Origin of the sequence: Rhodanobacter soli, from assembly GCF_039523495.1 — a bacterium.
Classification (GTDB): domain Bacteria; phylum Pseudomonadota; class Gammaproteobacteria; order Xanthomonadales; family Rhodanobacteraceae; genus Rhodanobacter; species Rhodanobacter soli.
The window spans coordinates 1312453-1370123 of record NZ_BAAAFK010000001.1; the positions used below are offsets into that span (position 1 = coordinate 1312453).

At 65.7% G+C, this 57671-nt stretch carries 38 protein-coding genes and 2 tRNA genes (2 of these 40 only partly in view); 27 read left to right on the forward strand and 13 right to left on the reverse strand.

Translation table 11 applies throughout. From position 1 onward, the window contains the following. From ileS to ABD024_RS05970, 6 genes are all read left to right on the forward strand, one after another. Positions 1 to 733: the end of an isoleucine--tRNA ligase gene (gene ileS, locus ABD024_RS05945; protein ID WP_343850635.1), read on the forward strand. It extends 2129 nt beyond the left edge of the window; only the last 733 of its 2862 coding nucleotides appear in the window; its start codon lies beyond the left edge, outside the window; its stop codon occupies positions 731 to 733. 183 nt (positions 734 to 916) lie between these two features. Further along, positions 917 to 1417: a signal peptidase II gene (gene lspA, locus ABD024_RS05950; protein ID WP_343850637.1), complete on the forward strand. Its 501-nt coding sequence runs from the start codon at positions 917 to 919 to the stop codon at positions 1415 to 1417. A gap of 105 nt (positions 1418 to 1522) precedes the next feature. Then, positions 1523 to 2485, forward strand: a complete 963-nt coding sequence (gene ispH / locus ABD024_RS05955) for a 4-hydroxy-3-methylbut-2-enyl diphosphate reductase (protein WP_343850639.1) — start codon at positions 1523 to 1525, stop codon at positions 2483 to 2485. A gap of 91 nt (positions 2486 to 2576) precedes the next feature. Further along, positions 2577 to 2652 (forward strand) — tRNA-Thr (locus tag ABD024_RS05960). Between the two features lie 177 nt (positions 2653 to 2829). After that, complete coding sequence (locus tag ABD024_RS05965; protein WP_343850641.1) at positions 2830 to 3774, forward strand: hypothetical protein; 945 nt, start codon at positions 2830 to 2832, stop codon at positions 3772 to 3774. A gap of 387 nt (positions 3775 to 4161) precedes the next feature. Beyond that, entirely contained in the window at positions 4162 to 5067 is a 906-nt protein-coding gene (locus ABD024_RS05970; protein WP_343850644.1) for a hypothetical protein, read from the forward strand. Between the two features lie 172 nt (positions 5068 to 5239). Here the strand turns inward: ABD024_RS05970 and ABD024_RS05975 are convergent, their stop codons facing one another. After that, positions 5240 to 6298, reverse strand: coding sequence for a PIN domain-containing protein (locus ABD024_RS05975; RefSeq protein ID WP_343850646.1), 1059 nt, complete (start codon positions 6296 to 6298; stop codon positions 5240 to 5242). Positions 6299 to 6982: 684 nt separating this feature from the next. On the opposite strand from ABD024_RS05975, the gene ABD024_RS05980 reads away from it, so the two are divergent. The 8 genes from ABD024_RS05980 to ABD024_RS06015 all read left to right on the forward strand — a co-directional run bounded on the left by ABD024_RS05980 (position 6983) and on the right by ABD024_RS06015 (position 16706). Further along, entirely contained in the window at positions 6983 to 7180 is a 198-nt protein-coding gene (locus ABD024_RS05980; protein ID WP_343850648.1) for a hypothetical protein, read from the forward strand. A 229-nt stretch (positions 7181 to 7409) separates the two neighbouring features. Further along, entirely contained in the window at positions 7410 to 9275 is a 1866-nt protein-coding gene (locus ABD024_RS05985) for a diguanylate cyclase (RefSeq protein WP_343850650.1), read from the forward strand. Between the two features lie 179 nt (positions 9276 to 9454). Then, positions 9455 to 10093: a GspH/FimT family pseudopilin gene (locus ABD024_RS05990; RefSeq protein ID WP_343850652.1), complete on the forward strand. Its 639-nt coding sequence runs from the start codon at positions 9455 to 9457 to the stop codon at positions 10091 to 10093. Next, positions 10093 to 10605, forward strand: a complete 513-nt coding sequence (gene pilV, locus ABD024_RS05995) for a type IV pilus modification protein PilV (protein WP_425543125.1) — start codon at positions 10093 to 10095, stop codon at positions 10603 to 10605. Before ABD024_RS05990 ends, pilV begins: the two co-directional genes overlap by 1 nt. A gap of 11 nt (positions 10606 to 10616) precedes the next feature. After that, positions 10617 to 11642 carry a prepilin-type N-terminal cleavage/methylation domain-containing protein gene (locus ABD024_RS06000; protein WP_343850654.1) on the forward strand — a complete coding sequence of 342 codons (1026 nt, stop codon included), beginning with the start codon at positions 10617 to 10619 and terminating at the stop codon, positions 11640 to 11642. A gap of 1 nt (position 11643) precedes the next feature. Then, positions 11644 to 12267 carry a pilus assembly PilX family protein gene (locus ABD024_RS06005; protein WP_343850656.1) on the forward strand — a complete coding sequence of 208 codons (624 nt, stop codon included), beginning with the start codon at positions 11644 to 11646 and terminating at the stop codon, positions 12265 to 12267. A gap of 67 nt (positions 12268 to 12334) precedes the next feature. After that, positions 12335 to 16168, forward strand: coding sequence for a pilus assembly protein (locus tag ABD024_RS06010; protein WP_343850658.1), 3834 nt, complete (start codon positions 12335 to 12337; stop codon positions 16166 to 16168). 13 nt (positions 16169 to 16181) lie between these two features. After that, positions 16182 to 16706, forward strand: a complete 525-nt coding sequence (locus ABD024_RS06015; protein WP_343850660.1) for a type IV pilin protein — start codon at positions 16182 to 16184, stop codon at positions 16704 to 16706. A 122-nt stretch (positions 16707 to 16828) separates the two neighbouring features. On the opposite strand, the gene recD is transcribed toward ABD024_RS06015, so the two are convergent. Genes recD through recC form a run of 3 tightly spaced genes read right to left on the reverse strand, consistent with a single transcriptional unit; the run spans position 16829 to position 25706 of the window. Further along, positions 16829 to 18703 carry an exodeoxyribonuclease V subunit alpha gene (gene recD, locus ABD024_RS06020; RefSeq protein ID WP_343850662.1) on the reverse strand — a complete coding sequence of 625 codons (1875 nt, stop codon included), beginning with the start codon at positions 18701 to 18703 and terminating at the stop codon, positions 16829 to 16831. Next, a complete protein-coding gene (locus ABD024_RS06025; RefSeq protein ID WP_343850664.1) occupies positions 18700 to 22281 on the reverse strand; it encodes a UvrD-helicase domain-containing protein in 3582 nt (1193 codons plus the stop codon). The genes recD and ABD024_RS06025 overlap by 4 nt, the downstream gene beginning before the upstream one ends. Beyond that, on the reverse strand, positions 22278 to 25706 hold the full coding sequence (gene recC, locus ABD024_RS06030; RefSeq protein WP_343850666.1) for an exodeoxyribonuclease V subunit gamma: 3429 nt from the start codon (positions 25704 to 25706) through the stop codon (positions 22278 to 22280). The genes ABD024_RS06025 and recC overlap by 4 nt, the downstream gene beginning before the upstream one ends. Positions 25707 to 25883: 177 nt before the next feature. On the opposite strand from recC, the gene ABD024_RS06035 reads away from it, so the two are divergent. From ABD024_RS06035 to ABD024_RS06045, 3 genes are all read left to right on the forward strand, one after another. Further along, positions 25884 to 26303 (forward strand): YciI family protein, encoded by a 420-nt coding sequence (locus ABD024_RS06035; RefSeq protein WP_343850668.1) that lies wholly within the window; start codon positions 25884 to 25886, stop codon positions 26301 to 26303. 135 nt (positions 26304 to 26438) lie between these two features. Then, entirely contained in the window at positions 26439 to 27716 is a 1278-nt protein-coding gene (locus ABD024_RS06040; protein WP_343850670.1) for an RNA polymerase sigma factor, read from the forward strand. Between the two features lie 122 nt (positions 27717 to 27838). After that, on the forward strand, positions 27839 to 31570 hold the full coding sequence (locus ABD024_RS06045) for a diguanylate cyclase domain-containing protein (protein ID WP_343850673.1): 3732 nt from the start codon (positions 27839 to 27841) through the stop codon (positions 31568 to 31570). A 330-nt stretch (positions 31571 to 31900) separates the two neighbouring features. Here ABD024_RS06045 and ABD024_RS06050 read toward each other — a convergent pair. Beyond that, positions 31901 to 31975, reverse strand: a tRNA-Val gene (locus ABD024_RS06050). 124 nt (positions 31976 to 32099) lie between these two features. Between ABD024_RS06050 and ABD024_RS06055 the strand changes: the two genes are divergently transcribed. Further along, a complete protein-coding gene (locus ABD024_RS06055; protein WP_343850675.1) occupies positions 32100 to 32441 on the forward strand; it encodes a lipid-A-disaccharide synthase N-terminal domain-containing protein in 342 nt (113 codons plus the stop codon). Positions 32442 to 32463: 22 nt separating this feature from the next. Here ABD024_RS06055 and metH read toward each other — a convergent pair whose 3' ends face one another. Genes metH through ABD024_RS06070 form a run of 3 tightly spaced genes read right to left on the reverse strand, consistent with a single transcriptional unit; the run spans position 32464 to position 37201 of the window. Then, positions 32464 to 35154 (reverse strand): methionine synthase, encoded by a 2691-nt coding sequence (gene metH / locus ABD024_RS06060; RefSeq protein ID WP_343850677.1) that lies wholly within the window; start codon positions 35152 to 35154, stop codon positions 32464 to 32466. 1 nt (position 35155) lies between these two features. After that, positions 35156 to 36238, reverse strand: coding sequence for a homocysteine S-methyltransferase family protein (locus tag ABD024_RS06065; RefSeq protein WP_343850679.1), 1083 nt, complete (start codon positions 36236 to 36238; stop codon positions 35156 to 35158). 33 nt (positions 36239 to 36271) lie between these two features. After that, positions 36272 to 37201 carry an ArsR/SmtB family transcription factor gene (locus ABD024_RS06070; RefSeq protein ID WP_343850681.1) on the reverse strand — a complete coding sequence of 310 codons (930 nt, stop codon included), beginning with the start codon at positions 37199 to 37201 and terminating at the stop codon, positions 36272 to 36274. A 132-nt stretch (positions 37202 to 37333) separates the two neighbouring features. Between ABD024_RS06070 and ABD024_RS06075 the strand changes: the two genes are divergently transcribed. Next, positions 37334 to 38494 (forward strand): acyl-CoA dehydrogenase family protein, encoded by a 1161-nt coding sequence (locus tag ABD024_RS06075; protein WP_343850683.1) that lies wholly within the window; start codon positions 37334 to 37336, stop codon positions 38492 to 38494. 101 nt (positions 38495 to 38595) lie between these two features. Here ABD024_RS06075 and ABD024_RS06080 read toward each other — a convergent pair whose 3' ends face one another. Together ABD024_RS06080 and ABD024_RS06085 are read right to left on the reverse strand one after the other, a co-directional pair. Next, positions 38596 to 41850, reverse strand: a complete 3255-nt coding sequence (locus ABD024_RS06080; protein ID WP_343850685.1) for a multidrug efflux RND transporter permease subunit — start codon at positions 41848 to 41850, stop codon at positions 38596 to 38598. 13 nt (positions 41851 to 41863) lie between these two features. Next, the gene (locus ABD024_RS06085; protein WP_343850687.1) at positions 41864 to 43054 is read right to left on the reverse strand and encodes an efflux RND transporter periplasmic adaptor subunit; all 1191 of its coding nucleotides are present in this window, start codon (positions 43052 to 43054) and stop codon (positions 41864 to 41866) included. Positions 43055 to 43568: 514 nt separating this feature from the next. Here ABD024_RS06085 and ABD024_RS06090 point away from each other — a divergent pair. The 3 genes from ABD024_RS06090 (at position 43569) to ABD024_RS06100 (ending at position 50385) form a co-directional block, all read left to right on the forward strand. Further along, complete coding sequence (locus ABD024_RS06090; protein ID WP_343850689.1) at positions 43569 to 48494, forward strand: NAD-glutamate dehydrogenase; 4926 nt, start codon at positions 43569 to 43571, stop codon at positions 48492 to 48494. A gap of 134 nt (positions 48495 to 48628) precedes the next feature. Continuing rightward, positions 48629 to 49390, forward strand: a complete 762-nt coding sequence (locus ABD024_RS06095) for an NAD kinase (RefSeq protein WP_343850691.1) — start codon at positions 48629 to 48631, stop codon at positions 49388 to 49390. Between the two features lie 59 nt (positions 49391 to 49449). Then, a complete protein-coding gene (locus ABD024_RS06100) occupies positions 49450 to 50385 on the forward strand; it encodes a 5'-nucleotidase (protein WP_343850693.1) in 936 nt (311 codons plus the stop codon). 42 nt (positions 50386 to 50427) lie between these two features. Here ABD024_RS06100 and ABD024_RS06105 read toward each other — a convergent pair whose 3' ends face one another. Continuing rightward, positions 50428 to 50799, reverse strand: a complete 372-nt coding sequence (locus tag ABD024_RS06105) for a hypothetical protein (RefSeq protein WP_343850695.1) — start codon at positions 50797 to 50799, stop codon at positions 50428 to 50430. Positions 50800 to 51319: 520 nt separating this feature from the next. Then, positions 51320 to 52195, reverse strand: coding sequence for a DMT family transporter (locus tag ABD024_RS06110; protein ID WP_343850697.1), 876 nt, complete (start codon positions 52193 to 52195; stop codon positions 51320 to 51322). A 99-nt stretch (positions 52196 to 52294) separates the two neighbouring features. Between ABD024_RS06110 and ABD024_RS06115 the strand changes: the two genes are divergently transcribed. From ABD024_RS06115 to ABD024_RS06135, 5 genes are read left to right on the forward strand one after another with little or no spacing between them, the layout of a single operon-like run. Next, positions 52295 to 53464: an acyl-CoA dehydrogenase family protein gene (locus ABD024_RS06115; protein ID WP_343850699.1), complete on the forward strand. Its 1170-nt coding sequence runs from the start codon at positions 52295 to 52297 to the stop codon at positions 53462 to 53464. Between the two features lie 16 nt (positions 53465 to 53480). Beyond that, entirely contained in the window at positions 53481 to 54029 is a 549-nt protein-coding gene (locus ABD024_RS06120; RefSeq protein ID WP_343850701.1) for a GNAT family N-acetyltransferase, read from the forward strand. After that, a complete protein-coding gene (locus ABD024_RS06125; RefSeq protein ID WP_343850703.1) occupies positions 54026 to 54523 on the forward strand; it encodes a hypothetical protein in 498 nt (165 codons plus the stop codon). Before ABD024_RS06120 ends, ABD024_RS06125 begins: the two co-directional genes overlap by 4 nt. Further along, positions 54520 to 55122: a glutathione S-transferase family protein gene (locus ABD024_RS06130; protein WP_343850705.1), complete on the forward strand. Its 603-nt coding sequence runs from the start codon at positions 54520 to 54522 to the stop codon at positions 55120 to 55122. The genes ABD024_RS06125 and ABD024_RS06130 overlap by 4 nt, the downstream gene beginning before the upstream one ends. A gap of 43 nt (positions 55123 to 55165) precedes the next feature. After that, positions 55166 to 57436 carry a thiamine pyrophosphate-dependent enzyme gene (locus tag ABD024_RS06135; RefSeq protein WP_343850707.1) on the forward strand — a complete coding sequence of 757 codons (2271 nt, stop codon included), beginning with the start codon at positions 55166 to 55168 and terminating at the stop codon, positions 57434 to 57436. A gap of 9 nt (positions 57437 to 57445) precedes the next feature. Here ABD024_RS06135 and ABD024_RS06140 read toward each other — a convergent pair whose 3' ends face one another. Continuing rightward, positions 57446 to 57671: the final stretch of a sensor domain-containing diguanylate cyclase gene (locus ABD024_RS06140; RefSeq protein ID WP_343850709.1), read on the reverse strand. 1457 nt of this gene lie beyond the right edge of the window; only the last 226 of its 1683 coding nucleotides appear in the window; its start codon lies beyond the right edge, outside the window; it ends in the stop codon at positions 57446 to 57448.

Sequence of the window (57671 nt, forward strand, 5' to 3'; positions counted from 1 at the left end):
GCAGCAGGCGGTCACCGCCGCGTACGAGCGTTACGACTACCCCGAAGTGGTGGCGCGCATCCAGAACTTCTGCACCAACGAGCTGGGCGCGTTGTACCTGGACATCACCAAGGACCGGCTCTACACCATGCCTACCGACAGCCGCGGCCGGCGCAGCGCGCAAGGTGCGATGTACCGCATTGCCGAAGCGCTGGTGCGCTGGCTGGCGCCGATCCTCAGCTTCACCGCCGAGGAAATCTGGCAGGCCATGCCGGGCGAGCGCGGCGACAGCGTGCTGTTCGAAACCTGGTACGACGGCCTGGCCGCCACCCAGAACTCGCCGGACCAGCGGCGCTACTGGAGCGACCTGCTGGCGATCCGCGACAGCGCTTCGCGCGTGCTCGAAGGCATGCGCAAGGCCGAGCAGATCGGCGCGGCGCTGGAAGCGAAGCTGGTGGTCCATGCCGACGCCGCGGTGCAGTCGCGCTACGCCGAAGTCGCCGACGAACTGCGCTTCTTCTTCATCACCTCCGACTTCGCCCTGGCGCCATCGACGCCGCGCACGGACGGTGCGGTGAAGGTGGAACTGGACGGTGCCGGAGCCTGGGTCCGCGCCGACGTCAGCGGCGCCGCCAAGTGCGTGCGCTGCTGGCACCGCCGCGACGACGTGGGCAGCCACGCGGAGCACCCGGAGCTGTGCAGCCGCTGCGTGGAGAACGTGGCGGGGCGGGGCGAGACGCGTCGCTGGTTCTAGGCTTCGAAAAAATACCCGTTCGCCCCGAGCGCAGGCCCGCAGGGCCAAAGTCGAAGGGCCTGCCGCGCGCAAGGCCCTTCGACTTCCTCGCTCCTCAACCCGCGACCGTCCATGGTCGCTCCCCGCGTACGCCGCGCTACGCTCAGGGCGAACGGTCTGGATACTCCGCTCAGGATAGGCCTCATGCACCCCAAACCCAACGCTCTCTCCTGGCTCTGGCTGTCCGCCGCGGTCATCGTGCTCGATCAGCTCAGCAAGTGGTGGGCGGTGCATGCGCTGCAGCCGATGGGCGTGCCGCACCCGGTGATTCCCGGTTTCCTGAACTGGACGCTGGCGTTCAACAGCGGCGCCGCGTTCAGTTTCCTGGCCAGCGGCGCCGGCTGGCAGCGCTGGTTCTTCGTGCTGCTCGCGGTGGTGATCAGTGGCGTGCTGGTGACGTGGCTGGCGCGCACACCGCGGCGCGACTGGCGCACGAGCCTGCCGCTGGCGCTGATCGTGGGTGGCGCGATCGGCAACCTGATCGACCGCCTGCATGCGGCCCAGGTCACCGATTTCATCCACGTGTACTTCCGCCAGTGGAATTACCCGGTGTTCAACATCGCCGACTGCGGCATCACCGTGGGCGCCGTGATGCTGATCGCGTTCGGCCTGTTCACCGGCAAGCCCGGGGACGGCGTGCGATAATTGCAGTCTTCGCAGGAGCCTGCTCGCGGGCGATGCTTTTATCGCCGCATCAGAAGATGCATTGCTCGCGAGCGGTCTCCTGCAGAATTCTGAATCGAGGTCAGCTTGGATATTCTGCTCGCCAACCCCCGCGGCTTCTGTGCCGGCGTCGATCGCGCCATCGCCATCGTCGAGCGTGCGCTGGAGTCGTACGGTGCGCCGATCTACGTGCGGCACGAAGTGGTGCACAACCGTTACGTGGTCGACAAGCTGCGTGCCGATGGTGCGGTGTTCGTCGAGGAGTTGCATGAAGTGCCCGACGGCGCCACCGTGATCTTCAGCGCCCATGGCGTGTCGCAGGCGGTGCGCGAGGAGGCCGGGCAGCGCCATCTCAAGGTCTTCGACGCCACCTGTCCACTGGTCACCAAGGTGCATATGGAGGTGGCGCGACTGGGCCGCATCGGCCGCAGCGTGGTGCTGATCGGCCACGCCGGCCATCCGGAAGTCGAGGGCACGATGGGCCAGTGGAACCCGGCCAACAGCGGCGAGATCCTGCTGGTCGAATCGCTGGAGAACGTCGCCACACTGGCGCCGGCATCCCCGCACGAGCTGTCCTACGTTACCCAGACCACATTGTCGGTGGACGACACCAAGGCGATCATCGAAGCGTTGCGCGCGAAGTTCCCTGACATCGAGGGTCCGCGCAAGGACGACATCTGTTACGCCACGCAGAATCGCCAGGACGCCGTGCGCCGGCTCGCCGATGCGGTCGACCTGATGCTGGTGGTCGGCTCGGTCAACAGTTCCAACTCCAACCGCCTGCGCGAGCTGGCGGAGAAGCAGGGCGTGCGCTCGTTCCTGATCGACAGTGCCGAACACATCGAGCGCAGCTGGCTCGACGGCGTCAAGCGCATCGGTCTCACCGCCGGCGCCTCCGCTCCGGAGAAACTGGTACGCGACGTGATCGCCCGCCTGCAGTCGTGGGGCGCCGGCGAGGTGCGCGAGCTGGATGGCGAGCCGGAAAACATCACCTTCGCCCTGCCGAAGGAACTGCGCGTGGTCGGCAGCAGCAGCTCCGCCAACGTCTGAGCGGTGGGCCGACGACACTCCACGGGCCGGGCACTGTCCGTCACTGCCCTTGCACCGCCACGCCCCTCCCCGTAAAATCGCCGGCTCTCCCGCCGGAATAGCTCAGTTGGTAGAGCGGCGCATTCGTAATGCGTAGGTCGTAGGTTCGATTCCTATTTCCGGCACCATCTGTTGAAAGTTGCATAAAATCAAGCACTTAAGCATTACGCCTTGCCTGATTCTAGTACACCTCTCTAGTACACCTTGAAGAAGCCCTGAGGGAGACCTCGGGGCTTCTTCGTTTCTGGCAACCGATTCCGGACGCGTACTCTTAGGGTAATGTTGCGTCTCGGGGGAAGGACCGCATGAAGATCACACGAAAGGCGCTCATCTGCCTTCTCATGTTGACTGTTATTTGGTGCAGCTCAGCGGCACAAGGAATGCCGTCTGGCACGGATCAGAAGACACTTCCCAGACCTGCCGCTGCTTCAACGCCACAAACCAGCCAGCAGCGCATCGGTACTGATGGTGCTCCGTTTGTAGTCACCACCCTAGAGCGACCTCAGGATGCGCTAGAGAGAGTTGACGCAGCGAGACACCGCGCTTGGGAGCAAAGGAACGGTCAGTTCACCATCTGGCTGGCGGCTCTGATGGCTTGCGTTGCGCTGCTACAGCTCGCCCTTTTTGTTTGGCAATTGCGCCTCATCAGCAAGTCTGTCAAGGATGCTGGTGCAGCGTCCGCAGCTGCGATCAGTGCAGCGCAAGCAGCTGAGCTCAATGCCCGGGCAGCCATCGGGATTGAACTGCCAGTTATCCGAGCAGTCCCACCTGATCAGCTTTTGGCCACAAGCGAGCTGATAGGCGAGGAGGAGCCCTACTCAGGGTGGGTAGATGATGGCCCCCCTTCTAAATACTCAGCGGTGAGCGCCATCGAGTTCAGCAACGATGGGCGTACGCCCGCGTTCCTGACCCGCCTTTCCGTAGGATGGGCAATATGTAAAGAGTTGCCGGCGAGTCCTATGTACTGGCGCTCAGACCGTCTCAGCCATGCGGCAGTGATCGTGCCCGGGGGGACCTTTCGCACAGGTCTTGATTACGGAATCGAGCTCTCCGATGACGAGTTGACGGCTACACGACAGGATGAAGCTTGGCTCTGGTTCTACGGTGCTCTTGAGTACAGCGACTTCCTTGGTGACAAGAGGCAGGCGCGGTTCTGTTGGCGGTTCGCAAATAGGAATCCAGAAGGTAGGAAGTTCTACTACTTCGCCAGCGATGGAGATCCACCCGAGAAATACACGCAGCGTAGCTAGCCTCACTGCCCCCGAAATAACGAAAAAATCCGAAGGGGCCTCGATAGACCAACCATCGCGAATCCCCCCCCTAGGCCCCCTTGGGCACACCTAACGCCCTCCGCGGGGAACACCTGCGTGCACCCCGTTTGCATGCATCACGCGACCGATCGGCGATGACAGCCCGCCAACCAGTACGATCAGCCGAAAGCCGACGTCGATCGGTTGAATCCGCTGCCCGAACCGGACATGCAGTGGCTCAGCTAAAGATATTGCAGTCCCGCCGCGACAAGCGGCGCCACTTTTGAGTAAACGAGGATGAAGGACAAAACATACCGTCCGAAAGGGCGCCTTCGTTGGCTTGAGGGTGAGCGTGCCAGGCACCGGTCCGGGTGGCTTGGTTACAACGTGACGATCTTCAACACGCTAGGTCAGTATCCCGAAGGAACCCATATGGTCCCCGGTGGCGTCTTCCACGCTGACCCTGAACTTGTATTCTCGGTGGTATGGGGCGGCTCGTGGCAAAGGTTAGACGCAGAGCTCCCATACAGTGAACTTCGGGGGCTCTCACCAGATTGCCTGCGTCTTGTAGCGGCGCTCATGCTCTGTGAACGTCGTGGCGAACGCCGCTGCAACTTCTATCCCGAGACCGAGCACAGGCGTCGTCTGGATACGCGTCGCCTTCGACTAGATAGGGCCGAAGTTGTCGGAGAGATTCGCCAGTTCCTACTTGAAGATCTATCCAATTGCACGGACAGCCAAGGCGGCAGACTCCCCTACAAACCAAGCCGAAAGTACGACCTGTTTGATCCGTCCCAACTGCTACTAGATCGCCTACTCGAGTTCTGGGAAGCGTTCAACCCACCCGATTACCTCGTCCTTCGTGGCATGCATGCGCTCATGAAGGCTGACATGCTTGCCTGCCATCGAGAGTTTCAAGAGGAAGCCACGATCGCTTGCTTTATTGCTTTGGACGCGTCCTTCTCGAAGATTCAACAAGAACTCGTCAATGACGGCGCTCGCAACCCCTCCGCCCACGATGTCGCGAAATGGGTGCACGCGCACTTCAACGAAGCTTTTGGCATCGCAACGCCCGGGCCGGAAGACAAGTACTTCGGTGACCTGTACGAGCAACGAGTGATGACGTTGCACCCTTCCAGTCGGTATGGAGAGACTCCCGTAGCACCTATTCTCTATGGTGACTACATGTGGCTTCGCCGAGACTTGCGTGAAGTGTTCGCCTATCTTATTACTCGGCACCACGGGCCTGACTACAATGAAGATCTGCGTACGTCTCTCAGGCGCGCGCGCTGAAAAGAGTTTCGGTCTCAACCCGAAGTGGGCCTAGGCAAGGAACCGGCTAAATAAAATGATCCGATGAAATCTAAGTTTCGTCTCGTCCGAGTTGAATTCGAGGCCTGCCTCGAGCTTAGCCGTCCCTCTATTAATAATCGTTGGCTGAAAAATTGCCGAATCGATTGAGTCTTTACGTGTCGAGCATATCCCATTCATCTCCAAGCACCCAACGAAGAGCCGATAGCTTTCCATTGATCATGCCCCACTCAAAATCGCTATAGGGGCCTGCGCCTTCAGCTCCAGGTCCTAAACGTTTCTCAGCAGAGCGCGCTGCTTTCAACGCGCCCTTCCAAATATCATCGGTGATGAGGTCTTGGTTGTGTCGGCCGTTCTTGTCGCGTGCATCTTCCCATTCGTCCCGCGTGACGATTTTCATTTTGCCTCTTTCGACCCAGTATTCGCGGTTCATGTGCCTGTTGTGCCAAACCTGCGTAGTGAGACGGTCCATCCACTTCAATATCTCAGTAAGTCCTCGTGGCTGCTGATCCCACTCTCTTTCCCACATAAGTTGGGTCACGCGCACAGGATCAATCCGCCGCAAGCAGTCAGAGAGGTTGATAAAATACATCGACTTGATCTTAGAGAACCCCGCAGCGATATCTGCATGGGGCATCTTCTGGTTACCGCTCGCAAGGCTGAAGTCGTTCTTGTTATGAGTGACGAAAGCGAATCGTTCGCCGGCACTAGCATTTGACCGAACGTACTCGAAGTAAGCTTCTATGAGCACGGCGTCAGCCATTGAGTTTTTATTCTCGTGATGGCACGGTGCCTTACGATTGATGCCTCGGTCCGCGGCCCGCGACTTCGCTTGATCGGATGGCTTGATCACGGTCGTCTTTTTGAATAACAGCTCGATACGCTGCAGCGTGGCCTCCGCCGCACCACCCAGAAGCGGGATGCGATGGTCAACGTCAGCTAGGAAGTCGAGCACTCGCTCCTTCTGACGCTTTTCACCGTCAATTTTTTTGATTGCGTCCCTGACTTGCCCGAGGTGGCTTGCGAGACTGCGTGCGCTAACCTTCGCGACGCGCTCCCGGTTCTTGTGGAACTCATCAACGACGGTTTGCGGCAAAATTAACGTCGCCTGCCTTTCTTTGAGGAGCTCAAGCAGCACATCTAGTAGCGGCGATTGGCGCTGATCTGCGGCGAGATCAAGCCAGACGCTTGTGTCGATGAGGATATGAAACATTTTCGGCTTGCGCTCCCTGACCCAAAACTCTGTTGGTCATTCACTATCTTGAATGCTGTAGATGTCTGCCAACGAATGCTCTAGCTCTGAAGGTACAGATGCACGGCTATGTGCGAGCGCAAGAACGGCCTATCAATCCTTGATCGATCGTGCCATACGGTGGAGCTTTGTAGAACGGTGACACTCGACTGCACGTCCCGTCGATGCGCGGAGTCGACGGGCCGCTTCTGACGGCGGACTCAACCGATCGACGCAACACATTGCCGATAACGCTCGGTCGATTGAGGCGATCAAGTCGAGCACCTCCGCGTCTCCCCTGAGGCGCTCTCGTCGTGGGTACGCTGCGTGATCCTGTCGCGACCGCAGGGGACGGTAGCGGAATCCTCAGTATCCCCGCAGCGCACCCTCCGCTTGGAGCTCTCAGCGGTATCCGAATTGGCAGGCCTCGGTGGATCCTGAGGCGCACCCGAGGTAATTCTCCGGCGACACATAACACCTATTCTTCAGAAAAGGTGTCAGGGACAGTTCCTGCTGTGGTGATCACGTCACCGTGGCCGCCGGCCACGACCTCAGCGAGCTATAACGTGAGGGCGCATGCATTGGGTGGCTTGCAAATGGTTGGGAGTGGTCTGATGCAGATGGCGATTGCCCAACAGGCGACCGAGCGCCTTGAATGGCGCGCGAATGCGCCTGGCACCCGGCCACGAGCGGGCCAAGTCCCAACGTCAGGCGATGATCGAGCGTCAGTGCATCGGCGGCATGCAGCAGCGTTCGGGCACGCATGCGCATGCATCTCTTCAGTCCATCGCCAAGGCGCTTTTGCAATACTTCGGTGGCGCGCATGGCGTGGTGGCATCCGGCTTCGTAACCCGTGAGGAATGACCGCGCCATTCACTCGCTGTTCCTTCAATGTGCATGCAACGTCTTGATTGATCGAAAGGATTCGTGAGGAAACCTCAGCCCCTGAACCGTTCTTGGGGCGCACCTCAGGTTTTTCGCGACCCGGCCGATAACGAGGCGACGGCCTGCGCCGTCCGGACATGGAGAGCCTGAATCGACTTTCTTGGGGAGCGTGTTGTCCGGACTATTTCGTGGTTTGCCAGGTTTGCTGGTGTTGCTGTTGGCGACGACACTGTGTGCGCATGCCGAACCGGCAGCGCAGGCATCGGTGCGCGACACGGCGGCGTTCGACCAGCTCATCCGCCAACTGGATAACGGTGACGTAGCCCTCAACACCCAGGCGTCCGTCGATCAGACCCTCGATCGCCTGCGCACCCTGCTGCCGTCCAATGATGCCTACCGGCAGCGCCGGTACGAATACATGTACTGCTTCCTGGCGTTCGACAACGATGTCAACGGCGGCTATGCCTATGCAGGCCGCGGCATCGAGCAGGCCCGTCAGGCAGGCGACCTGGAGGCGGAGGCCAACTTCCAGATTTGCCGCGGCCTTTACCAGAGCAGGGTCACCACAGAGCGCGACGCGCTGCCGGCCTACGAGGAGGGCATCCGGATTGCCCGGCGCCTGGAAAACGCTCGCCTGGTCGCCGATGGACTGACTTGGCGCGGCAGTGCCCAGTCGTTGCTGGGCGAGCAGGCGAAGGCGCTGTTCGATTTTCTGGAGGCGCAGCGCCTCTATGAAACCGTGGGCAATACGACGGCCGCACAATCCAACCTCATCAGCATCGCCACCATCTATCGACGACTTGGCGAATACGACAAGGCCGGCGACTACCTGCGCCAGTCAATGGCGTCGGCGCAGCGCAAGCAGGACAAGCAGGAACAGATGGTGGTCAACCTGCAGTTGGGGTTTCTGGCGACTGAACGGGGCGATGCCGCGGCCGCCGTTGCGCCCCTGCAGCAGGCCTTGGCGTTGGCGCGTGAAACCGGCTCGCGGCAAAGCGTGGGCTCCGCTCTGCTGGCATTGGCGGAGAGCAGCAATGTCCGGCAGCAGTATGCCGAGGCGCTGCAGTATCTGGAGCAAGCCGCCAGGGAATTCAACGCCGTCTCGGACAAGTCCAACACCGGCATGCTGGCTCTGCAGTCGGCCGAGGCCCATGCGGGTCTGGGCCAGCACGAACTGGCTGCACGCGAGTTCGACGTTGCCGAGGCGAACGTCAGGCACAGCAACAACATGCGCTACCTGGCCGAACTGTACGAGGAGCGCTCGAAAAACCAGGAGGCGTTGGGCAAGCCTGCCGCCGCGCTGGCCGATCTCAGGCTCAAGATGAAGGCCGATGCCGCACTGGCACGCATGGCCAAGACCCAGATCACCACGCTGATGAGCTACCAGTTCGATACCGAACGGCGTGAGCTGGAGAACCGCAAACTGGCTGCCGACCAGGCGCTCAAGGAGCAGCAACTGGCCGCGCTGGAGCGCGTTCGCGGCTGGCAGAGCCTGGCCATCCTGCTTGCCGGCGTGCTGCTGTTGCTGATGCTGTGGCTGGCGTGGCGGCAATTGCGCCAGAGCCGTCGCCTGCACCGGCTGGCACTCACCGATCCACTGACCGGCATTTCCAACCGCCGTCATATCGAACACATGCTGCACGTGGCCGTCGACGACGCCCGTCGTGCCCATCGCGGGCTGGCCGTGATCATGCTCGACATCGACCACTTCAAGCGCGTCAACGACAGCCACGGTCACCCGGCCGGCGACCAGGTGCTGGAGCAGATCGTCCAGGCCTGCCAGAGTGCGTTGCGCCAGTTCGATCGGCTCGGTCGCATGGGCGGCGAGGAGTTCCTGGTCGTGCTGCCCGATACCGATCTCGAAGGTGGCCTGCAGGTGGCCGAGCGCCTGCGCGCCAACGTGGCGGCCGCGCGACCGACGGTCGCCGGCGTCGAACTGCAGCTCTCGATCAGCCTCGGTGTCGCCCAACTGGTGCCTGCCGATACGGGGGTGGCCTCCCTGGTGCGGCGCGCCGACGCGGCGCTGTATCACGCCAAGGACAACGGCAGGAACCGGGTCGAGGCCGCCCCGTAGCGATCCGGGAATGGCCGCGACGTGATCGCAGTCACCCCGGTCGGGCGCACGTGACCCCGATCACCTTTCCGGCGTCGCCGCCAGCCGCTTGTCGGGCAATTGCTACCGCTGGTCGGCTGAGGGCTGGCCGGGCCGGGGCCGATAGGTACAGTGGCTGCAGGGGTATCAGGGAGAATTCCATGCAAGTCTTGTCGCGTCAGCGAGGCGTCTCGTTGATCGGAGTGCGCGGGCCGGGGAATGCCGGCGTTCGCTCACCGGGGTGCGGATCAGTACGGGTTGCGGCGCGGCGGCGCGCGCGCGGCTTTACCTTGGTCGAGCTGATGATCACCATGGTCATCGCCCTGGTGCTGCTCATGATCGCGGTGCCGAGCTTCAAGAACATCACGCTTTCCAACAAGCTCACCACTACCGCCAACGACATCGTCAATGCGATCAACGTTGCGCGGATGGAAGCGGTCAAGCGCAACTCCAACACCCAGCTCTGCAGCAATTCGTCTGGCGCCAATACGAGCGACACGTTGGGCGGCGCCTGCGGCACGGAAGCCGGGGCGGTTTATGCACTGAGCGGGGCTGCACCCAGCCCGGTGCTGGCCGGCACTGGCGGCATCGTCTCGCCGATCCAGCTCAACGGTGACATGACGGCGCTGCGTTTCACGGCACAGGGACTGGCGCGCAAGGTAGGTACGACGGCCCCGTATAGCGACACCGTCGTGGACATCTGCACCAGCCAGATGAATACCAACAACCATCGGGTAATCACGATGACGGCCGGCTCGATCCTCACGACCACCACCACCTCGGGAAGCTGCCCCTCGTGATGAACAGCCCGAAGACCCTCATGCCACAGCATTCAGCGAACAGGCCCGGCGCACGCCGGCGATCCCTGCAGTCCGGCGTCGGCCTGATCGAGGTGCTGGTCGCCGTGCTGGTGCTATCCATTGCCTTCCTCGGCATCGCCGCGTTGCAGGCGATGTCGATGTCCACCAACAACAGCGCGATGGCGCGCAGCATGGCCACGATCTCCAGCTATTCGATCCTGGATGCCATGCGGGCGGATATGAACACGGCCAGGGCTGGCACCTACAACACCACGGTCGCCGCCAATAACTGCCCTGACACCAGCGCGGGAACCCTGGCCAGCGCCCAGCTTGCCCAGTGGTGCACCCAGCTTGGCCAGAGTCTGGGGGCGGCGGCCACAACCACCGGCCTGGTCGCCTGCACCGATACCGGCTCCAGCGCCGACTGCACCGTCACCATCACCTTCGACGACAGCCGCGCAGGTGTAGGCGGCAGCAGCGTCCAGAAAGTCATCACCAGGGCCATGCTATGAGCCGCCGTCCCATGTTTCTTTTTCCCCGGGGACGGCGCACGTCGCGGCCAGGCGGGTTGTCGCCCGGCTTCACCCTGATCGAGTTGATGGTGGCCATGTTGCTGGGCCTGGTCGTGATCGGCGGCGTGGTCAGTGTGTTTCTGGCCAACCAGCGTTCCTACCGCACCAACCAGGCCTTGGGCGACGTGCAGGACGGCTCGCGCATCGCCTTCGAGATGATGGCGCGCGATATCCGCGATGCCGGGCTCACCGGCTGCAGCAACAATGGGCGTGTCGCCAACGTGCTCAACAACGGCCCGACCGGTGGCGGCACGGCGTGGTGGGCCAACTGGAACAATGCGGTGGTCGGTTTTGGCGGCACCCAGACCGATCCGGCGGTGGCCATTGGTACGGCGGAGAAACAGCGGGTGAGCGGCACCGATTCGCTCATGCTGCTGGGCGGCGAAGGTTCCGGCGTGAGCGTCAACGTCAACACCGAGCCAGCGGCCACCTTCACCATCAACGAGGCAAGCACCGACCTGCAGGCCGGCGACGTGGTCATCGTCTGCGACCCCGACCATGCCACCCTGATGCAGATCACCAGCTACGCCGGCGGCACCATTACCCACGCCGCCAGCGGCTCGCCGGGCAATTGCACCACGGACCTGAACTTTCCCACCGTGTGCAGCAGCAGCGCCAGCTACGTCTTTGCCACCAACTCGCAGATCACCAGGCTGGGCGCCGCCGACTGGTACATCGGCAACAACCCGGTGGTCGGTGGCCGTTCGCTGTATCGCATGGATCTGGTCAACGTTGCCGGCGTTCCCACGCCGACCGCCCAGGAAATGGTGCGCGATGTCACCGACATGAAGATCACCTACCACCAGTCGGGCAATGCCGATTTCGCGGTGGCCAGTGCAGTCACCAATTGGGCCCTGGTCGATGCCGTGCAGGTGAACCTGACGCTGGAAAGCGTCGACAAGCGTGCCGGCACCGACGTCAAGCCGCTCAAGCGCAGCTTCACCGCCACCACCACCGTGCGCAACCGGGTGAAATGAAATGAGCCACGTCCCCGCATCCATCAACCTGTCCGATCCCGCAAGCCGCCCGCGCGGCGCGCAACCCCCGCAGCGTGCCGGTCAGCGCGGCGTGGCCCTAGTGGTGGCGCTGCTGCTGCTGGTGGTGATCACCCTGGTCGGCCTGGCCGCCGTACGCGGCACGATCATGCAGCAGAAGATGGCGTCCAACCTTTTCGACAGGCAAATCGCCTTCCAGGGTGCTGAGGCGGCGATGCGTGCCGCAACGGCGCGCATCGCCGCCAACCCCACCGACATCGCGCGCAACTGCCAAGCCGGCGGCGTGTTCTGCCGGGGCAACCCGTTCGACGACCCGAACCTGGACACCGGCAAGATCATCACGGTGACCTCGGGCACTGCGTCGGGCCAATTCGCGAAAAGCAGTGTGGCCACCGGTCAGCCGCAGTACGTGGTGGAGAACATGGGCAACTGGTACAACCCCAGCACCAGCACCGGTTACGGCCAGAGCGCCAATGCCCACAACTACGGTGCCCAAGGCACTTCCACCACCGCTGTGTATTACCGCGTCACTGCACGCAGCGGCGACCCCGCCCAGGTGGGCGACCGTGCCGTAGTAGTGCTGCAGGCCATGGTCAAGCAGGGTTGAACAGCCGCTTCAAGTTGACAGGGCGCATGGGCCTTTCCATGACGCATCATTCGAGAGCGCTACCGTCATGAACACATCATCCCGTCCACGCAGCAGGTTTAGTGGGTTCCTGGGCAAGCTGCTGTACAGCAGCCTGTCCATCTGGATGCTCGGCGTCGTCTATACGCCGGCCCTGGCAGCGACCGTCCCCGTCGACCAGTCGCCGCTGATCATCCAGCGCTCGCTGCCGCCGAACGTGGTGTTGATGCTGGACGATTCGGGGTCGATGGCTTGGGATTACATGCCGGATAAGGGCTATCTGACCAGCACGACGTCAGACGGTTATCGCAACTCGACCAATAACGGAACGTATTACAACCCTAGCGTTACTTATGCGCCACCGTCCCAGGCAAATGGCATTGATAATTATCTGGCATCGCCGGGTTTGGACAAAGCGTATAACGATGGATTTCGTGATACTTCCGCCGTCGATGTGCGCTCTTATAACGGGGGAAGCTACGATTATTTCACGGCCCTTCCTCGCGAAACCTCAGCTTCGTATGCGTCCACGTGCGACAGCGGCTATACGTTGAACATGAAAAGTGGCACATGGTGGTGCACTCGTTCAAGTCGATCTGATAGAGCACCAATCTGCTCCGCCGGAGATTCGCTCAGCTCCGACCAGGGCACCTGCACGACAACGACCATTAATCTGTTCACCTACACCACGGGTTCAGCTGCCGGCCCGTATACCCGACATTATGTGGGACTTACCGGCGATTGTGCGAAGGTTGCTGCCGCAAGCCGCACCAACTGCGACGACAGTTCGACAACACAGCAGAACGTGGCGAACTGGTTTTCGTATTACCGCACACGTATCTTGATGGCCAAGAGCGGGTTGATGAATTCGTTTTCTACCCTGGATCCTACGTTCCGGGTCGGTTTTGGCTCCATCAATGGCAACAACAGCGCTGGGTTACCTTCGCCCACCTCCACATACAACACTAAAGTGATTGCGCAGGTCGCCCCTTTCGGGAATGGATCTACCGGTACGCAAAAGAACAAATTTTGGAGCTGGTTGGTTGGGGTCGACGCTAATAGTGGCACTCCTTTGCTGTCGTCGCTGGATGCTGTCGGTCAGTACTATCAGTCGGCGCAGCCGTGGCAGGGGATGTCCTCCGATCCGGATTACACAACGGCTGCCGGAAGCACCGAGCTTGCCTGTCGCCAGTCGTATACCATTCTGACTACGGATGGTTTCTGGAACGGAACTACCCCTTCCGCTATCACCAGCAGGGGTGACGTGGATGGTACTGCTGGCACGGCGGTGACGGGGGTCAATGGCCAGAGCTACACCTACACGCCTGCGTTGCCTTACCGGGACGGTGGTTTAACCACGACCAACACCCTGAAGAGTTTCTCGCAAACTGGTTTGACTTCGGCTCAATGCGCCACTTCATATAACAACGCAATAAGTCCGCCGAATAGTGCGCAAAGTCCCGAGAACTATAGCTGGGTAGCGGCTACGACTGGCAAGAATTCAAAGCCGAGTCAGTGCAAATACGGCTATATACAGACCACTACTTCGACGGTCAGTTACAGCGGAACGCTCGCTGACGTCGCCATGACGTATTGGAATACGGACCTTCGCTCCACGGTGGCCAATGAAGTGCCAACCAATGCCGAGGACCCGGCGTTCTGGCAGCACATGACGACCTTCACCCTGGGACTGGGTTTCACCCCGCAATATTCGGATGGATCGAAGATCCCGATGGATCAGGTATTCGCCTGGGCGAACGGTGACAGCAGCAAGGCCATCAATCCCTTTATCTGGCCGCAGCCCAGCGCCGATTCGATCAACAACATTGCCGACCTTGCGCACGCCGCGGTCAACGGCCATGGCGGCTTCTATTCCGCCACCAGCCCCGAGTCGTTTGCCACCGGCTTGAAGGAAGCGCTGAAGCGCGCTGCCGAGCGTGTAGGTACCGGTGCCAGCCTGGCGGCGAACTCCACTCAGCTGCAGACCGGCACGGTGGCGTACCAGGCCAATTACTGGACGGCCAAGTGGAAGGGCGACCTGAAGGCGTTGGCGGTGGATTCCACCAGCGGAGCCATCGCCACCAGCCCGACCTGGACAGCTTCGAGCCAGTTGCCTGCGACGGCCATCGCCACCCGGAACATCAAGACCTACAACCCGTCCGCATCGGCTGGCAGCCAGTTCGTGGACTTCAATGTGGCTACGGACGGTAGCCTGCCTTCACTCTCGACGGCCCAGCACACCGCGTTGAGCACGGTGGGTGGTGCGGCCACCAATGAGACGGATCTGATCAACTACCTGCGTGGCGATGCCTCGAAGGAGCAATCCAACACGGGCAGTTACCGCAACCGCGACATCCCGATCGGCGACATCGTCAATTCGCAGCCGGTCTTTGCGGGTGCGCCGAATGCGAACCAGTTCTATACCGAAAAGTTCACCGGCTCGACGGTGTTCGCCCAGTATGCGAGCAACAACGCCAGCCGCGCCGGCACGGTCTATGTGGCCGCCAACGACGGCATGCTGCACGCGTTCGATGCCGGTACCGGTGCGGAGGCGTTTGCCTATCTTCCCGGCGCGGTGATCACCGCCGGCGTGAGTGCGCTGGCGAGCCCGGACTACGGCGGCACGGTGGCGCATGGCTTCTTCAACGATGGCGAGCTGACCATCGCGGACGCCTACATCGGCAGCCCGGTGGGCTGGAAGACCGTGCTGGTGGGCACCACCGGCCGCGGTGTGGCCAAGACGGTGTATGCGCTCGACATCACCAACCCGGCCAGCGTGAAGTTCCTGTGGGAGCGCTCCGCCGGCGATGGTCAGGCCAACAGCACCTATATCGGCCAGATGACCGGCAAGCCGGTGATCGCGCAAACCGCCGACGGCACTTGGTCGGCGCTGATCGGCAACGGCTACAACAGTACGGCCGGCGTGGCCGCGCTGCTGCAGTTCAACCTCGCCGACGGCACCCTCAATGTGCACAAGACCACCGACACAAGCGGCTTGGCGGCGCCGGCCGTGTGGATGGACCCGTCGGGCAACGGTGTCAGCACCGCGGCCTACGCCGGCGATGCAAACGGCAACGTGTGGTCGTTCGCGCTCAATACCAGCGTGGGCACTTCGGCCACGGCCACACCGGACAGTGATGGCGTGAAATTGTTCACCGCCATGGACGCCAGCGGCAACGTGCAGCCGATCACGGCGGGTATGCTGGCCGGCAAGGATCCGAATACCGGCAACACCTGGGTGTTCTTTGGCACCGGCCGCTACCTGACCACGACCGATCTTGCCAACCTGAACACCCAGAGCTGGTATGGCCTGATCGTGCAGTCCGGCACCAGTGGGCTGGCGGTGACTGCGGCTTCGACGCGTACCGCCAACCTGGTGCAGCGTTCCATCACTGCCGAGGTGGGCAATGGGCGCTCCGTGACGACCCTGGCGCAGGCTGCGGCGGCCAGTGCGTCGATCACCGGCAAGTCTGGCTGGTATATCGACCTCACGTCACCGGTCAACGGCGCGGAAGGCGAGCGCATGGTCACGCCCAACCAGTTCCAGGGCAACCTGCTGCTGGGCACCACGCGCATCCCGCAGGCCACCGACCCATGCAACCCGTCCGGCCGCGGCTGGATCATGGCCCTCGATCCGTTCACCGGCACGAATCCGTCGACGAGCTTCTTCGACATCAACGGCGACGGCAAGATCGACTCGTCCGATGAGGTCAATGGAGCGCCTGCGGCAGGCATCGGCTTCACTTCGCTGCCGAACAACCCGATCTTCGTCGGCAGCACCATGCTGACCAGCTTCGACAACGGTTCGACCAGCAGCATCAAGACATCGAGCTCGAGCGGTGGCATGGAGCGGGTGTCCTGGCGAGAGCTGATCAACCAGTAAAGGAATCGAGACGATGAAGCAGCTCTTGTCGATGGAACGCGGTATCCCGCTGGCGGGTGAAGCCGGCCTGTCAGCGGTTCCCCGCGCCGTACCGGTTAGTGTGTGGCGCGACGCGGGCTTCACCATGATCGAACTGATGATCGTGGTGGCGATCATCGCGATCCTGGCTGCGATCGCGGTGCCGGCCTATTCCAACTACGTGGTGAAGGCACACCGCGTAGCGGCCGAGGGCTGCCTGTCGGAGTACGCCAATTACATGGAGCGGTATTACACCACCCATCTGCGCTACAACAATGATGGCGCCGGCAATGCCAACACAGTGGCGGCGGCGGCGCTGGACTGCGCCACACCCCAGCGCACCGGCGTCAACTACAGCTACGACCTGCCGTCTTCATCGCTGAGCGTATCGAGTTACACGGTGACGGCCACGCCGATCAACGCGCAGCTGACTCGTGACGTCAAATGCGGCACCCTGAGCATCGACCAGACCGGTAGGCGTGATGCCACCGGTTCTGCGGGGCCGGCTGGGTGCTGGTGATGCCGTGAGGTTTTTTGCGTTGCGCTAGCGGGAGGCCAGGAACGAACCCTTCCTGGTCCCCGCGGCAGACCGGGAGAGCGGACCGGCGCGTGGTTGTTCGGGGCGCCTTGGTTTTACGGCATTCATGGCAGTTGCAGCCGCTCGCGCAAGCCGCCTTGCCGCTGGATCGGCCGCGCCAGTGCGGCGCGCAGCGAGTCGTCGGTGGTCCAGATTTCGACGTGGGCCCTGGCGCGCGAGATGGCGGTATAGACCAGTTCGCGGGTGAGTACGCGGTTGTCCGGGTCGGGCGGCAGCAGCACGGCCACGTCGTGGTATTCCGAGCCTTGGCTGCGGTGGATGGTGATCGCCCAGGCGCTGTCGTGGGCGGGCAGCGCGCGTGGCGAGTAGCTGCGCAGGCCGGCGTTGCCGTCGCGGTCGCTGAGTTCGAACCACACGCGCAGCCCTTCTGCACCTTCCAGCGCGATGCCGACGTCGCCGTTGAACAGGCCGCGGGCGTAGTCGTTGCGGGTGATGATGACGGGGCGGCCGTGATACCAGGCGCGGCTGCCGTCGATGCCGAAACGGGCGGTGAGCCGGCGCGCGATCAGGTCGTTGAGGCCTTGCGCACCGAACGGGCCGTCGCGCAGCGCGCACAGGATTTGCAGCTGGCGCAGTCGCTGCAGCGCTTCGGCCGCGTCGATGGCCGGCATCAGCAGCGATTGCAGCAGGTCGGCGTGGCGTTCGATCCAGCCATCGACGCAGGCGCGCAGGGCATGGGCGTTGGGGCAGTGGCGCAGAAGCAGGTCGCCGTCGCTGCGTTTACTCAGCAGTGCATCGAGCCACGCAGGATCGGGCGTATCGCGCAATGCTTCGACGCCGCGCTGCAGGCCGCTGCCAGCGCGCCAGGTGTGGGTCAGCGTGAGTACCTGGCCGGCCAGTGGGGCGGCGTCGGCAGCAAGGTCGGGCGCCTGTTGCAGCAGCGGCGCGAGCAGGTTGGCCAGCGACGACGGCAGATGGTTGCGTGGCGCGCCGGCGACGATGTCGGCCAGCACGGAACCGGCGTCGACCGAGGCCAGCTGGCCCGGGTCGCCGAGCAGGATCAGCACCGCCTCGGGGCGCAACGCCTGCAGCAGCTGGCGCATCATCGCCAGGTCCACCATCGACGCCTCGTCCACCACCACGATGTCCTCGGCCAGCGGATTGTGCGAGCCGCGACTGAAGCTGTTGTCCATCGGCCGGTAGCCGAGCAGGCGATGCAGCGTGCGCGCGTCGGCGTGCGGAATCTGCTGCAGGAGCGCGCCCTGCGCGCGACGCTTTTCGGTGGCGTGATCAAGAGCATCGCGCGCCGGGTGCGCTCCTGTGGGGGCCAGCGCACTTTGCAGCTCGGCCTTGCCCTTGGCGATGGCCTGCACCAGGCGCTGCGCGGCCTTGCCCGTGGGCGCGGCCAGCGCGATGGACGGTTGCGCCGGCAGGCCGCAGGCCCGTGCGTGGTGCAGCAGCATCAGCAGCATGCGCACGACGGTGGTGGTCTTGCCGGTGCCGGGGCCGCCGGTGAGCACGAAGAAGCGCGCGCCGGGCACGGCGGCCACGGCGGCGCGCTGCCCGTCGGTGGGGCCGGGCGGCATGCCGGCGAACAACGTGTGCAGATCGGCAGCCAGGATGTCGGCGGCGATCGGCAGCGTGCGTTGCGCGCAGCGCTGCAGGATCGCATCGGCGAGCTTCGCTTCGTGCTGCCAGTTGCGCCACAGGTAGAAGCGGTGCTGCGCGTCGAGCACGAACGGAGTGAAGCGGGTGCCGTCGCCGACCCAGTCGTGCCGGCGCAGGGCGGCCAGCGCCTCGGCATCGAAACCGGCTTCGGTATGCGGGTCGGCCAGCCATGCGCAGGAATGGCCGTGGCCTTCGGCGGCACTGGCTGCGCGCACGGCCTGGGCGAGCAGGGCCGAGCCGGAGCGCTGCTGGACCCATTGCGCCAGGGTCTGGTCGATCGCGCGCTCGTCGGCGGTGGGCACGGGGTTCATGCGGCCGCCTCCTGGATGCCGGCGAAGGCATCGTCCAATGCCTCGATCAAGGCCACCGGCCAGCGCCGGCGCCATACGCCCAGCCCCGGCGCCAGGCCGATGGCGCGCACGAACAGGTACCAGCTGTCGCCGAGCTGATGTTCGGCCGTATAGCCGTCCAATCGCTGGCCAAGGTAGCGGTGCAGCGCCACGGTGTAGAGCAGCGCCTGCAGCGGATAGTGGTGCACGGCCATGGCGGCATCGAGCGAATCGCTCTGGTAGTCGTGCAGGTGCGCACCGAGCCAGTTGGTCTTGTAGTCGAGCACGTGGAAGCGGCCGTCCCAGGTGCAGATCAGGTCGGCGAAGCCGATCAGCATGCCGTTCAATGTGGTGGCGTCGAGGCTGGCCGGCACCGTGTCGGCGTGGCCGTGGGCGGCACAGATCCGGCGCAGCCGCGCCAGCGGCACCTGCTGCACCGGGAACTGGAATTCGAATTCGGTGATGCGTTGTCCGGTGGGCAGATCAATCAGTCGCAGGCCGTCGCCGAGATCGGCCTGGCGCACGCGGTCGATCATCCGGCCCACGCGTTCCAGCGCTTCGTCCGGCGCCGGGCCGTTGGCCTTGATCGCCTGCGCGGCCAGCTGGCCGTACAGCAACTGGCGTTGTGCGGGCCAGACCGGGCCGGGCTGGGCCAGCTCCAGCACGTGGTGCACGGCGTCGCCGAAGCGCGGGCCGCGCAGCGGGTACAAGGCCAGCAGGCGGCTGTCTTCGGCGGTTTCGGCCGGTGGCTCCGCGCCGTCGGATGCCTCGATGCCGTCGTCGTCGATCACCACCGCGGCCGCCGCGTAGCGGGTGAGGCCACTGAAGCTGTGCAGCCATTGGAACGGCCGCGGTTGCGGCAGCGGTGCCTGGGTGGCGCGCGGCGCAGCCAGCTCGACTGGTGCCCGGTAGCGGGTGAAGACCTCGGCAAACGGCGGTGACAGTTGCATGCCGCCGAGAGCTGCGGCCAGGCGGTCGAGCGAAGCCTCGCCTTCGGGCAACGCCAGTTGCCGCTGGGCCTGCCCGATCAGCAGGTCGATCGCCGCCCATTCCCACGCTTGTGCCTCGCCGCCGGGCAGCGGGCCGCGGTCGACCCAGTACACATGCACCGCATGCACGGCGCGGGTCAGCGCCACGTAGAGCAGGCGCAGGCGTTCCTCCAGTTCCTCGCGGAAATGCCGGCCGCGATGCTCGACGAAATCCACCGAGCCGAGGTCGACGCAGCGTCGGCCGCTGGCGTCGTGGTAGCGCAACAGCTTCGGCGCGTAGCTGCCGTTGCGACTGCCGATGCGCCACACCAGCGGCAGGAACACGATCGAAAACTCCAGCCCCTTGCTGGCGTGGATGGTGAGCAACTGCACCCGGCGCGCATCGCTCTCGATGCGCAGCTGGCGCTCGTCGGCCGCCTCGGCGTCGCCGTCGCTGCCTTCCTGGCGCATTTCGAGCAGCCACGCGTACAGCCCGTCCAACCCTTGTCGGGCGGCTTCCTCCCCGGCCAGCAGTTCGCCCAGATGGCGCAGGTCGGTGAGTACGCGTTCGCCTTCGGGCAACGCCAGCAGGGCGGTGGCGCGCGCGGCCAACAAGGCCTCGATCAGCGCCAGCACGCCGCGCGTGCGGACCAGGTCGCGCCACGCTTCGAAGCGTTCCAGCTCGCGCTCGAACGCGGCGGGCTGATCCTGCCAGGTGCGGAATTGTTCCAGCGTGGCGCCGAGCAGGGCGGTGGCCAGCGCGCCGCGCACGGCCTGGTCGTCGTCGGGATGCAGCACGGCGTACAGGATCAGCTCCAGCTCGCGCGCGACCTCGCCGGCGAAGATGTTGCCGCGACCGCTGCCCACGCAGGGCACGCCGCGCGCGACCAGGCGCGTGCGCAGCGCCACGATCTGGTGGTTGGTGGACAGCAGCACGGCGATATCGCCCGGGTTCACCCGCTGGCCGCCGATCTGTTGTTGCGGGTCGTTGAGCAGTTCGGCGATGCGGTTGGCGCAGTCGTCCAGCGCCAATGCCTCGAGTTCGCCGAGCGCCTTCAGCGGGTTGCCTTTCTTGTCGACGGCGTCGCCGCGAAACGGGTGGAGCACCACAGGTTGCGCCACGGCTTCATCGCCGACGGTGTACGGTTTCTCGTCCGCCTTGCCGGCCGGCGCAACCTGCTGGTAGCGAATTTGTGGCTGGCCGAAACCGCCCTCCGCTTGGCTGTACCAAGCGTTCAGGGCAGCGACCAAGGCGCGACTGGAACGGTGGTTGGTGCCCAGCGAAAAGCGCTGGCTGGCCTGTTCGCTGGCGCGCAGGTAGGCGGCGATGTCGCCGCCGCGGAAACTGTAGATGGCCTGCTTGGGGTCACCGATCATCACCAGCGTGCCGCGTTCGCGATAGATGCGCTCGAAGATCGCGAACTGGCGCTGGTCGGTGTCCTGGAATTCGTCGATCAGCGCCACCGGGTAGGCTTCGTACAGACGGTCCGCCAGCACGTCGTCGGCCTGTTCGCCGCAGAGCCGCTGGTACACCGCATCGATCAGCATCGAAAACGTCATGACGTGGCGCTGGCGCGCGCGTCGCGGCATCTCTTCGCGGCAGGTTTGCGCCGCTTCGGCCAGTACCGCACCGCGGGTGAACGTGGTGCGCAGCTGCAGCAGCGGACGCAGCACCCGCAGGGCTTCGATCAAGGGGTGGGCGTTGAGCGTGCCGGCGCTGGCGAGTGCTTCCTGCGCGAGTACCTGGTCGGGGTCGAACGCGTCGTCGAGTGCAGCAGCCAGCTGTTCCTCATCGTCGTCCTGCAGCGCACGGGCGATCTTGTCGAGCCGGTTCGACAGCGCACTCTTGCGCGGCGCGTACAAGGTCTTGTCGCCGGCCAGCCGTTGCAGTTCGGCGACGTTTTCCGGCGTGTGCAGCGCGGCCAGCCGGCGTTCGAGTTCGACCAGGCCGCCGGCCTCGATGCGTGCGTCAGTGCTGTTCGCCAGTCCGCCGAGATCGCGCAGCAGCCCTTCCGGGCCGTCCTTCAACAGCAGCTCGGCTTCGCGCGGATCGACGCTGCCGGCGAGGTAGCGGCGGCGCCAGAAATCCTCCACGCATTCGCGCATCAGCTGCTGTTCGTCGAACAGCTTGTCGTTGGCAAACGCGGCGCCGCTTTCCAGCGGATAGTCGCGCTGGATGCGCTGGCACAGTGCGTGGATGGTGGAGACCGGCGCGCGGTCGAGGTCGGTGCGGGCGAGCTGGATCCGGCGCAGCGCGCAACGGATGCGGTCTTCGTCGGGACACAGTGCGGCCAGCCAGCTTTCCAGCGGATTGTCGCTGGCCGCATCGATGGACGCGGATGCGAGCAGCCGCTCGACCTCGACCAGGCGCCGGCGCAGGCGCTCGCGCAATTCCTGCGCGGCGGCATCGGTGAAGGTGGTCACCAGGATCTGCTCCACGCTCAGCTTGCGTTCGAGCAGCAGGCGCAGGTAGATCACGCCGATGTTCCAGGTCTTGCCGGTGCCGGCGCTGGCCTCGATCAGGATGCGCCCATGCAGCGGCATGGCGCGCCAGTCGAGCGGGGGCAGGGCGGTGGCGTCGGCGGCGGTCAAGGGCGGATCTCCTGCGCAACCTTCATCAGTGTCGTATGTCCCGGGTCGAGCACGTCGCAGACCAGTTCGGTGGCGGCGACGAAGGCACGGTGCGCGGGACCGGCTTCGTCGAAAAGATCCAGTCCGCGGCTCAGCAGGGCCGCGTAGCCGGGCGCGTAGTCGCGTTCGCCGCCGTTGAAATCGTCGCCTTCCCAGGCGGCGGCAGCCTTGGCAAGGCGCTCTTGTGGCGCGCTGGCGGCATAAGCCTGCGCGGTGCGCGGGAAGAACAGCAGCGGTTGTTGTTCGGCAGACAGGTACGCCTCGATCAGCTGGCGCAGCCCGCGACGCAGTTGCGCGGCATCCTGCGCCAGCACAGGGACGAGCAGCCCCGCGCTGCGTGACTTTCTGTTGTTGGACGTGGGCTCCAGGTACTCGCCGTGCACGGCGTCGGCGCGGGTCAGCCGCAGTGCGGCCCAGTCGATGTAGAAGGCGAGGATGTCCTTCAGTCCCGCGGCACGCGACGGTTGCGCATCGAACAGCAGGGCGCCGTCAACGCCGTGGAATACCCGGTCGACCACGCCGGTCAGGCGCAGGTCATCGCCGAGATCCAGGTCGACCGCCTGCGCCACGGGCTGCGCCCGGCCGTCGGCAAACAGCTTGTGCGCACCGTCGAGCAGGGGATGCAGCGAGTCGCGCAGTTGCGCGTAGGTTTGCTCGCCTATCGCGCCGCCGGCGAGCATGCCGGAGTGGGCCAGCCAGGCGGGTGGTTCGTCGGGCAATTCGCAGCGACCGGCGGCGAGCGCTTCGAACAACAGCCGGTGATCGACGCGTTCGATGCGGTCGAGTCCGGTCTCCAGCGGTTCGCGATCGGGCCAGCCGGCGTTGTCCAATGCCTGCAGGCTGATGCCGTGACCGCGCAGCAGTGCCTCCCGGACAGGATCGCGCCAGTAGCGCTTGAGTGCGGCCAGTGCGATCTCGCCACCGGTGGGCAGGGTTTTCGTGGCGACCGGTGCGGGCGTGATGAAGCGCTGGCCGTCGTCCGCCGTGGGCACAGCGAGGAAGGCGGGGTCGTACGAGAACAGCCGCGGATCGTGCCGGGGTTGGCCTTCGGCATCGCGCTCGTAGTAGCGCGCGTCGAACGGCTGCAGCGGGTGGCGGATGCGCCATGGCCGCTCGGCCTTGTCGTCGTCGGCAATGGCGTGCTGTTCATCGAGGAACTGCAGCAGCTCGGCCAGCGGCGCGGCGGGATTGCGCGGCTTGCCGTCGCGCACGCCTTCGCCGACGTAGCTGATGTGCAGCACGTCGCGCGCCGACATCAGCGCTTCCAGGAACAGGTAGCGATCCTCGCTGCGCGTGTCGCGGTCGCCGCGGCGCGGCTGGCCGAGGATCTTGTTGAGTCCGGCGTCGTTGCCGGGGCGTGGGAACTCGCCCTCGTTCATGCCGAGCAGGCAGACCACGCGGAACGGGATCGAGCGCTGCGGCACCAGTCCGCAGAAGGTCACCCCGCCGAGCAGGAAGGCCTGACGCTCCGGCACCGCGTCGAGCGCACCGCGCAGCGCCTCGCGCACCACGCTCCATGGCAGCGGTGCGTGGACGTCGGCTTCGGCGGCCTGGCTGGCGAGGCCGGCGACGAGCCGGCGCAGGGCGTCGAGTGCGTTCTGCTCGGCGTCGTCGCGCTGGTCGGCGAGAAACAGCGCGTCGATCCGTTCCTGCAACCACTCGCTCCACGCGGCCAGCGGGCGCGCGCTGGCGAAGGCGTGGCGCGCCTGGCGCAGTTCGCCGAGCAGGCGGTCGAACTGGCCCAGCGCCTCCACCGCGCTGCCGGCGACGCCCTGCAGCGGCAGGATGCCGTCAAGCAGTTCGCCCTCCGCATCCTGGCCCACGATCAGCCCGGCATACATGCGGTCGAAGCCGAACTGCCATGAATTCGTGTCGACCGCCGCCGCGCCGGCCTCGGCCTTCATCGCGGCATCCAGGCCCCACGCCACGCGGGCGCGGCGCAGCCAGCGCTCCAGCGCGTCGCGACCACCGGCGTCGATCGCGAAACGCCGCGCCACTGCCGGCACGTCGAGGAAATCCAGCACCTCGCTGACCGTGAAGCGGCTCTCGGCCAGGTCCAGCACCTGCGCGAACGCGCTCATCAGCGGATGCGCACGGGCCAGCCCGACGTCGGCCAGGTGCCAGGGAATGTGCAGCGGATCGCTGCGGTATTGCGCCGGCTCGCCGAACACCGCCGCGAGGTACGGTGCGTAGGCGCCGATGTCGGGCGCCATCACCACGATGTCGCGATGCTGCAGGGTCGGGTCGTCGGCCAGGCAGCGCAGCAGGGCGTTCTTCAGCACTTCCAGTTCGCGCAGGCGGGTGTGGCAGGCGTGCACGCGCAGGCTGGCGTCGTGGCGCAACGCGGGCAAGATCTCGCCGAGGGCGGCACCGCCGGCCAGTTGTTCGCGGATCGGTGCGCCGACCAGCTCCGGCTGCAGGCAGCGGATGCTGGACTGCAGTCGGGCGAGCAGCGCGGTGGCATCGTCGAGCGGCTCGGCCTCGTCGAGCGGGTCGCGCTCGTCGATGGCGTCGCACTCGTCCAGGGTGAGGCAGAAATCCTGCGCGATGCGGCCGAGTGCCACCAGCAGCGGATGGCCGACCTCGTAATACAGCGCTTCCGGATCGTCCGCATGGGCGAGCAGGAAGCGCTGCTTGCGCAGATACACCCAGTGTTCGCGGCAGGGGTCGGGAAAATACAGATGCACCGGCGTGTGCAGTGCGGCGGCCTGCAGCGCCGCCAGCACGTCGGGCGGCAGGTGGCTGACGCCGAACACGTGCAGCGGCGGATCGCTGGCCAGGCCGTTGCCGGCACGCAGTGCATCAAGCAGGGCGGCGCTGCGCTGCGCGCGGTGCGGGCGCTGGATGGAGGTTCGCAGCCGATGCCACAGCGTCGCCTGCCAGTCGCCGTCGTGGCGGGTCGGGTGCTGTTCCCAGTCGAGGATCCAGTCTGGCCGGTAGATCAGGTACTGGGTGTACAGGCCAGCCAGGTGCTCGGCCAGCTGGAAACCGCGCCGCGCGGCATCGTCGCCGGCCAGATAGGCGCGGACTTCCGCCGCGTTCGATGTGGACAGCACCTGCAGCAGACGCCAGCGCAGCACTTCATGCCGATACGCGCCGCCGATCAGCGCCTCGTCGCCCAGCATGCGGCGCGCGCAGCGCTCGAACCACTGCCAGGGCAAGATCATCTCGTAATTGGCGGCGATGCCGTGCCCGCCGTGCGGGCCACGGCGCTGCGCCAGGCGGCCGAGCAGCCAGCGCTGCAGCCCCGGGTGCGCCGCCACCACGGTCTGCGCGGCCAGCGGATTGGCCGGTCGTTGCGCTTCCAGCTGCAGCGCCAGCGCATCGGCCAGCCGCTCGGTGCGGCTGCCGCGATGGACGATCAGTCCGCCTGGGTCTTCCCTCATTCCTTCCTGCCCCGCTGACGCAATGCGTACAGCATACCGAGCCGCGACTCATCGTTTGCGATTGGGGTTCCAGCTGCCTGCAGGCTGTCGTGTCGATTTGCCGGTTCGCCGTTCGTCGTCCGGATAGAGCTGGGGTTGGCGTGCCTGGCTCCCGCCCCATTCGAAGGAGACACGACGATGCGATGCATGGTGATAGTGAAAGCGACTTCGGACTCGGAAGCCGGCGTGATGCCCAGCGAGCAGCTGTTGACCGCGATGGGCAAGTTCAACGAGGAACTGGTGAAGGCCGGCATCATGCTGGCGGGCGAGGGCCTGCAGCCCAGTTCGAAGGGCGTGCGGGTGAAGTTCTCCGGCCGCGCGCGCACGGTGACCGACGGACCGTTCGCGGAAACCAAGGAACTGATTGCCGGCTTCTGGCTGTGGCAGGTGAAGTCGATGCAGGAGGCGATCGAGTGGCTCAAGCGCGCGCCGTTCGACGACGATGCCGAGGTCGAGATCCGCCAGGTGTTCGAGGCCGACGATTTCGGCGCGGAGTTCACCCCCGAGCTGCGCGAGCAGGAGGAACGGCTGCGCGCGCAGATTGCGGCGAAATCATGAGTCGGGTCTCGGGGCTGGTTTCCGCGCGAATGCGCCAAGGAACCGCCATGTGCTTCATGATGCTGGCCGGGCCCTAGGCGAAGGCGTTGCTTCCGGCCTTGCGCCGGCGCAGCGGGGATGCTGTGATCGGTTGCCATGAGCGTGACCGATACCCATCGCACCATCGACGCCGTCTGGCGGATCGAGTCGGCCCGGCTGATCGCCGGCCTCGCCCGCATGCTGCGCGATGTCGGCCTGGCCGAGGAGCTGGCGCAGGATGCGCTGGTAGTGGCGTTGGAGCAGTGGCCGCAAACCGGCGTGCCGGACAACCCCGGCGCGTGGCTGATGACCACCGCGAAGCACCGCGCGATCGACCGGCTGCGCCGCAGCAAGCTGCTCGAACGCAAGCACGAGCAACTGATGCACGAGCTGGAGCACGAGCAGGAATGCGCAAGGTCCGCGGACGAGGCAGCGCTGGACGACCCGTTCGGCGACGACTTGCTGCGGTTGATCTTCACCGCCTGCCATCCGTTGCTGTCCATGGAGGCGCGCGTGGCGCTGACCCTGCGCCTGCTTGGCGGTCTGACCACGGAGGAAATCGCACGCGCCTTCCTGGTGCCCGAGCCGACCATCGCGCAGCGCATCGTTCGCGCCAAGCGCAGCCTCGCCAAGGCCGCGGTGGCGTACGAGGTGCCCCGCGGCGATGAGCTTGTCGAACGTCTTTCGTCGGTGCTCGGGGTGATCTACCTGATCTTCAACGAGGGCTACTCGGCCACCGCCGGCGACGACTGGATGCGCCCGGCCTTGTGCGAGGACGCCCTGCGCCTGGGCCGGGTGCTGGCCGGCCTGATGCCGCGCGAGCCCGAGGTGCATGGCCTGGTGGCGCTGATGGAGCTGCAGGCCTCGCGTTCGCGCGCACGCGTGGACGCGCGCGGCGAGCCGATCCTGCTGCTGGAGCAGGATCGGGCGCTGTGGGACCGGCTGCTGATCCGCCGCGGTCTGGCTGCCCTGAAACGGGCCCGGGAGCTGGGCGGTGCGCTGGGTCCGTATGCGCTGCAGGCGGCGATTGCCGCCTGCCACGCGCGCGCGCTGACCAGCGAGGAGACCGATTGGCCGGGCATCGCCGCACTGTATGCGACCCTGGCTCAGGTGACGCCGTCGCCGATCGTCGAACTCAACCGCGCGGTAGCCGTCGGCATGGCGGGTGGCGCGGCGGCGGGCCTCGCATTGGCCGATGCCCTGATCGACGAGCCGAGCCTGCAGCGATACCACCTGCTGCCCGCGGTGCGGGGTGATTTGCTGGCCCGGCTGGGCCGTGTCGACGAGGCGCGCCGGGAGTTCGAGCGGGCGGCCGGGCTGGCCATGAACCGGCGCGAGCGCGAGCTGATGCGCAAGCGCGCCCGGGCATGTGGGGAGAGCGCGTCGCCCGAGTGAACGGTGTCGATCCGGGGCATGTCATGGCATCGCGACGCATGATGGATTAATGCGGGCTCCCGTGATGAAGTATGGTCACGGTCGATGCATCGTTTGTTCGTTCTAGGGGAGTTCGCAAGCGGGTGAACAGCCAGGAGCAGGCACGTGGCGAACTTCGCGAACGCTTCTACCGGAGCGTGGCGGAGACCCTCGCGCTGTTGCATGCGAAGCCGGATCGCGACCGGCGCCTGGTCATGGTCACGATCACGGGCATTCTGGCTTCGACCATGGATCTTCCGCTGGTCTGGGTCGGGCGACGCGAACCGGGACACAGCGCCGTCGAGGTATTGGCGGCGGCGGGACCCGCCTCCGCCTATGCGGCCGTGTTGCGCCTCAGTACGGATGAATCCGACCCCGGCGGGCGCGGGCCGGTGGCGATGGTGCTGCGCCAGGAGCAGGCGCGGGCGACCTCGGTCGACGCGCCGGAGTTCGCGCCATGGCGGGACGCCGCGCAGCGGCACGGTTTCGGTTCCTGCATCGTGGCCGCATCGCGGACGCGTGACGATGGCCAGCTGGTGCTGGCCGCCTACTCCCGCGACGACGGCCCCAGCCTGAGCGGGGAGTTGCTCGATTGGGCACAGCGGCTGGTCGACGAGCTGAGCCGGTTCTGGGACCATCAGCTGCTGCTGGAGCGCAGCATGCGGATGAGTCGCTACCGCGATGCGCAGCGCACGATTCAACGGGCCCTGCTGGAACAGCCCGACCCGGAATCGGTCTATCGCACGCTGGCCCGGGCGCTGGCCGACATCGCCGGTGCCGCTGCGGTCGACGTGTTTGCCGCCGATGGTATCGGCTCCATGCTGCGGCGAGTGGCCCTGGTCGGCCCGATCGCCGACATTGTGCGTGGCCTGCCCTTGCCGCCTCCGCACGACGACGGCCCGAACGCCTCGACGCCAACGCGGGCCTTTATGCAGGGGGCGCCAGTGATCCGGCGCCATCCCCGCCATGCACCGCAGGCCGACCGGGGGTTCCGCAAGGAGTTGCTCGAACACGCCGGTGCGGTGGGGTGTTGGCCGCTGTTCGGTTCCTCCGCCCCCGCGATCGGCGCGGCACGGGTACCGACCGGCGTCTTTGTCGTGCTGACCGTCGAGTCGGATGCCTTTGACGACGAAATGTGCCGCCTGCTGGACGAGATCGCCGACGCGACCGGACTGGCGCTGCGGCAGCATGCGCAGCGACACGCCCTGCTGCAGGAGCAGGAACGGCAAACCTACCTGGCCCTGCACGACGATCTCACCGGCCTGCCCAACCGCCGCGCGCTGGATCGGCACCTCGAGACCGTGCTGGCCCGCGCCAAGCGGCGTGGGCGACTGGTGGCGGTGGGGCTGCTCGACCTGGACGACCTGAAGCCGATCAACGACCGCCACGGCCATGCCGTGGGCGATCGCCTGCTGATCGAGATGGCGGGCCGGTTCCAGCAGATGCTCCGCGCCGGCGACTACGCGGCCCGACTGGGTGGCGACGAGTTCGTGCTGGTGTTCGAGGATATCGAATCCGAGGCGGAGGTCGACGGGTTGCTGGAGCGCATCGGTGAAGTCCTGCGGCTCCCGCTGACGATCGACGGCACGGCCATGTCCGTGGGCGCCAGCCTGGGCGTCGCGATGTATTCCGGCGACGTCCACGCCACCGGCGAGCAACTGCTGCGCCGAGCCGACCAGGCGATGTACCAGGTGAAATCGCGCAAGCGGTACCGCTCGCACTGGTGGTCGCTGGTTTCGCCCCATGGCGTGACGGACCAGGCCGACGAGCTGGATGCCGTTGCCTCGCCGTATGGTGAACAAGCCGCCACGCTGCTCGATGCCTGCAGCAAGGCGTGGGAGCCGCGGTTGCCCGGCATCGTGGAAAGCTTTCACGCCGGGCTGCGTTCGCATGACGGCATTGCCAGGCTGCTGGACCTGCTTCCGGCTGCGGATGTGAAGGTGTTCGAAGAGCATCAGCTGCAGCATCTGCGGGCACTGCTGCGGGCGGACCTCGACATGGCCGGCCACCACGCCCGGGCGACCCGAACCGGTCTGTTCCATGCGGCCTGCGGACTCGAGGAAGTCTGGCTGCTGGAGGCGATCGAGCAGTTGCGCGACATTCTGGCGGCCACGCTGGCCGGCGTCGGCCAGACCGGCCACCGTGCGCTGGCGATCCTGCTGCAGCGGCTGGGCATGGAGCGGCAGTGGCAACTGGAAAGCATGCGCGAACTGCAGCGCCGCCGGGTGGCCCTGCTGGCGAGAATCAATGCACTGGCGTGGTCGGCCGAAGGCTACCTGGAACTGATCCAGGGCGTAGCCGACATCCTGGTATCGCACGAGGAAATCATCGCCTGTTCGGCGGGGCGCCCGGACGCGTCGGGCCAGCTGACCTACGAGGCAGTGGCGGGAACGGCCTTTGCCGAATACCTGCATGCGCTGGTCAGCGGCAAGGCGGTGCCGATCCGGGTCGATGAAGGTCAGTCGGAGGGGCGGGGGCCCAGCGGGCGTGCCTGGCGCACGGCGAGGATCCAGCGTTGCGCCCACTACGGCAGCGACCCGTCGATGACGAATTGGCGCGACATCGCACTGAGTCTCGGGGTGGTTTCCAACGTGGCCATTCCGCTGTGTCCGTCACTGCGGAAACCGGCGGTTGTGCTGACCGTGTACAGCCCGTACGCCGGGGGCTTTCACAGCGAAGACCAGCGGGCTTTCCTCGAGCAGATCAAGACGGTGCTGGACCTAGCCCTGGCGCGCCTGGCGCCGCCGCGCCAGGGCACCGAACTGCTGCCGTTCTTCGTGCGCGAGCGCTGGCGCGCATCGGTCGCGACCGATGCGCTGCAGATGCACTACCAGCCGCTGGTCAGGCTCGCCGATGGCCGGGTTACCGAGATCGAGGCGCTGGCACGGTTGCGCGACGATGACGGCGACCTGCTGGCGCCGGCCAGGTTTCTTCCCGCGCTGGGCGCGGACGATTTGCTCGTGCTGTTTCGCCAGGGGCTGATCCAGGCCGCCGCCTGTCGCGAATTGCTGTTGCGGGCGGGCCATGCGCTGGATATCTCGGTGAATGCACCCGCGGTCGCGCTTGAGGACCCGCGCTATGCCGAAGTGGCGGCGGCGGTCATCGCCAGCAGCGGCTGTGCGGCGCAGGCGTTGTTGTTCGAGATACTTGAATCGCCAATCGGCACCGAGCATGCCGCCGTGCCGCAGGGCTCGGGCATGCAGTCGCTCAAGGCCCTGGGCGTACGCCTGGTCGAAGACGACCTCGGCGCGGGCTACAGCTCGCTCATCCGCCTGCGCCAGTGGCCGTTCGACCGGATCAAGATCGACCAGGCCATCGTCAGCCAGGCTTGGCAGGATCCGTTGGGCACGTTGCGTTTCATTCGTCAGCTGATCCGGATCGGGCACGACTTGCGGCTCGAAGTGGTCGTCGAGGGGCTGGAGTCGCCCGACCTGATCGAGGCTGCAACGATTCTTGGTGCGGATTTCGGCCAGGGCTATGCGCTGGCGCGACCGATGCCCGCCGACGCATTGCCCGCCTGGCTGGCGCGGTACCGAGGCGGACAAGGCTCCACATGGCCGCGAACCGGGCTGGGCGCACTCGCCGGCGAGCTGCGCTGGGAGGAACAGTTCATTGCCCTGCCGGCCGAGCCGGCGTTCTGGGCCCGGCATACGCAGGTAAGCTGCGGCCCGGGCGAATATCTGCACACCCCGGGCCTGGATGCGGCGCTGAATGCCAGTCACCAGGCCATGCACAGGGCGGCCCTGGCCGGCCCGTCCGACCTTGGCTACCGGCGCGAGCGCGAAGCCTTCCTTGCGCTACTGGTCGAGCACGTGCTCGGCAACTTTCATCCCTGAGGATGCGTGCGACACGCACGCAGCGCACTTGCTGGTGCCCAAACGACGAAACCGGCCGCGGGGCCGGTTTCTGGATTCGATGGTGGGCGGTACAAGGATCGTTGTGTGACACCTGCCGTGTGAAGTGCCCGTTGCTACACGCACGCTGCGCACTTGATGGTGCCCAAACGACGAAACCGGCCGCGGGGCCGGTTTCCGGATTCGATGGTGGGCGGTACAAGGATCGTTGTGTGACACCTGCCATGTGAAGTGTCCGTTGCTACACGCACGCTGCGCACTTGATGGTGCCCAAACGACGAAACCGGCCGCGGGGCCGGTTTCTGGATTCGATGGTGGGCGGTACAAGGATCGAACTTGTGACACCTGCCGTGTGAAGGCAGTGCTCTACCGCTGAGCTAACCGCCCACTGCGAGCGCGCAATTTTAGGGGCAGTTGCTGGGCGGGTCAATGCCTCGGGTAGCTCGAGACGCGCAGGAACGGAAGCACGGGTTGCTAGACTTGCCTCCCCCTACGTCAAAAGCGCACCACCATGGAATTCCTCAGCGTTCACCTGGCCAACATTCTCCGCGCCCTCCAGCAGTTCGAGCTGACGCCCTGGAAGGCCGTCGGCCTGCTCGGCTCGGTGATGTTCACCAGCCGCTGGTTCGTGCAGCTGTACTACACGCGCAAGCTGAAGCGGGTGGTGATGCCGCTGGCGTTCTGGTGGCTGTCGGTCTGCGGCAGCATCCTGCTGCTGGCGTACTTCATCATCGGCAAGAACGATTCGGTGGGCATCATCTCGAACTTCTTCCCCGCGTTCGTCTCGGTCTACAACCTGGTCGTGCACCTGCGCCACCGCAAGAACAGCATCACCGGCGACGCCACCGTGTGATGGCGCAACCGGGAGTCCACGACTATTCCGGCTCGTAATCCAGGTTGGAGGCGAGCCAGCGTTCTGCTTCGGCGAGCGTCCAGCCCTTGCGCTTGGCGTAATCCTCGACCTGGTCCTTGCCGAGCCGGCCGACCACGAAGTACTGGCTGTCCGGGTGCGAGTAGTACCAGCCGGAGACGGCGGCGGCGGGATACATCGAGAAGCCTTCGGTGAGTTCGATGCCGGTGTTGCGGGTGACGTCGAGCAACTTGAATAGGGTGGCTTTCTCGGTGTGTTCGGGACAGGCGGGATAGCCGGGCGCGGGGCGGACGCCGCGGTATTTTTCGGCGATCAGCGCGTCGTTGTCGAGCGACTCGTCCGGCACGAAACCCCAGAATTCCTTGCGTACGCGCTCGTGCATGTGTTCGGCGAACGCCTCGGCGAGGCGGTCGGCCAATGCCTTGAGGATGATCGAGGAGTAGTCGTCGTAGTCGGCCTGGAAGCGCGCCAGGTGTTCCTCGATGCCGAGGCCGGCGGTGACCGCGAAGCCGCCGATCCAGTCGGGTTTGCCGAACTCTTTCGGAGTAATGAAATCCGCCAGGCACAGGTTCGGCCGCTCCGGCGGCTTGTCGGCCTGCTGGCGCAGGCTGCACAGCCTGGCGAGCCGCTTGGTGCGGCTGGTGTCGGTGTATACCTCGACGTCATCGCCGATGTTGGCGGCCGGCCACAGGCCGATCACGGCGCGGGCGGTCAGCCACTTCTCGGCGATGATCCTGTCCATCATCGCCTGCGCATCCTTGAACAGCTCGCTGGCCTGCGGGCCGACCACTTCGTCGGTGAGGATGGCCGGGTAGTGGCCGGCGAGTTCCCATGCCTGGAAGAACGGGGTCCAGTCGATGTAGCGGCGGATCGTGGCGAGGTCGTAATCGTGAAATACGGTGACGCCCGGCTGCTTCGGCTGCGGCGGATCGTAGGCCGCCCAATCGCAGCGGAAGCGGTGCGTGCGCGCATGTTCCAGCGATACCAGCTTCTTGCCGGGGCCGCGGTTGCGATGGCGCTCGCGCACGTCGACGTATTCGAGGCGGATTTTTTCGAGGAAGTCCTTGACCAGGTCTTTGCTGACCAGTGACTGCGCCACGCCGACCGCACGCGACGCGTCCTTTACCCAGACGCAACCCGCCTTGTAGTGCGGCTCGATCTTCAGCGCGGTGTGCGCGCGCGAGGTGGTCGCGCCGCCGATCAGCAGCGGGATGTGGAAGTTTTGCCGCTGCATTTCCTTGGCGACCTGGCCCATCTCCTCCAGCGACGGCGTGATCAGGCCGGACAGGCCGATCATGTCGGCTTTCTCTGCGATCGCGGTTTCCAGGATCTTCTGCGCCGGCACCATCACGCCGAGGTCGATCACCTCGAAGTTGTTGCAGCGGAGCACCACCGCGACGATGTTCTTGCCGATGTCGTGCACGTCGCCCTTGACCGTGGCCATCACGATCTTGCCGTTGTTCTTGCCGGTATCGCCGGTGCGCAGTTTTTCCGCCTCGATGTAGGGCAGCAGGTAGGCCACCGCCTTCTTCATCACGCGCGCGGACTTCACCACCTGCGGCAGGAACATCTTGCCGGCGCCGAACAGGTCGCCGACCACGTTCATGCCGTCCATCAGCGGGCCTTCGATCACGTCGAGCGGACGCGTCGACATCTGCCGTGCTTCCTCGGTGTCCTCGACCACGTACTGGTCGATGCCGTGCACCAGCGCGTGGCTGAGCCGTTCGCGCACGTCCTTCTCGCGCCACGCCAGCGTCTCGACCTCGGCCGCGCCGCGCTTGCCCTTGTAGTTGTCGGCGATCTCCAGCAGGCGCTCGGTGGCATCCTCGCGGCGGTTCAGCACCACGTCCTCGACGCGCTCACGCAGTGGCGGGTCGATGTCGTCCATGATCGTCAGCGCACCGGCGTTGACGATGCCCATGTCCATGCCGGCCCTGATCGCGTGGTACAGGAACACCGAGTGGATCGCCTCGCGCACGGTGTTGTTGCCGCGGAACGAGAACGACACGTTGGAGACGCCGCCGGAGATGTGGCAGTGGGGGAAGCGTTTCTTCAGCTCGCGCGCGGCGTTGATGAAATCCACCGCGTAGTTGTTGTGTTCCTCGATGCCGGTGGCGATGGCGAAGATGTTCGGGTCGAAGATGATGTCTTCGGGCAGGAAGTCGAGTTCCTTCGTCAGCAGCTCGTAGGCGCGCGCGCAGATCGACACCTTGCGTTCGCAGGTGTCGGCCTGGCCCTGTTCGTCGAACGCCATCACCACGGCGGCGGCGCCGTATTGCTGCACCTTGCGTGCGTGTTCGAGGAAGGCCGCCTCGCCTTCCTTCATCGAGATCGAGTTGACGATGCCCTTGCCCTGCAGGCAGCGCAGGCCGGCCTCGATCACCGTCCACTTGGACGAGTCGATCATGAACGGCACGCGGGCGATGTCGGGCTCGGACGAGATCAGGTTGACGAAGCGGGTCATCGCCGCCTCGGAGTCGATCAGGCCCTCGTCCATGTTGATGTCGATCACCTGGGCGCCGTTGGCGACCTGCTGGCGGGCGACTTCGACGGCTTCGTCGTAGCGGTCTTCCTTGATCAGCTTCTTGAACTGGGCCGAGCCGGTGACGTTGGTACGCTCGCCGACGTTGATGAACAGCAGGTCCGAGGTGATGACCAGCGGCTCGAGGCCGGACAGACGGGTATGGCGCGCCATGTTATGCGGCCTCCACTTGGTCGGCGGAAGGCAGTGCGCGCGGTGCGAGTTCGCGCACTGCCTCGGCGATCGCCTTGATATGCGCCGGCGTGGTGCCACAACAGCCGCCGACCAGGTTCAGCAGGCCGTCGCGGGCGAAGCCGCCGATCACGCTGGCCATGTGTTCGGGGGTCTCGTCGTATTCGCCGAACGCGTTGGGCAGGCCCGCGTTCGGATGCGTGCTGACGTAGGTCTCGGCCAGGTTGGCCAGGGTCTGCACGTGCGGGCGCAGGTCCTCGGCACCGAGCGCACAGTTGAAGCCGACTGACAGCGGCCGCGCATGGCGCACCGAGTAGTAGAACGCCTCGGCGGTCTGGCCGGACAGGGTGCGGCCGGAGCGGTCGGTGATGGTGCCGGAGATCATCACGGGTACGCGTGCGCCGCGTTGATGGAACAGTTCGCTCAATGCGAACAGCGCGGCCTTCGCGTTCAGCGTATCGAAGATCGTTTCGACCATGATCACGTCGGCGCCGCCGTCGATCAGGCCGTTGGCGGATTCGGTGTAGTTCTCGGCCAGTTCCTCGAACGTGACGTTGCGGAAGCCCGGGTCGTTGACGTCCGGCGACAGCGAGGCGGTACGGCTGGTCGGGCCGAGCACGCCGATCACGAAGCGCGGTTTTTCCGGTGCCTTTGCGGTCATCGCGTCGCAGGCGGCGCGGGCGAGCTTCGCGCCTTCGCGGTTCAGTTCCTGGGCCAGATGCTGCAGCTTGTAGTCGGCCTGGCTGATGCGGGTGGAGTTGAAGGTGTTGGTTTCGATCAGATCGGCGCCGGCTTCCAGGTAGGCGTCGTGCACACCGCGGATGATGTGCGGTTGGGTCAGCGTGAGCAGGTCGTTGTTGCCCCTGAGGTCGCAGCCAGGATGATCGTGCGCATGTGCGTGGCCGTCGTGGCCGTGCTCGAAGCGTTCGCCGCGGAAGCCGCCTTCATCCAGCTCGTGTGCCTGCAGCATGGTGCCCATGCCGCCGTCGAGAATCAGGATGCGTTGGCGCAGCGCCTGCTCCAGCAGGGCGACGCGATCGGGGTGGAGCCAGGGCAGGGTACTCATCGAACTTCCTTTGGTTAAGCGGTGCAACGGTATTCAAGCGGGCTTGCGCGCCAGCAGGCTGATCACTTCGAAGTGCGGCGCCTTGCGCTCGCGGCTGAGCCGGTTGCAGCTCAGCACGTCGAGGCCGGCGGCGCGGGCGTAGCCGTCGAGTTGCTCGTTGCTGAAGCCAAGATTGCGATGGTCGAACGGCTCGACCGCGGCGCGGTGATCGTGCTGGCCCAGCGTCACGGCGAGCAGGCGGCCGCCGGGGCGCAGCAGTCGCGCGGCTTCCGCCACGGCCCGCGCGGGATGCTCGGCGTAGGTCAGTGCGTGCAGCATCAGCACCAGATCGAAACGTTGTTCGCCCAGTTCCAGCGCATGCATGTCGCCCTGACGCACTTGCACGTTGGCGAATGCCTTCAGCCGCTTGGTGGCAGCCTCGACCACGCGTTCGCTGGAGTCGACGCAGACGATCGAGTGCGCGTGCGGCGCCAGCAGTTCGGCGGTGATGCCGTCGCCGGAGGCGATGTCGAGCACGTCGCCGGTCTCCAGCAGTTGCAGCAGCGAGCGCGCCAGGGTTTCCCAGGTGCGGCCGGGTGAATAATGGCGCTCCATGTCGCCGGCCACGGTGTCGGCCCAGCCTTCCTCGCGCGCGCGGTTCGCCAGCACGCCGGGCAGGCGCGCCGAATCTTCGCGCAGCAGGGCGTCGTCGATACTGGCGCGCAGCGAGCCGAGCAGGCTGTGCTGGGCCTCTTCGCCTTCATTGTTGGCGCGGTAGTAGGCCGACACGCCGGCGCGGCGGTCGCGTACCAGCCCAGCCTCCTTCAGCTTGGCCAGATGGGTGGACACGCGCGGCTGCGCCAGGTGCAGCACCGCGGCCAGTTCGGCCACGGTGAGTTCCTCGTGTTCGAGCAGGGCCAGCAGGCGCACGCGGGTGGGGTCGGCCAGCAGGCGCAGCACGCTGGAAGCGGTGGCCAAGTCCATCGGTTATCCCTGTATCGCGATACAAAGATGTATAGGCTAGGCCGGCCTATGCGACGCGTCAAGCGCGCACCGACAAGCCTGCGCGCCATTTCCCGCTAAAATCGCCGGCTTGATTGCCTTCAGGAGCAGCCCGTGGATTTCCGTTTTACCGAAGACCAGTTGTCGATCCAGGCGATCGCCCGCGACTTTGCGCAAAAGCGCATCGCGCCGGTGGCGGCCGAACTGGATGCCAGGGGCGAATTTCCGCTGGATAACATCCGTGAGATGGGCCAGCTCGGTCTGATGGGCATCGAGGTGCCGGAAGAATACGGCGGCGCGGGCATGGACCCGGTCGCCTACGTGCTGGCGATGATCGAGATTGCCGCGGCCGACGCGGCCACCGCGACCGTGATGTCAGTGAACAATTCGCTGTTCTGCAACGGCATCCTCAAGCACGGCAACGAGGAGCAGAAGCAGAAGTACGTGCGTGCGATCGCCACCGGCGAGGCGATCGGCGCCTATGCGCTGACCGAGCCGCAGTCCGGCTCCGATGCCTCGGCCATGCATACCCGCGCCACGAAGAACGCCAACGGCGACTGGGTGATCAACGGCAAGAAGAGCTGGATCACCTCCGGCCCGGTGGCGCGCTACATCGTGCTGTTCGCGATCAGTACGCCGGGCATCGGCGCCAAGGGCGTATCAGCGTTCATCGTCGATACCCAACTGCCCGGCTTCCTCGCCGGCAAGACCGAGCCGAAGCTCGGCATCCGCGCCTCGGCCACCTGCGAGATCGAGTTCACCGATTACGTGCTGCCGAAGGAAAACCTGCTCGGTGAAGAAGGCAAGGGCTTCTCGATTGCGATGGGCGTGCTCGACGCCGGTCGCATCGGCATTGCCTCGCAGGCGGTCGGCATCGCCCGCGCCGCGTACGAGGCGACCTTGCAGTGGTCGCGTGACCGCAAGGCGTTCGGTGCGCCGATCGGCACGTTCCAGATGACCCAGTCGAAGATCGCCGACATGAAGTGCAAGCTGGACGCGGCGACCTTGCTGACCCTGCGCGCGGCGTGGATGAAGGGCGAAACCGAGAAGCACGGCGGCCGTTTTGGCACCGAGGCGGCGGTGGCCAAGCTCACCGCGTCGGAGGCGGCGATGTGGATCAGCCACCAGGCCGTGCAGATCCACGGCGGCATGGGCTACTCGAAGGAGATGCCGCTGGAACGCTACTTCCGCGACGCCAAGATCACCGAGATCTACGAAGGCACCAGCGAGATTCAGCGCCTGGTGATCGCGCGCGCCGAAACCGGCTTGCGTTGACGGCGTAGCGCAGGAGCCCGCGCGCGGGCCCTGCACCATCGAGGTGGCAACGAAAAAGCCCGGCAGCGACACTGCCGGGCTTTTTTTGTTTCGCTTCTACTTCAATGTCCGCGCTGCGGATCGGAGTCGAATGTGTGCGGGCCATCCAGTGCGGGCTTGGCCGGCGCGTCGCCATCCAGCTTGTCGCCGAGCAGACGGCGCACCACCACGTAGAACACCGGAATCAGCAGCACGCCGAGGAAAGTGGCGAACAGCATGCCGCCGATCACGCCGGTGCCGATCGCGTGGCGTGCGTTGGCGCCGGCGCCGCTGGAGATGAACAGCGGAAACACGCCACCGACGAAGGCGATCGAGGTCATCAGGATCGGTCGCAGCCGCAGCCGGGCGGCGTCGACGACGGCCTGGCGCAGGGTGCGTCCCTGCCGCTGCTCGATCACCGCGAACTCCACGATCAGGATCGCGTTCTTCGCGGCCAGGCCCATCACCGTGATCATGCCGATCTTGAAATAGATGTCGTCGGGCAGGCCACGCAGCAGGGTGAACACCACCGCGCCCAGAATGCCCAGCGGCACCACCAATAGCACCGATACCGGAATCGACCAGCTTTCGTACAGGGCGGTGAGGCACAGGAACACGATCAGCACCGACAGCACCATCAGCAGCACCGCGGCATTGCCGGAGAGGATTTCCTGGTAGGACTGGCCGGTCCAGTCGTAGCCGAAGCCGCGGGGCAGGTCGTCCTCGACGATCTTCTGCATTTCGTTCATCGCCTCGCCCGAGGCGTGGCCCGGTGCCGGCGAACCCACGATCTCGACTGCCGAATAGCCGTTGTAGCGTGTCAGCGAGGGCGATGCCATCTGCCACTTCGCCTGCACCACGTTGGACAGCGGGATCATCTGCGGGGTGCCGTCGGCATTGTTCTGCGCGCTCGGCGTGAAGATGTGCTGCAACGCATCCGGCCCCATGCGATAGGAGGCGTCGGCCTGCATGATGACGCGCTTGACGCGGCCGCCGTAGGAGAAGTCGTTGACGTAGACCGGCGCCAGCATGAGGCTGATCGCGTTGTAGATGTCGCTCACCTGCAGCCCCATCGACTGCGTCTGGGTGCGGTCGACGTCGAGCCGCAGTTGCGGCGCATCCTCCAGTCCGTTCGGGCGCACGCCGGTCAGCAGCGGATTCTGGCTGGCCTTGCCGAGCAAGGTGTTGCGCGCCTCGGTAAGCGCGGCGCGACCCGCGCCGCCACGATCCTGCAGGTACATGTCGAAGCCACCGAACTGGCCCAGACCCTGCACGGTGGGCAGGTTGATCACGAAGATCTGCGCGTCGCGCACCGACTGCACCGCACCGTTGGCCTGCTGGATGAACTCGTCCGCGGTGATGTGCGGGTCGACCGGCGGTGCCTTGCCTTCCTTGACCAGCTTGTCACGTTGCTCCTGCTGCGATTTCTGCTCCGGCGTCCAGCCACGCTCGCCCCACGGCTTGAGCCGGATGAACGCCATGCCCACGTTCTCGCCCGAGCCGAGGAAGCTGAAGCCGGACACCTGCATGATGCCGTCGACGGCGGGATTCTGCTGCAGCGCGTTGCGCATGTCGGTCATCGCCGCATTGGTGCGCTGCAGGCTGGCGCCCGGCGGCAACTGCACGATCGCCAGTGCGAAGCCCTGGTCTTCTTCGGGCAGGAAGCTGCCGGGCAGGCGGGTGTACAGGAAGCCGGTCAGCACGCTGATCAGCACGAACACCATCATCCAGCGCGGTGCGTGGCGCACGGCGCTGCCGATATGGCCGGTGTAGGTGTGGGTGATCTTCGCGAACGCGGTGTTGAACCAGCGGAACACGAAATTCTTCTTCTCTTCGTGCACCGGGGTGAGGAAGCTGGCGCACAGCGCCGGCGTGAACGACAGCGCGAGGAAGGCGGAGAAACCCACCGAGACCGCGATGGTCAGCGCGAACTGCTTGTAGACCACGCCGGAGGCGCCCGGCTGGAACGCCGACGGCACGAACACCGCGATCAGCACCACGGTGATGCCGACCACGGCGCCGGTGATCTGGCCCATGGCCTTCCTGGTGGCGTCCTTCGGCGAAAGGCCTTCCTCGGTCATGATGCGTTCGACGTTCTCGATCACCACGATCGCGTCGTCCACCACGATGCCGATCGCGAGCACCATGCCGAACAGGGTCAGCTGGTTGATGGTGAAGCCGAGCAGCAGCATGCCGATGAAGGTGCCCAGCAGCGCGATCGGGATCACCAGGGTGGGGATGATGGTGGCGCGGATGTTCTGCAGGAACAGCAGGATCACCAGGAACACCAGGATGATCGCCTCGACCAGGGTGTGCACCACCTCGTTGATCGAGATCTTGACGAAGGTGGTGGAGTCGTACGGCACCAGCCAGCTCACGCCCTGCGGGAAGCTGCCCGCCAGTTCGGCCATCTTGCCGTGCACGGCGGTCGCCACGTCCAGCGCGTTGGCGCCGGGCAGCAGCTGGATCGCGAACGCGGCGACCGGCTTGCCGTTGAACATGGTGTTGAAGCCGTAGCCGCCGGCGCCGAAACCGACCCGCGCCACGTCGCCGAGCTTGACGGTGGTGCCGTCGCTGTCGGCGCGCAGGATGATGTTCTCGAACTGTTCGGGCGTGGTGAAGCGGCCCTCGGTCGCCACCGTGACGCTGAGACCCTGGCCGTTCTGCGCCGGATCCGAGCCGAGCGAACCGGCGGCGAACTGCACGTTCTGCGAACTGACCGCGGCCAGCGCCTGGCTGGCCGACAGGCCGTAGCCGTGCAGCTTGTCCGGATCCAGCCAGATGCGCATGGCATATTCGCCACCGAATTGCTGGGTGCTGCCGACGCCGGGAATGCGCGAGATCTGGTCAAGCACCTGCGACGCGACGATGTCGTTGAGCTTGTTGCGGTCGATCGCCGGGTTGTCGGACTGCAGCGCCACCACTTCCAGGAAGCCCGAATTGGCCTTGGCCACCACCACGCCCTGCTTGGTCACGTCGGACGGCAGCCGCGGCGTGGCCAGCGAGACCTTGTTCTGCACCTGCACCTGGGCGATGTCCGGATCGGTGCCGTTTTCGAACGTCAGCGTGATGCTGGCGCGGCCGCTGGAGCTGGACGAGGAGCTGAAGTACAGCAGGTGATCGATGCCGGTCAGCTGCTGCTCGATCACCTGGGTGACGTTCTTCTCGGTGGTGTCCGCGCTGGCGCCCGGGTAGGTGGCACTGACCGTTACCGACGGCGGGGCCACGTTCGGGTAGGACTCCACGCCCAGGTTGAGGATCGCGAGGACGCCGCCAAGCGCGATCAGGATGGCTACCACCCAGGCGAAGATCGGGCGGTCGATGAAAAAATTCGGCATGGGATGTGCTCCGTTACTTGCCGCTCGGGGCGGCGCCCGGAGCGGAGGTGGCGGGCTTTCCAGCGGCCGCTGCGGGTTGCCACGGGGCGGCCTTGGCCGGTGCGCCGTCCTTCACTTTCTGCACGCCGGACACCACCACCTGGTCGCCGGCCGCGAGGCCGCCGCTGACGACCCAGTTGCCGTCGCGCATGTCGGCCGTGGTGACTTCCTTGCGCTTGACGTTGCCGTCCGTGCCGATGGTCATCACGTAGGTTCCGCTGGTATCGCGCTGCACCGCCTGCTGCGGGATCAGGAACACCTTGTGCTGCTCGCCGAGCAGTGCTTTCAGCGTCACGTACATGCCCGGCAGCAGGCCGTGCTTCGGGTTCGGGATAGACGCGCGCAGGTTGACCGAGCCGGTGGACGGGTTGACCGAGGTGTCGGAGAAATTCAACACACCCGGTTCGGCGTAGGCGCTGCCGTCGGGCAGGGTGATCCGCACACTGGCCTTGTCCGGGCTGGCCAGGGTGACGTTGCCGCTGCTTTGCGCGCTGCGCATCTGCTCCATCGTCGCCACGCTCATGGTGAAGTTCACATAAAGCGGATCGATCTGGTCGACGGTAGTGAGCAGGGTGGCTTCGCCGTTGCCGACCAGCGCGCCCTCGGTCACCTGCTGCTGGCCGGCGCGGCCGTCGATCGGCGAGGTGACGTTGGCGTAGTCGAGGTTGATGCGCGCGGCCTGCACGTTGGCCTGCGCTGCCTGCACCGCGGCAGCACTGGTGCGTTCGGCGGCCAGCGCGTTGTCCAGATCCGATCTCGAGACGTAGCCCTTCGGTGCCAGATCGCGCATGCGCTGCGCAGCCACCTTGTTGTTGGTGTAGGTCGCCCGGGCCTGCGCCAGCGAAGCCTGGCTGGCGTTCAGCACGGCCTTCAGCGGTGCCGGGTCGATCTGGAACAGCAACTGGCCTTTCTTGACGTCGGTGCCTTCCTCATAGGTGCGCTTGAGCAGCACGCCTGGCACGCGGGCGCGCACGTCGGCGCTGCGATAGGCGGAAAGGCGACCGACCAGGTCGCGCGTCAACGGCGAGTTCTGTGGCTGCACCTTGATCACGCCGACTTCCGGCGGCGGCATCTGTGGCGGCCCCTGCTCCTTGCCTTTGCCGCAGGCGGTCAGCGCCAGCAGACTCAGGCACAACAAGGGTGCGCGCAGTAACGAGGAATTCATGGGAGCTCCAGAACTTGCTTGAACGGGGATAGGGGGCTTGCCGGGGCGCGCTGCGGTGCGGTGGATGGAATACTGCATCGCGCTCCGTATGTCCTGTGTCATAGGTTTGCCTGGCTGCGGGCGGCCGTGGTTCGAACCGCGTCGCCGTCCCGCAAAGCGCCATGCCAGGCGGTCCACAGACCAGACTATACCGACCAGTTTACATTTTATCGGTGGCATGAATCCAGTCATTGACAAGGGGCGCGATGATCTGGACAGCCTTGCCCCGGCAAGCGGCAACTGCGCTTCCGGAAGCTGTCGTGGAAGGTTCGGCATCCGGGGTGCTCGCGGCACGGCGCGCGTGGTCGAGTGACTGGCACGGCTTGCATGAAGGTCCCTCGCGACCAGTCGCAACCATGCCCACGCGCATGGTTGCGACTGGGGTGCGCGGCTGGATTCACCTTGTCACGCGGCGTATCCTTCCAAGGCTTTTTACCTGCTTATCCACCATCGTCTCCACTAACCAGTAGATGCCATGAATGCGACCCATGCGGCGAACGACCCATCCCTTCCGTCAGTAGTGCTTGCAGAGCTGAAAAAGGGCGGTTTTTCGCCCGAGCGCCTGAACGAGGCGCAGGTTTTCTGCGAGGCTTTCTTTGCACGTATCGGGGGCGGCGACGCGCATCTGCACACACCGGTGCAGTGGGCGGCGCTGGTCGGTAGCCTGCTGGAGTTCATGCAGCAGCGTCGCGCCGGTTGCGCCAGCGTGCGCGTGCTCAACCCGGCGGATGTGCAGGCCGGGCGCAGCCTGCTGCAGATCGTCACCGACGACATGCCGTTCCTGGTCGATACGGTCAGCATGATCGTCTCGGCGAAGCTGCAGATCCATGCAGTGATTCATCCGGTGCTGAAGGTGGCGCGCGATGCTTCCGGCAAGCTGCTGAGCCTCGGCGGCGACGCCGGCAGCGCCGAGTCGCTGATGCATTTCGAGATCGACCGGCTCGCCGATACCGCCGAGCAGGCGCATCTGGAGGCGCAGGTCGAGGCCGCGCTGGACGACGTGCGCGCGGCGGTGAACGACTGGTCGGCGATGCGCGACAAGGCACTGGCGGTCGCCAACGAACTGCCGCAGCGCAAGCTGCCGCTGGATGCCGCCTCGGTGCAGGAGGCCAGCGAGTTCATGCGCTGGATCGCCGCCGACAACTTCACCTTCCTCGGCTACCGCGAATACGAAGTCGCCGATGCCGACGGCGATCGCGTATTGCGCGCGATCGAGTCGTCCGGCCTGGGTATCCTGCGCAGCAACGAGCGCTCGATGGCGCCGCGCTCGCTGCGTACGCTGGCCGCCACCGAGTTGCCGCAATCCGGCGCCACCGACGCGATCATCCTGACCAAGACCAACGCGCGTTCGCACGTGCACCGCGCCGGCTACATGGATTACATCGGCGTGCTGCAGTTCGGCGCCGATGGCCGTGCCGTGGCCGAGCAGCGCTTCCTTGGCCTGTTCTCCTCCAATGCCTACATGACCCGTCCGCAGGACGTGCCGCTGGTGCGGCACAAGGTGGAGACCGTGCTGGCGCGTTCGGGCCTCAAGCGCGATTCGTATTCCGGCAAGTCGCTGCGGCACATCCTGGAGACGCTGCCGCGCGAGGAACTGCTGCAGAGCACCGAGGACGAGTTGTTCGCCACCGCGATGGGCATCCTCGAGCTGCGCCAGCGCGCACGCACGCGGCTGTTCATGCGCCGCGACCGTTACGGCCGTTTCTTCACCTGCATGGTGTTCGTGCCGCGCGACCGCTTCAACACTTCGGTGCGCGAACGCATCGAGGCCCTGCTGGGTTCGGCGCTGCACGCCGAGCAGAGCGATTCCTCGGTGCAGATGGGCGAGGCCGTACTGGCGCGGCTGACCATCGTGCTGCGGCCGAAGATCGGTGACCGGCCTGCGTACGACCTCGCCGAGCTGGAGCAGGGCGTCGCAGGCATCGTGCGCAACTGGCATGACGAGGTGCGCGATGCGCTGGTGCAATTGCGCGGCGAACATGAGGGCGTGGTGCTGGCCAACCGTTATGCGCGCTCGCTGCCGGCCGGCTACGTCGAGGACGTGAGCCCGGCGGTGGCCGCCGAGGACGTGCACCAGCTGTCGCAGCTGGCCGGCGAAAACGCGCTGCGGATGTCGTTCTACCACCCGCCGAAGGACCCGGAGACGCTGCGCTTCAAGGTCTACCGTTCCGGCGGCGACATCGCGCTGTCCGAAGTGCTGCCGCAGCTGGAAAACCTCGGCCTGCGCGTGCTTACCGAGCACGTCTACGACGTTGCCGGCGACGGTCCGCTGTCGATCCAGGATTTCGAAGTGCAGCCGGTTGGCAAGCTCACCTTCAGCGTCAGCCAGGTCGGTGCGCTGTTCGAGGATGCGTTCGAGCAGATCTGGCGCGGCAACGCCGAGAACGACGGCTTCAACCGGCTGGTGCTGGGCGCCAAGCTGAGCTGGCGCCAGGTGGCCGTGCTGCGCGGCTACTGCAAATACCTGCTGCAGACCGGAGCCACCTTCTCGCAGTCGTACATGGAGGAAACCCTCAACCGCTATCCGGCGATTGCCGGGCTGCTGGTGGAGTTGTTCCTGGCCAAGTTCGATCCGCGCCGCGAGTCGCTTTCCGCCGACGAGCTGAAGGCTGCCGGCGCCACCCTGACCGCCGAGATGCAGGCGCTGATCCCGGCCAACGTGCAGGCGGCCCAGCCGGCGCTGATCGATGGCCTCGGTGCGATGCTGGCGAAGCCGCGCGACGAGCAGATCCAGGCCGTCGAGAACGCGGTCGGGATCCTGCTGGAGAACGTGGCCAGCCTCGACGAGGACCGCATCCTGCGCAGCTTCGTGAAGCTGATCCGCGCCACCTTGCGCACCAGCTTCTTCCAGCAATGGGAGGGCGCCTACCGCGACTACATCAGCTACAAGATCGATTCGCACATGCTGCCCGACCTGCCCAAGCCGGTGCCGTACCGCGAGATCTGGGTGTGCGCTCCGCGCGTCGAGGGCATCCACCTGCGCTTTGGCGCCGTGGCACGCGGCGGCCTGCGCTGGTCCGACCGGCGCGAGGATTTTCGCACCGAAGTGCTCGGCCTGGTCAAGGCGCAGATGGTGAAGAACACGGTCATCGTGCCGGTCGGTTCCAAGGGTGGCTTCTTCGTCAAGAAGTCGCCGACCAACGGCGATCGCGATGCGGTGCAGGCCGAGGGCATCGCCTGCTATCGCCTGTTCATCAACGGCCTGCTCGACATCACCGACAACCTGGTCGACGGCAAGGTGGTGCATCCGCACGACGTGGTGCGGCACGACCCGGATGACCCGTACCTGGTGGTCGCGGCCGACAAGGGCACCGCGAAGTTCTCCGACATCGCCAACGCGATCTCGATCGAGCACAACTACTGGCTGGGCGACGCGTTTGCTTCCGGCGGCTCGCACGGTTACGACCACAAGGGCATGGGCATCACCGCGCGCGGCGCATGGGAGTCGGTCAAGCGCCACTTCCGCGCGCTCAACCGCGATTGCCAGACGCAGGACTTCACCTGCGTCGGCATCGGCGACATGTCCGGCGATGTGTTCGGCAACGGCATGTTGCTGTCCGAGCACATCCGGCTGGTGGCGGCGTTCGACCATCGCCACGTGTTCCTCGACCCGAATCCGGATGCGGCGCGTTCCTTCGTCGAACGCAAGCGCATGTTCGACGTGCCGCGTTCGAGCTGGGACGACTACGACAAGTCGCTGATCTCGGCCGGCGGTGGCGTGTATCCGCGCAGCGCCAAGTCGATCCCGATCTCGCCGGAAGTGCGCGTGGCGCTGGGGCTCAAGCCCGACGTCGAGCACATGGCGCCGACCGATCTGCTCAGCGCGGTGCTCAAGGCGCCGGTCGACCTGTTGTGGAACGGCGGCATCGGTACCTACATCAAGTCGTCCGGTGAAACGCATGCCGAGGTGAGCGATCGCGCCAACAACGGGCTGCGTATCAACGGCGCCGACGTCCGCGCGAAAATCATCGGCGAAGGCGGCAACCTGGGCATGACCCAGAAGGGCCGTATCGAGGCGGCGCAGAAGGGCGTGCTGCTGAATACCGACTTCATCGACAACTCCGCCGGCGTGGACACCTCCGATCACGAGGTGAACATCAAGATCCTGCTGAACGACGCCGTGCAGCGTGGCGAGCTGGGCTTCGATGCGCGCAACGCGCAGCTTGCCGCGATGACCGACGAAGTGGGCCAGCTGGTGCTGTGGGACAACTACCGGCAGAACCAGGCGATCACCCTGATGGAGCACCAGTCGGTGCAACGCCTCGGTTCGATGGCGCACTTCATCCGCACGCTGGAAGCCGAGGGCACGCTCGATCGCCAGGTCGAGAACCTGCCCAGCGAAGCCGAACTGACCGAGCGCAAGAGCCGCGGACTGGGTCTGACCCGGCCGGAGCTGGCAGTGCTGCTGTCGTACGACAAGATGCGCCTGTTCCAGCAATTGCTGGACTCGGACGTGCCCGAAGACCCGTACCTGTCGAAGGAACTGGTGCGCTACTTCCCCGTGCCGCTGCACGAGAAGTACGCCGCGCACATGCAGCGTCACCGGCTGAAGCGCGAGATCATCGCCACCGCGGTGACCAACTCGACGATCAACCGCATGGGCGCCACCTTCATGATGCGCATGCAGGAAGACACCGGGCAGGGTCCGGCGGCGATCGCCAAGGCGTACACGGTGGCGCGCGAGGTCCTCGATGCACGCGAGCTGTGGTCGCAGGTCGAGGCGCTCGACAGCAAGGTCGCCGAGAACACCCAGATCGACGCGATCAAGCAGATCTGGTCGCTGCTGCGGCACATGACCCGCTGGCTGCTCAACCGTCCGGGTGGTTCGCTGGACATCGCCGCCAACGTCGAGCGTTATCAGACTGGCGTGTCGGCCCTGCGCAAGGCATTGCCGGACGTGCTGACGCCGACCGGCAAGGGTGATTTCTCCTCCAGCCAGGAGAAGTGGGAAGGCCTGGGCCTGCCCGCCGACCTGGCGTTGCGGATGGCCCGCATGCCGGAACTGCGTGCGGCGCTGGACATGGTCGAGGTGAGCCAGCAGAGCGGCCAGCCGGTCGAGAAGGTGGCCGGCGTGTTCTACGAACTGGGCGAGGCACTGGACCTGGAGTGGCTACGCGACCAGATCGAGGCGCTGCCGGTGGAAGGCCACTGGCACGCACAGGCTCGCGGCTCGCTGCTGGACGAGCTCAACCACCAGCACCGGGCGCTGTCGTTGCAGGTGCTGAACCTCGGCGGCGGCGGCAAGGATGTCTCGCCGGTGCAGGCGTGGCTGCAACGCGACGATGCCACGCTGCAATACACCCGCGGCATGCTGGCGGAAATCCTCACCCAGAACGCGGACTACCCGATCGCCTCGGTCGCGGTCCGTCGCCTGGCGCAGCTGGCACAAGTACCGGTCTGAGGAAGCTCGCATCGTAATGCGGTATGAAACGCCCGGCGCCCGCAAGGTCGCCGGGCGTTTCTTTTATCCCGCGCCTTTCGCGTGTCGCTGCTGTTGCCGTAAGCTCGGCTGACCTCCGCTACGGATTCCCGCGCATGCGCTTTGCCTTTGTCGCCAGTGACATCAGCGTCGCCCAGCAGGCGTGGCGCAAACTGGTGGAGCGCTATGGCGACGTGCCGCCGGAGCAGGCCGAGCTGATCGTGGCGCTGGGCGGCGACGGCTTCATGTTGCGCACCCTGCATGCATATCGCGCGCTGGAAGTGCCGGTATACGGCATGAAGCTGGGCCGGGTCGGCTTCCTGATGAACAAACACAAGCTCGACGGTCTGCCCGAGCGGATCGCGCGCGCGCATACGGCGTCGCTGTTCCCGCTGCAGATGGAGGTTACCGACGCGGCCGGCAACGAGCACAGCGCGCTGGCGTTCAACGAGGTTTCGCTGTTGCGCCAGAGCAACCAGGCCGCGCACCTGGAAGTGCAACTCAACGGCACCGTGAAGCTGCCGAACCTGATCTGCGACGGCATCATGGTCGCCACTCCGGCCGGTTCCACCGCCTACAACCTGTCCGCGCACGGTCCGATCCTGCCGCTGGATGCGAACGTGCTGGCGCTCACCCCGATCAGTCCGTTCCGCCCACGGCGCTGGCGCGGCGCGATCCTGCCGCATCGCACCGAGGTGATCCTGCGCGTGCTCGACCCGGGCAAGCGGCCGGTCAGCGCCACCGCCGATTTCCACGAAGTGCGCGACGTGCGTACCGTGGCGATCCGCCAGTCCGGCGGGCAGGGCGTGCGGCTGTTGTTCGACCCCGAGCACAACCTGGAGCAACGCATCCTCGACGAGCAGTTCGCAGCGGAATGAATCGGGCTGCGTGCTAGATTGACCGGTATCGTCTTTCGCCCATCGACCTGCATCCGTCCGTGAACACGCCCGCTTCGTTTCCTGATGTCCATGATCCCGCCGCCGTGGGCGACAACCGGCTGGTGGTCGCGATTTCCTCGCGCGCGCTGTTCGACCTCGGCGACAGCCACGCGCTGTTCGAGCGCGAAGGCCTCGACGCCTACCGCTCGTTCCAGATCGACCACGAGAACGAGATCCTGCAGCCCGGCGTGGCCTTCCCGCTGGTGCAGAAGTTGCTGGGGCTGAACAAGCTGGCCGGCGACGTCCCGCCGGTCGAGGTGATCCTGCTGTCGCGCAACTCCGGCGACACCGGCCTGCGCATCTTCAACGCGATCCAGCACTACGGCCTGGAAATCAGCCGCGCCGCGTTCACCAGCGGCGCGCCGACGTCCGATTACATTGCGCCGTTCAAGGCCGACCTGTTCCTCTCGGCCAACGCCGAGGACGTCGGCCGCGCGCTGGCCGCCGGCGTGGCCGCAGCGACGATCCTGCCCAGCACCGCGCCGCCGCGCATGAGCGAGCAACTGCGCATCGCGTTCGACGGCGACGCCGTGATCTTCGGCGACGAGGGCGAACGGGTGTCGCGCGAGGAAGGCCTGGAGGCGTTCCATCGCAGCGAAACCGAACACGCCACCGAGCCGCTGTCAGTGGGTCCGTTCCGCGGCTTCCTCACGGCGCTGCATCACCTGCAGACCGCGTTCCCGGCTGAAGACTCGCCGATCCGCACCGCCCTGGTCACCGCCCGTTCCGCGCCCGCGCACAAGCGGGTGATCCTCACCCTGCGCAAGTGGGGTGTGCGCATCGACGAGGCGCTGTTCCTCGGCGGCCGCGACAAGGGCCCGTTCCTCGACGCGTTTGGCGCCGACATCTTCTTCGACGACTCGCCGGCAAACGTGGAGTCCGCGCGCAAGCACGTGGCGACCGGGCACGTGCCGCATGGGGTGAGTAACCGTTGACACTCGGCGAATGAGACGCGGCCTGAATGTCTGCCAGTTGCGTCAGCGCACTTCGATCCGTACGTCCGCACGTACACTCTGGCCCGCGCCGCAGGCGAAGGCGGGTGCGATGCCAAGTACGGAGCGCGTAGGGATGTGGGTGCCGGTGACTACGGTGGCAGGGCTCAGCACATCGAGCCGGTAACGTTGACCACTGGTGTCCACGGGCAGATCGGCGAATGCGAATGCGGCACTCGCATCGGCTGCGCGATAGGCGGTCTGATGCGTTTGTTGGTCGATCAGACGGATTACTGCGGTAGGCAGTGGCTGTCCGGTGTAGTCGTAGGCGGTGCCGCTGATGTGGCAGGTGTCGGACGCCGCCTGCGCGTCGAGTGCCAAGGTTGCGAGCAGGGCAATCAGAACTGGGCGGATCATGGTGATACCTCCGGCTGAGAGGATGGCATCCCTGCGCGGTGGGTTCCGTGCCCGATTTTAGCGCTTGAACTGCGGCCCGGCACGGATTGCCATTGCCCATGACGTGTTTGCACGTATGGGTCATGGCGGGCGGCAAATGAACAGCGCGGAAGCCGGGTTCTCCAAGCCGTGAAGCGTATGCAACCAGGCTTCAAGCCGGTTCAGGCGACACAGAATTGTGTACGCAGTGTGTAGGTGCAGCTGCAGAAGCCGCGCGCCTCCGGCTCCGTTGGATACGGCATGTCACCGCTCCTTGCTCAAGGCCACCGCTGCCGGGCAGTTGGAGGGATCGTGCCGGATGGTCAGTGGGTGTCTCCACCGCTCGAACTGAGGCTTGCTCTGACGAAGCCCGTGCTGTCATCCGGGTTGCCTGCGAACGTATGCCATCCGGCAGGGCCAAGCACCGAGCTGCAGAGTTCCTCGGGCATGGGTTCGATCGAATGGGTTTCCGTCGTTGTCTGATTGACTGCGTGCGGGAGGGTCAGATCATCCGGATCTTTTGCCACCAGCGGGTGACCTGCCCCTCGCGCACGAAGGTGAACAGGCCGGCACCGAGGATGATCGCGATGCCGATCGCCATCGGCCAGTCCAGGCGGTCGTGGAACAGCACGTAGCCGAGCAGCACGGCCCACAGCATCTGGCTGTACTGGGTCGGCGCGACGTGGTTGGCGGGCGCCTTCTGGGTGGCCAGCATCAGCAGCACCGAGGCGAGCGCGGCGAGCAGGCCGTAGCCGAGCAGGAGCAGCCATTGATGCAGGGACGGCCAGACGAAGGCCGGCAGCATCAGCACGCCGGTCAGCAGGATCGAGCCGACCACGCCGGCGCCGTACAGGGTGATGCGCTTTTCGTGCGAGCCGGACAGGCGCAGGGCGATCATCGAGACGGCGCCGCAAAGGCCGCAGACGATCGCCGCCAGGTGGCCGACGCCAAGCACCCGGAAGCCCGGCCGCAGCACCACCAGCACGCCGATGAAACCGGCTACCACCGCCGACCAGCGGCGCCAGCCCACCTGTTCCCCGAGCACCAGCACCGACAGGATGGTGACGAAGATCGGCAGCAGGAAGATCAGTGCGAACGCCTCGGCCATCGGCAGCGCGGTGAACGCGATCACCGCGGCCGTGCTGCCCACCGCGCTGGCGAGCGCGCGCACCAGCCAGAGCCCCTGGCGCTGCGCGACCAGCACCTCGTGCCAGCGGTCGTCGCGCTTGCGGATGAAGGGCAAGGCGCTCAGACCCAGCACGGCGCCGAAGAACACCGCTTCGTAGGCCGGCAGCGAGCCGTGCAGCGATTTCACGAACGCGTCGCTGATGGCATAGGCGGCAAACGCCGCAAAACCGAGCAGTACACCTTTGAGCATGGGTTTTCGTCAGGGGGAACGTGGCGTTTAGCGGGAGTCGTAGGGCCATCGCCGGCCGCGCTACAATACCGGTTTTTACGCCCCCTCTCCGGAGCTCCCATGGCTGTCAGTCTGAATCCGCTCGATCTGTACGATGTCCGTTCGCTGCTCACCGACGAGGAACGCATGGTGCAGGACACCGTCGGCCGCTTCGTCGACGAGCGTGTGCTGCCGATCATCGGCGACTGCTTCGACCAGGCGCGCTTTCCGAAGGAGCTGATCCCGGAGATCGCCGCGCTCGGCCTGCTCGGCGCCACGATTCCCGAGACCTACGGCGGCGCCGGCATGAACGGCGTGAGCTACGGCCTGATCTGCCAGGAGCTGGAGCGCGGCGATTCGGGCCTGCGCAGCTTCGCCTCGGTGCAGAGCTCGTTGTGCATGTACCCGATCTACGCCTACGGCAGCGAGGAGCAGAAAAAACACTACCTGCCGCGGATGTCGGCCGGCGAGGTGATCGGCTGCTTCGGTCTGACCGAGCCGCACGGCGGTTCCGACCCGGCGAACATGAAGACCCATGCGAAGAAGGATGGCAGCGACTGGGTCATCAACGGCGCCAAGATGTGGATCACCAACGGCAACCTGGCGCACATCGCGATCGTGTGGGCACAGACCGACGACGGCATCCGGGGCTTCGTGGTGCCGACCGACACGGCCGGCTTCAAGGCGCAGGAAATCCACAAGAAGATGAGCCTGCGCGCCTCGGTCACCAGCGCGCTGTTCTTCGACAACGTGCGCGTGCCGGACAGCGCGCGGCTGCCCAACGTGAAGGGCCTGAAGGGGCCGCTGGGCTGTCTGACCCAGGCGCGCTACGGCATCACCTGGGGCCCGATCGGCGCCGCGCAGGCCTGCCTGAAGGAAGTGCTCGACTATACGAAGGAGCGCATCCTGTTTGGCCGTCCGCTCGCCTCCAACCAGGCGGTGCAGCTGAAGGTGGCGGACATGGCCCGGCGCATCACCACCGCGCAGCTGCTGTCGCTGCAGCTGGGTCGGCTGAAGGATGCCGGCAAGATGCAGCCGACCCAGGTCTCGCTGGCGAAGTGGAACAACTGCCGCATGGCGATCGACATCGCGCGGCAGTGCCGCGACATCCTCGGCGGCGCCGGCATCACCACCGAACACGGCGCGATCCGCCACGCGCTCAACCTGGAATCGGTGATCACCTATGAAGGCACCGAGACCGTGCACGAGCTGGTGGTGGGTCGCGAGCTGACTGGCATCAACGCATTCTGAGCGGAGTGTGGCGCGCATGGACTTCGATTCGCCGCGCATCGAAACCGATCGGCTGATCCTGCGTCCGCCACTGGCGGAGGATTTCGATGCCTATGCGGCGAACATGGCCGACGCCGAGGCGGCGCAGTTCATCGGTGGCCAACAATCGCGCGCCGCCGCCTGGCGCGGTTTCCTGACCCTGGCGGGCGCCTGGTCGATCCAGGGCTTTGCGATGTTCTCGGTGATCGAGAAGAGCAGCGGCCAGTGGATCGGCCGGCTCGGGCCATGGCATCCGGCCGACTGGCCCGGCACCGAAGTGGGCTGGGGCCTGGCACGCAGCGCCTGGGGCAAGGGCTACGCGCTGGAAGGCTGCATCGCCGCGATCGACTGGACGTTCGACCGGCTGGGCTGGGACGAGATGATCCATTCCATCCATCCGGACAACCACGCTTCGCAGGCGCTGGCGCAGCGGCTCGGTTCGAGCTGTCGCGGTCCGGGCAAGCTGCCTGCGCCGTACGAAGATTCGCCCACCGAGATCTGGGCGCAGACGCGCGAGCAATGGCGCCACCGGCGCGCGCGGTCATGAATGCATCCGTCCACGTCGACACGGCGGCGGCCTTGCGCGAGGTACTTGCTGCAGTGGTACCGGACCTGCATCGCCTTTGCCGCGATCCGTGGACCCTGATCGGCAGCGCCGCGGCGCGCCTGGCCGGCGCCGAGGTGGTGGTCGCCGATCTTGATGTGCTGACCAGCGTGCGCGATGCGGAGGCTCTGATCGGGCACTGGCGGGCACGGCGTGATGACGCCTACGTGCCGTGCGGCGAAGAGCGCTTTCGCTCGCGTTTCGCCCGCTTCCGTTTCCCCGGGTTGCCGGTGGAGGTGATGGGTGGCCTCGAACTCTGCAACGAACGCGGCTGGGAGCCGGTGCAAATCGGCGAGATCGTCACGGTGAACGTGGCCGGTCTGGCGATCCCGATTCCCGCGCTGGCAGAGCAGATCCGCATACTGGAAAGTTTCGGACGTCCAAAAGATCATCAGCGTGCGGCATGGCTGAAGCACTTGAGCGGGGAGCGGCAATGATCACCATCTACGGCATGCGCAGCTCCGGCAACTGCTACAAGCTGCAGCTGCTGCTCGACCAGTTGGGCCGCGAGTATCGCTGGGTGGACGTGGACAGCGCCCATGGCGCCACGCGCACGCCGGAATATCTGGCGAAGAACCCGAACGGCAAAGTGCCGCTGCTGGAACTGGACGATGGCCGCCGGCTGGCCGAATCCGGTGCGATCCTGTGCTATCTGGCGGAAGGCACGCCGTTCCTGCCGGCCGACCACTGGTTGCGGGCGCAGACGCTGCAATGGATGTTCTTCGAGCAATACAGCCACGAGCCGTGCATCGCGGTGGCGCGCTTCATCCGCGGCTGGCTGCCGCACGATCATCCGCGCCAGGCCGAAGTGCCGGCACTGCTGCAGAAGGGCGTGCAGGCACTTTCAGTGATGGAACAGCACCTGGCCGGGCGCGACTGGTTCGTCGGTGACAGCTATGGCCTTGCCGACATCGCGTTGTATGCGTATACCCATTGTGCCGGCGATGGCGGCTTCGAGTTGTCCACGTTCCCGAATATTTGCGCGTGGCTGGGCCGCGTGAAGTCTCAACCCGGCCACACTCCGATGCAACGTTGACCTTGCGTTGCAAAATCCCCTCCCGACCTTGCCGATAAACACTATGTCCATTCCGTTTGCCCTCAGCGCTCGCCACAAGGGTTTCAACCGTGCCGAGATCGTCGACCAGAACTTCATCGAGTTCGTGCAGCTGTGGCAGGGCGACGTGCGCGCCGCGCCGCGCGACAGCGAGGCGGTGCTGCCGGGCAGCGCGCTGGATGCGCGCGGTTTCCGCGAGCTGCTGGAATCGCAGCTGATCTCGCGCCACCTCGACCTGATGGCGCGCGTGCTGCGCGTGCAGAACAAGGTGTTCTACACGATCGGTTCGTCCGGCCACGAGGGCAACGCGATGGTGGCGCGGCTGGCCCGGCACACCGATCCGGCGTTCCTGCATTACCGCTCCGGCGGCTTCATGGCCGAGCGCTTCCGCAAACTTCCCGGAATGGATCCGGTGGTCGATTCGGCACTGAGCTTCGCCGCCAGCAAGGACGATCCGGCCTCCGGCGGCCGCCACAAGGTGTGGGGCAGCAAGCCGTTGTGGGTATTGCCGCAGACCTCGACGATCGCCTCGCACCTGCCCAAGGCGCTGGGTACCGCGGTGGCGATTGAGCAGGCGCGCCGCATCGGCCACCAGCTGCCGATTCCCGAGGACAGCATCACGATCTGCTCGTTCGGCGACGCTTCCAGCAACCACGCCACCGCACAGACCGCGTTCAATACCGCGGCGTGGACGGCGTACCAGAAGCTGCCGGCGCCGGTGCTGTTCGTGTGCGAGGACAACGGCATCGGCATCTCGGTGAAGACGCCAAGTGGCTGGATCGCGAACAACTACCAGCATCGTTCCAATCTGGATTATTTCTTCGCCGACGGTCTCGACCTGGCCGAGGGCTACGCCCAGGTACAGCGCGCGGTGGAACATTGCCGCACGACGCGCCGGCCGACCTTCCTGCATCTGAAGACCACCCGTGTAATGGGCCACGCCGGCACCGATTTCGAGATCGAGTGGCGCAGCATCGAGGAACTGTTTGCGGTCGAGTGCTCCGACCCGCTGCTGCGCTCGGCCGGTATCGCGCTGGAGTCGGGCCTGTACTCGAAGGACGAGCTGCTGAACCTTTATGAAGCCACCCGCAAGCGCTGCTTCGCCGCCGCCGAGGATGCGGATTCGCGCCATCGGCTGACCTCGCTGGACGACGTGATGGCTCCGCTGGCGCCGTACACGCCGGCCGCAGTGAAGGCCGAGGCCACGCGGGCGGATTACGCCGACAAGCGCCTGGCCGTGTTCGGCGGCGAGGCCAAGCTGCCGGAAAACCTGCCGCCGCGACACATGGCCATCCAGATTGGTCAGGCGCTGCACGACCTGCTGGCGAAGTATCCCGAGGCGCTGCTGTTCGGCGAGGACGTGGCACAAAAGGGTGGCGTGTACACCGTCACCAAGGGGCTGAACAAGACCTTCAAGGGCAGCCGCGTGTTCAACACGCTGCTGGACGAGACGATGATCCTGGGCCTGGCCCAGGGCTACGCGAACATGGGCATGCTGCCGCTGCCGGAGATCCAGTACCTGGCGTACTTCCACAACGCCTGCGACCAGATCCGTGGCGAGGCGGCGTCGCTGCAGTTCTTCTCCAACGGCCAGTACCGCAACCCGATGGTGATGCGCGTCGCCTCGCTGGGCTACCAGAAGGGCTTCGGCGGTCACTTCCACAACGACAATTCGATCACTGCGCTGCGCGATATTCCCGGTTTGGTGGTGGGTTGCCCGAGCCGTGGCGACGACGCAGCGATGATGCTGCGCACGTTGATGGCGCTGGCAAAAGTGGACGGCCGCGTGTGCGCGTTCCTTGAACCGATCGCGCTGTACATGACCAAGGACCTGTACGAAGCCGGCGATGGCCACTGGCAGTTCGACTATCCGGCACCGGATCAGGCGATGACGCTGGGCGAGGGCCGCATCTACAACGAGGCGGCGAACGACCTGGTGGTGTTCACCTTCGGCAACGGCGTGCCGATGGCGCTGCGTGCTGCGCGCACGATCGAAAAGGACCTGGGCTGGCAGGTGCGCGTGGTCGACCTGCGCTGGCTGGCGCCGCTCAACGATGCCTTCATCGCGGCGCAGGCGAAGACCGCCAAACGCATCCTGGTGCTGGACGAGGGCCGCAAGAGTGCGGGCGTGGGCGAGGGCGTGATCACCGCGATCGTCGAAGGTGGCTGTGGCGCCACGCCGATGCAGCGGGTGGTCGGCGCCGACACCTTCACCCCGCTGGCCGGGGCGGCGTTGCTGGTGTTGCCGGGTGAGGCCGAGGTCGTGGCGGCGGCGCAGGAACTGGCGAAGCGCTGACGGCAGCGGTCAACGCTCGCGCGTTTCCACCACGTGCAGGCGCGGGCCAGCCCGCGCTGGCGTGCTGTCGGCGTGCAGCGAGACCCGGTTGCGGCCGCCCAGCTTGGCGTCGTACATGGCCTGGTCGGCGCGATCGACCAGGGACTCCACGTCGTCGCCTTCCCGGCGTACGGCGACGCCGATGCTGACGCTGAGCAGCAACGAATCCTCGCTGACGGGTATTTCCAGCCGATGC

What these genes read in the sequence shown, in the direction of transcription:
- lspA (WP_343850637.1), top strand. Translation starts at nt 917, where the DNA reads ATGCACCCCAAACCCAACGCTCTCTCCTGGCTCTGGCTGTCCGCCGCG.
- ABD024_RS05965 (WP_343850641.1), top strand. Translation starts at nt 2,830, where the DNA reads ATGAAGATCACACGAAAGGCGCTCATCTGCCTTCTCATGTTGACTGTT.
- ABD024_RS05975 (WP_343850646.1), bottom strand. Translation starts at nt 6,298, where the DNA reads ATGTTTCATATCCTCATCGACACAAGCGTCTGGCTTGATCTCGCCGCA.
- ABD024_RS05980 (WP_343850648.1), top strand. Translation starts at nt 6,983, where the DNA reads ATGCGCCTGGCACCCGGCCACGAGCGGGCCAAGTCCCAACGTCAGGCG.
- ABD024_RS05990 (WP_343850652.1), top strand. Translation starts at nt 9,455, where the DNA reads ATGCAAGTCTTGTCGCGTCAGCGAGGCGTCTCGTTGATCGGAGTGCGC.
- pilV (WP_425543125.1), top strand. Translation starts at nt 10,093, where the DNA reads ATGAACAGCCCGAAGACCCTCATGCCACAGCATTCAGCGAACAGGCCC.
- ABD024_RS06000 (WP_343850654.1), top strand. Translation starts at nt 10,617, where the DNA reads ATGTTTCTTTTTCCCCGGGGACGGCGCACGTCGCGGCCAGGCGGGTTG.
- ABD024_RS06005 (WP_343850656.1), top strand. Translation starts at nt 11,644, where the DNA reads ATGAGCCACGTCCCCGCATCCATCAACCTGTCCGATCCCGCAAGCCGC.
- ABD024_RS06010 (WP_343850658.1), top strand. Translation starts at nt 12,335, where the DNA reads ATGAACACATCATCCCGTCCACGCAGCAGGTTTAGTGGGTTCCTGGGC.
- ABD024_RS06015 (WP_343850660.1), top strand. Translation starts at nt 16,182, where the DNA reads ATGAAGCAGCTCTTGTCGATGGAACGCGGTATCCCGCTGGCGGGTGAA.
- recD (WP_343850662.1), bottom strand. Translation starts at nt 18,703, where the DNA reads ATGAACCCCGTGCCCACCGCCGACGAGCGCGCGATCGACCAGACCCTG.
- recC (WP_343850666.1), bottom strand. Translation starts at nt 25,706, where the DNA reads ATGAGGGAAGACCCAGGCGGACTGATCGTCCATCGCGGCAGCCGCACC.
- ABD024_RS06035 (WP_343850668.1), top strand. Translation starts at nt 25,884, where the DNA reads ATGCGATGCATGGTGATAGTGAAAGCGACTTCGGACTCGGAAGCCGGC.
- ABD024_RS06040 (WP_343850670.1), top strand. Translation starts at nt 26,439, where the DNA reads ATGAGCGTGACCGATACCCATCGCACCATCGACGCCGTCTGGCGGATC.
- ABD024_RS06055 (WP_343850675.1), top strand. Translation starts at nt 32,100, where the DNA reads ATGGAATTCCTCAGCGTTCACCTGGCCAACATTCTCCGCGCCCTCCAG.
- metH (WP_343850677.1), bottom strand. Translation starts at nt 35,154, where the DNA reads ATGGCGCGCCATACCCGTCTGTCCGGCCTCGAGCCGCTGGTCATCACC.
- ABD024_RS06065 (WP_343850679.1), bottom strand. Translation starts at nt 36,238, where the DNA reads ATGAGTACCCTGCCCTGGCTCCACCCCGATCGCGTCGCCCTGCTGGAG.
- ABD024_RS06070 (WP_343850681.1), bottom strand. Translation starts at nt 37,201, where the DNA reads ATGGACTTGGCCACCGCTTCCAGCGTGCTGCGCCTGCTGGCCGACCCC.
- ABD024_RS06080 (WP_343850685.1), bottom strand. Translation starts at nt 41,850, where the DNA reads ATGCCGAATTTTTTCATCGACCGCCCGATCTTCGCCTGGGTGGTAGCC.
- ABD024_RS06085 (WP_343850687.1), bottom strand. Translation starts at nt 43,054, where the DNA reads ATGAATTCCTCGTTACTGCGCGCACCCTTGTTGTGCCTGAGTCTGCTG.
- ABD024_RS06090 (WP_343850689.1), top strand. Translation starts at nt 43,569, where the DNA reads ATGAATGCGACCCATGCGGCGAACGACCCATCCCTTCCGTCAGTAGTG.
- ABD024_RS06095 (WP_343850691.1), top strand. Translation starts at nt 48,629, where the DNA reads ATGCGCTTTGCCTTTGTCGCCAGTGACATCAGCGTCGCCCAGCAGGCG.
- ABD024_RS06105 (WP_343850695.1), bottom strand. Translation starts at nt 50,799, where the DNA reads ATGATCCGCCCAGTTCTGATTGCCCTGCTCGCAACCTTGGCACTCGAC.
- ABD024_RS06110 (WP_343850697.1), bottom strand. Translation starts at nt 52,195, where the DNA reads ATGCTCAAAGGTGTACTGCTCGGTTTTGCGGCGTTTGCCGCCTATGCC.
- ABD024_RS06115 (WP_343850699.1), top strand. Translation starts at nt 52,295, where the DNA reads ATGGCTGTCAGTCTGAATCCGCTCGATCTGTACGATGTCCGTTCGCTG.
- ABD024_RS06120 (WP_343850701.1), top strand. Translation starts at nt 53,481, where the DNA reads ATGGACTTCGATTCGCCGCGCATCGAAACCGATCGGCTGATCCTGCGT.
- ABD024_RS06125 (WP_343850703.1), top strand. Translation starts at nt 54,026, where the DNA reads ATGAATGCATCCGTCCACGTCGACACGGCGGCGGCCTTGCGCGAGGTA.
- ABD024_RS06130 (WP_343850705.1), top strand. Translation starts at nt 54,520, where the DNA reads ATGATCACCATCTACGGCATGCGCAGCTCCGGCAACTGCTACAAGCTG.
- ABD024_RS06135 (WP_343850707.1), top strand. Translation starts at nt 55,166, where the DNA reads ATGTCCATTCCGTTTGCCCTCAGCGCTCGCCACAAGGGTTTCAACCGT.